The organism is Aliidongia dinghuensis (genome assembly GCF_014643535.1).
Taxonomy (GTDB): Bacteria; Pseudomonadota; Alphaproteobacteria; order ATCC43930; family CGMCC-115725; genus Aliidongia; species Aliidongia dinghuensis.
Window position 1 is genome coordinate 609,107 of the sequence record NZ_BMJQ01000001.1, and the last position, 56,023, is coordinate 665,129.

Annotated in this window: 52 protein-coding genes (2 of these 52 cut by a window edge); 23 read left to right on the top strand and 29 right to left on the bottom strand. The window is 68.1% G+C overall.

Annotated features, from left to right (window positions below; translation table 11 throughout):
• The 4 genes from IEY58_RS03025 to aguB form a co-directional block, all read left to right on the top strand.
• Positions 1-219, top strand: partial view of an efflux transporter outer membrane subunit gene (locus IEY58_RS03025; protein ID WP_189042264.1) — the end only. The gene continues 1,257 nt to the left of window position 1, outside the view; only the last 219 of its 1,476 coding nucleotides appear in the window; its start codon lies beyond the left edge, outside the window; it ends in the stop codon at positions 217-219.
• Between the two features lie 165 nt (positions 220-384).
• A complete protein-coding gene (locus tag IEY58_RS03030; protein WP_189042266.1) occupies positions 385-1,545 on the top strand; it encodes an extracellular solute-binding protein in 1,161 nt (386 codons plus the stop codon).
• 60 nt (positions 1,546-1,605) lie between these two features.
• On the top strand, positions 1,606-2,625 hold the full coding sequence (locus IEY58_RS03035) for an agmatine deiminase family protein (RefSeq protein ID WP_229743449.1): 1,020 nt from the start codon (positions 1,606-1,608) through the stop codon (positions 2,623-2,625).
• 14 nt (positions 2,626-2,639) lie between these two features.
• Positions 2,640-3,518, top strand: coding sequence for an N-carbamoylputrescine amidase (gene aguB / locus IEY58_RS03040; RefSeq protein ID WP_189042268.1), 879 nt, complete (start codon positions 2,640-2,642; stop codon positions 3,516-3,518).
• A gap of 155 nt (positions 3,519-3,673) precedes the next feature.
• On the opposite strand, the gene IEY58_RS03045 is transcribed toward aguB, so the two are convergent.
• The 4 genes from IEY58_RS03045 to IEY58_RS03060 form a co-directional block, all read right to left on the bottom strand.
• Positions 3,674-4,435, bottom strand: coding sequence for a short-chain dehydrogenase/reductase (locus IEY58_RS03045; RefSeq protein WP_189042271.1), 762 nt, complete (start codon positions 4,433-4,435; stop codon positions 3,674-3,676).
• A gap of 6 nt (positions 4,436-4,441) precedes the next feature.
• A complete protein-coding gene (locus tag IEY58_RS03050; RefSeq protein ID WP_229743450.1) occupies positions 4,442-5,932 on the bottom strand; it encodes an MFS transporter in 1,491 nt (496 codons plus the stop codon).
• A gap of 62 nt (positions 5,933-5,994) precedes the next feature.
• Positions 5,995-6,609, bottom strand: a complete 615-nt coding sequence (locus IEY58_RS03055; RefSeq protein WP_189042272.1) for a TetR/AcrR family transcriptional regulator — start codon at positions 6,607-6,609, stop codon at positions 5,995-5,997.
• A 99-nt stretch (positions 6,610-6,708) separates the two neighbouring features.
• The gene (locus tag IEY58_RS03060; protein ID WP_189042274.1) at positions 6,709-7,224 is read right to left on the bottom strand and encodes an adenine phosphoribosyltransferase; all 516 of its coding nucleotides are present in this window, start codon (positions 7,222-7,224) and stop codon (positions 6,709-6,711) included.
• A gap of 158 nt (positions 7,225-7,382) precedes the next feature.
• Between IEY58_RS03060 and IEY58_RS03065 the strand changes: the two genes are divergently transcribed.
• The 6 genes from IEY58_RS03065 to IEY58_RS03090 all read left to right on the top strand — a co-directional run bounded on the left by IEY58_RS03065 (position 7,383) and on the right by IEY58_RS03090 (position 13,432).
• Positions 7,383-8,543: an ABC transporter permease gene (locus IEY58_RS03065; protein WP_189042276.1), complete on the top strand. Its 1,161-nt coding sequence runs from the start codon at positions 7,383-7,385 to the stop codon at positions 8,541-8,543.
• Between the two features lie 6 nt (positions 8,544-8,549).
• Positions 8,550-9,338, top strand: coding sequence for an ABC transporter ATP-binding protein (locus tag IEY58_RS03070; protein ID WP_189042279.1), 789 nt, complete (start codon positions 8,550-8,552; stop codon positions 9,336-9,338).
• Between the two features lie 30 nt (positions 9,339-9,368).
• Positions 9,369-10,310 (top strand): MlaD family protein, encoded by a 942-nt coding sequence (locus tag IEY58_RS03075; RefSeq protein ID WP_189042281.1) that lies wholly within the window; start codon positions 9,369-9,371, stop codon positions 10,308-10,310.
• Positions 10,307-10,942: an ABC-type transport auxiliary lipoprotein family protein gene (locus IEY58_RS03080; protein ID WP_189042283.1), complete on the top strand. Its 636-nt coding sequence runs from the start codon at positions 10,307-10,309 to the stop codon at positions 10,940-10,942. The genes IEY58_RS03075 and IEY58_RS03080 overlap by 4 nt, the downstream gene beginning before the upstream one ends.
• 419 nt (positions 10,943-11,361) lie before the next feature.
• Positions 11,362-12,141, top strand: a complete 780-nt coding sequence (locus tag IEY58_RS03085; protein ID WP_189042285.1) for a DUF6969 family protein — start codon at positions 11,362-11,364, stop codon at positions 12,139-12,141.
• A gap of 169 nt (positions 12,142-12,310) precedes the next feature.
• A complete protein-coding gene (locus IEY58_RS03090) occupies positions 12,311-13,432 on the top strand; it encodes a DUF2336 domain-containing protein (RefSeq protein WP_189042287.1) in 1,122 nt (373 codons plus the stop codon).
• 134 nt (positions 13,433-13,566) lie between these two features.
• Here IEY58_RS03090 and IEY58_RS03095 read toward each other — a convergent pair whose 3' ends face one another.
• Together IEY58_RS03095 and IEY58_RS03100 are read right to left on the bottom strand one after the other, a co-directional pair.
• A complete protein-coding gene (locus IEY58_RS03095) occupies positions 13,567-14,343 on the bottom strand; it encodes an IclR family transcriptional regulator domain-containing protein (RefSeq protein WP_189042289.1) in 777 nt (258 codons plus the stop codon).
• 175 nt (positions 14,344-14,518) lie between these two features.
• Positions 14,519-15,613: an alpha/beta fold hydrolase gene (locus tag IEY58_RS03100; RefSeq protein ID WP_189042291.1), complete on the bottom strand. Its 1,095-nt coding sequence runs from the start codon at positions 15,611-15,613 to the stop codon at positions 14,519-14,521.
• Between the two features lie 161 nt (positions 15,614-15,774).
• Here IEY58_RS03100 and IEY58_RS03105 point away from each other — a divergent pair, with 161 nt between their 5' ends.
• On the top strand, positions 15,775-16,038 hold the full coding sequence (locus tag IEY58_RS03105; protein WP_189042293.1) for a hypothetical protein: 264 nt from the start codon (positions 15,775-15,777) through the stop codon (positions 16,036-16,038).
• Positions 16,039-16,096: 58 nt separating this feature from the next.
• Here IEY58_RS03105 and IEY58_RS34565 read toward each other — a convergent pair whose 3' ends face one another.
• Positions 16,097-16,228, bottom strand: coding sequence for a hypothetical protein (locus IEY58_RS34565; RefSeq protein WP_268237546.1), 132 nt, complete (start codon positions 16,226-16,228; stop codon positions 16,097-16,099).
• Between the two features lie 93 nt (positions 16,229-16,321).
• Here IEY58_RS34565 and IEY58_RS03110 point away from each other — a divergent pair, with 93 nt between their 5' ends.
• Positions 16,322-16,582, top strand: a complete 261-nt coding sequence (locus IEY58_RS03110) for a SemiSWEET family sugar transporter (protein ID WP_189042295.1) — start codon at positions 16,322-16,324, stop codon at positions 16,580-16,582.
• 37 nt (positions 16,583-16,619) lie between these two features.
• On the opposite strand, the gene IEY58_RS03115 is transcribed toward IEY58_RS03110, so the two are convergent.
• The 7 genes from IEY58_RS03115 to IEY58_RS03145 all read right to left on the bottom strand — a co-directional run bounded on the left by IEY58_RS03115 (position 16,620) and on the right by IEY58_RS03145 (position 26,202).
• A complete protein-coding gene (locus IEY58_RS03115) occupies positions 16,620-19,538 on the bottom strand; it encodes an HD domain-containing phosphohydrolase (protein WP_189042297.1) in 2,919 nt (972 codons plus the stop codon).
• Between the two features lie 187 nt (positions 19,539-19,725).
• Positions 19,726-21,165 carry an aldehyde dehydrogenase family protein gene (locus tag IEY58_RS03120; protein WP_189042299.1) on the bottom strand — a complete coding sequence of 480 codons (1,440 nt, stop codon included), beginning with the start codon at positions 21,163-21,165 and terminating at the stop codon, positions 19,726-19,728.
• Between the two features lie 152 nt (positions 21,166-21,317).
• Entirely contained in the window at positions 21,318-22,949 is a 1,632-nt protein-coding gene (locus IEY58_RS03125) for an NTP transferase domain-containing protein (protein WP_189042301.1), read from the bottom strand.
• Positions 22,946-23,668 carry an XdhC family protein gene (locus IEY58_RS03130; RefSeq protein WP_189042303.1) on the bottom strand — a complete coding sequence of 241 codons (723 nt, stop codon included), beginning with the start codon at positions 23,666-23,668 and terminating at the stop codon, positions 22,946-22,948. Before IEY58_RS03130 ends, IEY58_RS03125 begins: the two co-directional genes overlap by 4 nt.
• The gene (locus IEY58_RS03135; protein WP_189042305.1) at positions 23,665-23,985 is read right to left on the bottom strand and encodes an XdhC family protein; all 321 of its coding nucleotides are present in this window, start codon (positions 23,983-23,985) and stop codon (positions 23,665-23,667) included. Before IEY58_RS03135 ends, IEY58_RS03130 begins: the two co-directional genes overlap by 4 nt.
• 10 nt (positions 23,986-23,995) lie before the next feature.
• Complete coding sequence (locus IEY58_RS03140; protein WP_229743451.1) at positions 23,996-25,249, bottom strand: vWA domain-containing protein; 1,254 nt, start codon at positions 25,247-25,249, stop codon at positions 23,996-23,998.
• On the bottom strand, positions 25,249-26,202 hold the full coding sequence (locus IEY58_RS03145) for an AAA family ATPase (RefSeq protein ID WP_189042307.1): 954 nt from the start codon (positions 26,200-26,202) through the stop codon (positions 25,249-25,251). Before IEY58_RS03145 ends, IEY58_RS03140 begins: the two co-directional genes overlap by 1 nt.
• A gap of 321 nt (positions 26,203-26,523) precedes the next feature.
• Between IEY58_RS03145 and IEY58_RS03150 the strand changes: the two genes are divergently transcribed.
• Positions 26,524-27,111 carry a glycine zipper family protein gene (locus IEY58_RS03150; RefSeq protein WP_189042309.1) on the top strand — a complete coding sequence of 196 codons (588 nt, stop codon included), beginning with the start codon at positions 26,524-26,526 and terminating at the stop codon, positions 27,109-27,111.
• A gap of 55 nt (positions 27,112-27,166) precedes the next feature.
• Here IEY58_RS03150 and IEY58_RS03155 read toward each other — a convergent pair whose 3' ends face one another.
• From IEY58_RS03155 to IEY58_RS03170, 4 genes are all read right to left on the bottom strand, one after another.
• Positions 27,167-27,961: an FAD binding domain-containing protein gene (locus IEY58_RS03155; RefSeq protein WP_189042311.1), complete on the bottom strand. Its 795-nt coding sequence runs from the start codon at positions 27,959-27,961 to the stop codon at positions 27,167-27,169.
• 10 nt (positions 27,962-27,971) lie between these two features.
• Positions 27,972-30,392: a xanthine dehydrogenase family protein molybdopterin-binding subunit gene (locus tag IEY58_RS03160; RefSeq protein WP_189042313.1), complete on the bottom strand. Its 2,421-nt coding sequence runs from the start codon at positions 30,390-30,392 to the stop codon at positions 27,972-27,974.
• Positions 30,382-30,864, bottom strand: a complete 483-nt coding sequence (locus IEY58_RS03165; protein ID WP_189042315.1) for a (2Fe-2S)-binding protein — start codon at positions 30,862-30,864, stop codon at positions 30,382-30,384. The genes IEY58_RS03160 and IEY58_RS03165 overlap by 11 nt, the downstream gene beginning before the upstream one ends.
• Before the next feature lie 157 nt (positions 30,865-31,021).
• Complete coding sequence (locus IEY58_RS03170; RefSeq protein ID WP_189042317.1) at positions 31,022-32,269, bottom strand: methionine gamma-lyase; 1,248 nt, start codon at positions 32,267-32,269, stop codon at positions 31,022-31,024.
• 130 nt (positions 32,270-32,399) lie between these two features.
• Between IEY58_RS03170 and IEY58_RS03175 the strand changes: the two genes are divergently transcribed.
• Together IEY58_RS03175 and IEY58_RS03180 are read left to right on the top strand one after the other, a co-directional pair.
• On the top strand, positions 32,400-32,882 hold the full coding sequence (locus IEY58_RS03175) for an Lrp/AsnC family transcriptional regulator (protein ID WP_189042319.1): 483 nt from the start codon (positions 32,400-32,402) through the stop codon (positions 32,880-32,882).
• 92 nt (positions 32,883-32,974) lie between these two features.
• On the top strand, positions 32,975-34,654 hold the full coding sequence (locus IEY58_RS03180) for a methyl-accepting chemotaxis protein (RefSeq protein ID WP_189042321.1): 1,680 nt from the start codon (positions 32,975-32,977) through the stop codon (positions 34,652-34,654).
• Here IEY58_RS03180 and IEY58_RS03185 read toward each other — a convergent pair.
• The 5 genes from IEY58_RS03185 to IEY58_RS03205 all read right to left on the bottom strand — a co-directional run bounded on the left by IEY58_RS03185 (position 34,651) and on the right by IEY58_RS03205 (position 39,256).
• On the bottom strand, positions 34,651-35,817 hold the full coding sequence (locus tag IEY58_RS03185) for a low temperature requirement protein A (RefSeq protein WP_189042322.1): 1,167 nt from the start codon (positions 35,815-35,817) through the stop codon (positions 34,651-34,653). The two genes, IEY58_RS03180 and IEY58_RS03185, sit on opposite strands and share 4 nt — an antisense overlap.
• Before the next feature lie 27 nt (positions 35,818-35,844).
• Positions 35,845-36,606: an SRPBCC family protein gene (locus IEY58_RS03190; protein ID WP_189042323.1), complete on the bottom strand. Its 762-nt coding sequence runs from the start codon at positions 36,604-36,606 to the stop codon at positions 35,845-35,847.
• Positions 36,607-36,681: 75 nt separating this feature from the next.
• A complete protein-coding gene (locus tag IEY58_RS03195; protein WP_189042324.1) occupies positions 36,682-37,491 on the bottom strand; it encodes an ABC transporter permease in 810 nt (269 codons plus the stop codon).
• Entirely contained in the window at positions 37,488-38,162 is a 675-nt protein-coding gene (locus IEY58_RS03200) for an ABC transporter ATP-binding protein (RefSeq protein WP_229743452.1), read from the bottom strand. The genes IEY58_RS03195 and IEY58_RS03200 overlap by 4 nt, the downstream gene beginning before the upstream one ends.
• Positions 38,163-38,248: 86 nt before the next feature.
• Positions 38,249-39,256 carry an ABC transporter substrate-binding protein gene (locus IEY58_RS03205; protein WP_189042325.1) on the bottom strand — a complete coding sequence of 336 codons (1,008 nt, stop codon included), beginning with the start codon at positions 39,254-39,256 and terminating at the stop codon, positions 38,249-38,251.
• A gap of 405 nt (positions 39,257-39,661) precedes the next feature.
• Between IEY58_RS03205 and IEY58_RS03210 the strand changes: the two genes are divergently transcribed.
• Both IEY58_RS03210 and IEY58_RS03215 read left to right on the top strand, forming a co-directional pair.
• A complete protein-coding gene (locus IEY58_RS03210; RefSeq protein WP_189042326.1) occupies positions 39,662-40,180 on the top strand; it encodes a PAS domain-containing protein in 519 nt (172 codons plus the stop codon).
• A gap of 153 nt (positions 40,181-40,333) precedes the next feature.
• Complete coding sequence (locus IEY58_RS03215; RefSeq protein ID WP_189042327.1) at positions 40,334-41,536, top strand: hypothetical protein; 1,203 nt, start codon at positions 40,334-40,336, stop codon at positions 41,534-41,536.
• 117 nt (positions 41,537-41,653) lie between these two features.
• Here the strand turns inward: IEY58_RS03215 and IEY58_RS03220 are convergent, their stop codons facing one another.
• Complete coding sequence (locus IEY58_RS03220; RefSeq protein WP_189042328.1) at positions 41,654-42,079, bottom strand: organic hydroperoxide resistance protein; 426 nt, start codon at positions 42,077-42,079, stop codon at positions 41,654-41,656.
• A gap of 128 nt (positions 42,080-42,207) precedes the next feature.
• Positions 42,208-42,696, bottom strand: a complete 489-nt coding sequence (locus tag IEY58_RS03225; RefSeq protein ID WP_189042329.1) for a MarR family winged helix-turn-helix transcriptional regulator — start codon at positions 42,694-42,696, stop codon at positions 42,208-42,210.
• Between the two features lie 271 nt (positions 42,697-42,967).
• On the opposite strand from IEY58_RS03225, the gene IEY58_RS03230 reads away from it, so the two are divergent.
• A complete protein-coding gene (locus tag IEY58_RS03230; protein ID WP_189042330.1) occupies positions 42,968-43,921 on the top strand; it encodes a hypothetical protein in 954 nt (317 codons plus the stop codon).
• 22 nt (positions 43,922-43,943) lie between these two features.
• Here IEY58_RS03230 and recG read toward each other — a convergent pair whose 3' ends face one another.
• Complete coding sequence (recG, locus tag IEY58_RS03235) at positions 43,944-46,019, bottom strand: ATP-dependent DNA helicase RecG (RefSeq protein WP_189042331.1); 2,076 nt, start codon at positions 46,017-46,019, stop codon at positions 43,944-43,946.
• A gap of 38 nt (positions 46,020-46,057) precedes the next feature.
• Positions 46,058-46,534 (bottom strand): hypothetical protein, encoded by a 477-nt coding sequence (locus IEY58_RS03240; protein WP_189042333.1) that lies wholly within the window; start codon positions 46,532-46,534, stop codon positions 46,058-46,060.
• Positions 46,535-46,740: 206 nt separating this feature from the next.
• Here IEY58_RS03240 and IEY58_RS03245 point away from each other — a divergent pair, with 206 nt between their 5' ends.
• The 5 genes from IEY58_RS03245 (at position 46,741) to IEY58_RS03265 (ending at position 54,063) form a co-directional block, all read left to right on the top strand.
• The gene (locus tag IEY58_RS03245; protein ID WP_189042335.1) at positions 46,741-47,013 is read left to right on the top strand and encodes an FAD assembly factor SdhE; all 273 of its coding nucleotides are present in this window, start codon (positions 46,741-46,743) and stop codon (positions 47,011-47,013) included.
• A 35-nt stretch (positions 47,014-47,048) separates the two neighbouring features.
• On the top strand, positions 47,049-50,612 hold the full coding sequence (mfd, locus tag IEY58_RS03250; protein WP_189042337.1) for a transcription-repair coupling factor: 3,564 nt from the start codon (positions 47,049-47,051) through the stop codon (positions 50,610-50,612).
• A gap of 16 nt (positions 50,613-50,628) precedes the next feature.
• Entirely contained in the window at positions 50,629-51,660 is a 1,032-nt protein-coding gene (locus tag IEY58_RS03255; protein WP_189042339.1) for a hypothetical protein, read from the top strand.
• A gap of 350 nt (positions 51,661-52,010) precedes the next feature.
• Positions 52,011-53,141, top strand: coding sequence for an MBOAT family O-acyltransferase (locus IEY58_RS03260; RefSeq protein WP_189042341.1), 1,131 nt, complete (start codon positions 52,011-52,013; stop codon positions 53,139-53,141).
• Positions 53,128-54,063: a hypothetical protein gene (locus tag IEY58_RS03265; protein ID WP_189042343.1), complete on the top strand. Its 936-nt coding sequence runs from the start codon at positions 53,128-53,130 to the stop codon at positions 54,061-54,063. Before IEY58_RS03260 ends, IEY58_RS03265 begins: the two co-directional genes overlap by 14 nt.
• A gap of 22 nt (positions 54,064-54,085) precedes the next feature.
• On the opposite strand, the gene IEY58_RS03270 is transcribed toward IEY58_RS03265, so the two are convergent.
• Together IEY58_RS03270 and IEY58_RS03275 are read right to left on the bottom strand one after the other, a co-directional pair.
• Positions 54,086-54,925, bottom strand: a complete 840-nt coding sequence (locus IEY58_RS03270) for a class I SAM-dependent methyltransferase (RefSeq protein ID WP_189042345.1) — start codon at positions 54,923-54,925, stop codon at positions 54,086-54,088.
• An 11-nt stretch (positions 54,926-54,936) separates the two neighbouring features.
• Positions 54,937-56,023 carry the 3' portion of a hybrid sensor histidine kinase/response regulator gene (locus IEY58_RS03275; protein ID WP_189042347.1) on the bottom strand. The gene runs 1,028 nt beyond the window's last position, so 1,087 of the gene's 2,115 nt are visible here — the last part of the coding sequence; its start codon lies beyond the right edge, outside the window; it ends in the stop codon at positions 54,937-54,939.

The following is a 56,023-nucleotide window of genomic DNA, read 5'->3' on the forward strand; positions in this document are numbered from 1 at the left end:
CTCGACCGGTCGACGTCGCTCTATCGCAGCGGGCTCGGCACCTTCCTCGCCGTGCTCGACAGCGAGCGCAGCCTCTATGGTTCCGAGGATGCGGCGGCGCAGAGCGAGCTCACGCTGACCCAGCAGACGATCGCGCTCTACAAGGCGCTGGGTGCCGGCTGGCAGGTCGGCGAGCCGGAGGTGCCGGCGAAAGTCGCGGACGCCGAGCCGCAGAAGTAGCGGCGGTCGGCAATCTCCCCGTGCTTTTTCTGTAACGCTCACTCCCTGCGCGCACCCTGGGGGTGATGCGCCCCCTTCCGCTGCCCGGCGAAACAGGGCATACCCGCCTCCGGGTCGTCGAGGTGGGGGCCATCGAGGGCGAAGGCCGTCGGTGGCGGGAGAGGGATGCTGGTGAGAGCGTGCGTCATCGCAGTCGGGCTGATGGCCGCCGGGTTCGGACTCGCCGGGTTCGGACTGGCCGGCTTCGCGAGCCCGCTGGCCGTGCGCGCCGACCTGCCGCGGATCGTCGCCGCCGACGATACGACGCCGGTGCTGAACTTCGCCAATCGCCCGGACTATCTCGCCGACGACACGATCCAGAAGTTCGAGGCCGAGACCGGCATCAAGATCAATCTCACGACCTACACGACCGACGACGAGCTGCTCGCCGGCCTCAAATCGGGCAAGGGCGATTGGGATCTGGTCGTGGCTCCGGCCGTGCCCGTGCTGGGCAAGGGCATCGCCGACGGGCTCTTCCAGCCGATCGACCGCACCAAGATCGGCAATTACGCCAACGTCGATCCGGCGATCCTCGACCGCGTGGCGCCGATCGACGCCGGCAACCGCATGGGCGTGCCGTTCCTGTTCGGCACGGCCGGCCTGGCCGTCAATTTGGCGAAGCTCAAGGACGCGCTGGGCGAGGATCCGCCGACGGACACGCTGGGCCTGCTGTTCGACCCGGCGCTCAACAAAAAGGCCGCCACCTGCGGCCTCGCGATCCAGGATTCCCCGGACGACGCGATCCCGGCGGCACTCGCCTTCCTGGGGCTCGACCCGACCAGCCAGGACGACAAGGACCTGGCCCGCGCGGGCGAGCTCCTGCAGCGGGTGAAGCCGCTCGTCCGGCGGTTCGCCGCCAATGATTTGACCGAGGCACTCGCCGGCGGCTCGGTCTGCGTCGGTTTCGGCAGCTCGATCCAGGTGACTGACGCGAAGACGCGCGCGTCCGATCGGGACAATGGCGTCGACCTCACCTATACGGTGCCGCGCGAGCGGGCGCGGCTGTGGATCGACGTGCTGGCGATCCCGGCCAAGGCCAAGAATGTCGAGGCGGCGCAGCAATTCATCAATTTCCTGCTCCGGCCCGAGATCGTCAGCGACATCACCGACTGGACCGGTGCCGCCAACCCGAACCTGCTCGCCGCCGATTTCGTCGATGACGACGACAAGAGCGACGAGACGGTGTTCCCGTCGCAGACGAGCTGGGCCCGGCTGTTCCTCGACCGGCTGCATACGCCGGAGGCCGAGAAGACGCGCGCGCGTATCTGGGCCCGCAGCAAGCCATAAGCAATCGGGCGTGCTTGCCGTTATGATGCGGCCGCCCACCGTTCCCCGGAGACGTTCGACATGACCGCGCTTACCCCTGCCGAAGCGGGCTTCCACATGCCGGCCGAGGGCGCGCCGCACGCGCGCACCTGGATGGCCTGGCCCGCCCGCATCGACCTGTGGAACGGCCGCCATGTCGAGGCCAAGGCCGCCTATGCCGCGGTCGCGCGAGCCGTCGCCCGGTTCGAGCCGATCACCATGGTGGCAAAGCCCGAGGATGTTGCCGAGGCGGTGGCTGAGTGCGGCCCGTCGGTCGAGATCGTGGCCATGGCGCTCGACGATTCCTGGATGCGCGACATCGGCCCGACCTTCCTCGTCGACGGCAAGGGCAACCTCGCCGGGGCCGACTGGCGCTTCAATGCCTGGGGCGACAAGTGGCCGGACTATGCGAATGACGCCGCGATCGCCGCCCAGGTGCTGGAGCGCACGGGCGTCCGCCGCTTCGCGGCCCCGTTCGTGCTCGAGGGCGGCTCGATCCATTCGGACGGCGAGGGCACGGTGCTGACGAGCGAGCAGTGCCTCTTGAACCCGAACCGCAACCCGCATCTCTCGAAATCCCAGATCGAGGTCAATCTCAAGGCCTGGCTCGGCGCTGAGACAGTGGTCTGGGTCGGCCAAGGGCTCGAGAACGACGGCACGGACGGCCATGTCGACAATCTCGCGTGTTTCGCCAGGCCTGGTGTCGTGCTGGCGACGAGCTGCCGCGATCCGGAGGATACGAACTACGCGCCGATGCAGGACAATCTCGCCCGGCTCAAGGCCGCGCGCGACGCGCGGGGCCGCGCGTTCGAGGTGCTGGAGCTGCCGATCCCGGCGAAGCGCGTCACCGCGGCCGGCCGGCTCGCCATGACCTACACGAACTTCTATCTGGCGAACGGCGCCGTCATCGCCCCGTCGTTCGACGATCCGATGGACAAGGTTGCGGCCGAGGTGCTGGCGAAAGCCTTCCCGGAGCGCCAGATCGTGCAGGTTCCCGCCCTCGCCATCCTCGAAGGCGGCGGCGGCATCCATTGCATCACCCAGCAGCAGCCGGCCGTTTGAACGGAGAAGCCTCGATGACTGAAGTGACACTCGCCGCGACCCAGTTCGCCTGCGGCACCGATCATCCGGCCAATGTCGACAAGGCGGAGGCCATGGTGCGCCGAGCCGCGGCCGAGGGCGCCAACATCATCCTGCTGCCCGAGCTGTTCGAGACGCCCTATTTCTGCCGCGACCAGCTGCCGGAATGGTTCGAGGCCGCCAAGCCGCTCGAAGGCCATCCCTGGCTCGGGCGCTTCGAGGCCTTGGCGCGCGAGCTCAATGTCGTGCTGCCGGTCAGCTTCTTCGAGAAGGCGAACCAGGCGCACTACAACACGATCCTGGTGATCGACGCCGACGGCCGCCGGCTCGGCATCTATCGCAAGAGCCACATTCCCGACGGGCCGGGCTATGAGGAGAAGTTCTACTTCCGCCCGGGCGACACCGGCTTCAAGGTCTGGCAGACCCGGTTCGGCCGGATCGGCGTCGGCATCTGCTGGGACCAATGGTATCCGGAATGCGCGCGCTCGATGGCGCTGCAGGGGGCCGACTTCCTGTTCTACCCGACCGCGATCGGCTCCGAGCCGCAGGATGCGACGCTCGACAGCCGCGACCATTGGCAGCGCGTCATGCAGGGCCATGCCGGCGCCAACCTGATGCCGCTCGTCGCGTCAAACCGCATCGGGACCGAGCAGGGGGCCCTCTTCACTCAGCGCTTCTACGGCTCGTCCTTCATCGCTGACCCGGCCGGCGCCAAGGTCACGGAAGCCGGCCGCGACGAGGAAACCGTGCTGACCGCACGCTTCGACATCGACCAGGTGCGCCGCCAGCGCAACGCCTGGGGCATCTTCCGCGACCGCCGGCCGGAGCTCTACGGCGCGCTGCTTACGGCGGATGGTTCGGTCCGGCAGCCGTAATAGGCCCGTCATTCCCGCGCAGGCGGGAATCCAGCAAGAGCCGCGTCTGCGGCGACAAGACTCATATCCGCGCTGCCGCGCGTAATGGCGCGACAAACCTGCGGTTTGCGCGTGGATCCCCGCCTGCGCGGGGATGACGGAAAGAGTGGTTGCCGTCACCCCGGCCCGCCGTCGATGGTCAGGATCGTGCCGTTGGTGTAGGCGGAGCGTGGTGAGGCGAGGAAGGCGACGGCGCTTGCGATTTCCTCGGGCGTCGCGGCACGGCCGAACGGCATGGTCTTGTAGAATTCCTGCCAGCGCGTCTCGTCGCCCAGTTCCTGCCGGGCGCGGGCCTTCAGCAGCATCTGGTTGCGCTCGGTCGCGACCGGGCCCGGGTTGATGCCGACGACACGCATGCCGTCCTTGGATGCTGCCTTGCCGAGCGACCGGGTGAACGCCATGAGCGCCGCGTTGCCGGTGCTGCCGGCAATATAGTTCGGGTTGAACGCTTCGCCGGCCGAGCCGATCACGTTCACCACCACGCCCTGGCGTTCTTTGAGGACCGGATAGAGCGCGCGCGTCAGGCTGATGAAGCCGAACACCTTCAGGTCCCAGGCCGTGCGCCAGGTGTCGTTATCGACGGAAGCGAGATTGCCGGGCGGAATGGCGCCCGCGTTGTTGACGAGCAGGTTGATCGGCCCGGCCTCTGCCGCGACCCGCTCGACCTCGGCCTGGGATGCGAGGTCGGCGGCGATGGTGCGGACCGCGACCTGGTGCCGGGCGCGGGCGAGGTCGGCGGCGGTCGCGAGCGCGGCCGGGTCGCGGGCGACCAGGACCAGATCGCAGCCTTCCTCGGCGAGCAACAGGGCGGTAGCGCGGCCGATGCCCTTGGAGGCGCCGGTCACGAGCGCGCGTTTGCCCGAGAGATGCAGGTCCATGGTCGATTACTCCGCAGCGGGGCAGGCCACGCGCCGGCGCTGGCCGAGGCCGGCGGCGAGCAGGGCGCCCACGAGATGGCAGGCAGCGATGGCAAGGAGCGTGAGCGAGAAGGCGTGGGCCACCGACTGGGCGTCGGTGCGGGTGCCGAGTGCAGCATAGAACAGGCCGCCCAGCACGGCGACCCCGATGGCGGCGCTCACCTGCAACGTCGAGTTGACAATGCCGCCGACGAGGCCCGCCCGGTGCGGTTCGACCCGCTCGACGATCACGCGCACCATGGTCGGGATCGACAGACCCATGCCAAGGCCGATGACCAGCAGCGCCGGCGCGATCAGTGCCAGCGGCGGCACCATGCCGGCCGGCGCCGACCGCACGACGAGCGAGGTCGCGACGAGGCCGGTGGCCGAGAGCAGGAAGCCCAGCGAGGAGGACAGCGGGCCGAACCAGCGGCCGACCATCGGGCTCGCGGTCGAGCCGGTGAGGAAGCCGGCCGAGAACGGCAGGATGGCGAGGCCGGCCTGCAGCGCCGTCATGTCGAGCGCCGACTGCAGATAGATCGAGTAGGTCAGGAAGAACGCCGCCAGCGCATAGAGCGTCAGGATCGCGCCCAGGCCGCGCAGCAGGCCCGGAGACTGGAACACCTCGATCGCGACCAGCGGGGCGCCGCCGGCCTTCGCCAGCCGGATCTCATAGCGCCGGAACAGTTCGACGAACACCGGCGTCGTCACCAGCATGGCGATCGACCACCAGGGCCAGCCGCGCTCGCGCCCCTCGATGAGCGGCAGCACGAAGACGGTCAGCGCTATGGCCGACAGCACGACGCCGCCCCAGTCGAGGCGCGGGCGATGGCCGCCGCGGGTCTCGCGCAGCAGCGGAATGGCGGCCGCGAAGGCGACGACGGCGACCGGCAGGTTGATGAGGAAGACGAGGCGCCAGCCGAGCCCGTCCAGATCGGCCGCGACCAGCGCGCCGCCCAGGAGCTGGCCCGCGATCGAGGACAGGCCGAGTGTCACGCCATAGATGCTGAGCGCGCGGCCGCGCTCGTGGGCCGGAAAGAGCGCGTGGACCGAGGCCAGCGCCTGCGGTGCCATGGCGGCGGCGGCCAGTGCCTGCAGCAGGCGTGCGAAGATGAGCGTCGCGGGCGACCAGGCGAGCCCGCAGAAGGCGGAGGCGAGCGCGAAACCCGCGAGGCCGGCGAGGAACACCGCCTTGCGCCCGAAGATGTCGCCCAGGCGCCCGCCGGTGATCAGGAACACGGCATAGACGATGGCATAGCCGGAAATGACCAGCTGCACGTCGGACGCGGTGGCGCCGAGCCCGCTCGTGATCGACGGCATGGCGACATTGACAATGAAGAAGTCGAGCGGCGCCAGGAAGGCGCCGGTCAGCAGGATGACGAGCGCCGCCCAGCGATGGGGATCGGGCGCCGTCTCCCGGGTCGCTGGCTCCAGGGGCGCCATCGGCTCGCGTGGCGCGGGTCGGGCCGCGATGGACATGGTCGGTATCCTTCCAATTTATGGAATGATTAGTTCCAAATTAGCCAAAGGCAGTCCAGGTATCAGTCCAGGCTGCGCATTGCCTGGTCGACGATATCGATCAGGTCCTGCTCGCTCGGGCCGGTCCGGCCCAGGACGCGCAGGCCCTGCATCGTGCAGTGCAGATGGCGTGCGATCGCGCGCTCGTCATAGTGATGGGGAATTTCGCCCGCAGCCTGTCCGCGGATGATCGCCGCGGCGAACAGGTCTCGGGTCCGGCGAAACAGCCGATCGATGGCGGCAGAGACTTCCGCATCGTCCGGCACCATTTCCATAGCGGCCCCGGTCACGATGCAGCCTTGCCGGCCCTGGTCGGCGGAACGCCTGGCGTAGCCGAGCAAAGCCTCGCGAATCGCCGCACGCGCCGAGCCTGGCGCGCTCAGCGCGTCGCTGATCCGCTGCAGCGAAGCGGCCGTGTAATGGTCGAGCGCCGCCAGGAACAGGGTGCGCTTGTCGTGGAACGCCTTGTACAGGCTGCCGCGGGCGAGACCCGTGCCTTCGGTCAGGTCCTGGACCGAGGTGCCGTGATAGCCGTGCGCCCGGAACACTTCGATGGCGTCGCGCACGGCCTCGTCGATGTCGAACTCCCGTGGCCGGCCGGGGCCGGCACGATCGGGAAGGGGGGTGACATTGGTCATGCGCTAAGTATGGAAACGATCGGTTCCGATTTCAAGGGCAGACCCCGATCGTTGATGCTGCCTATGGCGAAGCTCGGCGCTGAGGCTCAGCGCCGCGCCTTACTCGTCGTAAGACACGATCGAATGGACCGGCACGTCGATTCGCTGCCGGCCGCCGAGGAAATTGAGCTCGATGATGCAGGCGGCGGCCACGACCTCGCCGCCGACCTTGCGGCAGAGATCGATCGCGGCGTTGAGCGTACCGCCGGTCGCGAGCAGGTCGTCGAGCACGACCACGCGCTGGCCGGGCCGGATCGCGTCGGTCTGGATCTCGATCGTGTCGCTGCCGTATTCGAGATCATAGGTATAGGGCACCGTCGGGCCGGGCAGCTTGCCGTGCTTGCGCACCATGACGAAGCCGCAGCCGAGTGCCAACGCCAGCGGGGCCGCGACCAGGAAGCCACGCGATTCGATGCCGACCAGAATGTCCGGATGGGTGGGGGCGATGGTGTCGGCCAGCTGGCGGACGGTCTCACGCCAGGCGCCGGCATGCGCCAGCAGGGTCGAGATGTCGTAGAACAGGATGCCGGGTTTCGGGAAGTCCGGCACGTGGCGGATGTGGTCCTTGATGTCCATCGCTCTCACATTCGGTCGGAGGCACATTCGGTCGGGGGCACGGTCGAGCGTGCGGCGCACTCTAACCCGTCCTTTGCGTTGGCAAAGGGTTTTTCCGCGCATCAAGCTGTTGCGGTTCTGGCTTCGGCCGCGGCGCGTCGTGTAAAGTCCGCGCCGACATGGCTGCACTGCAAGACGTCGACCTTTCCGCTTCCCCCGCCCGGCTCGCGACCGAGCGGCGGTCGGATGCATTCATCGTGCGGGCGTCGGGCGCCTGGGTGCTTGGGGCGGCCGAGCGGCATGACGAGCCGCTGCGCAAACTCGCCTTCACCGGTGTGCCGCGGCTCGAGATCGATTGCGCCGGGCTCGAGCGGCTCGACACGACCGGCGCCTGGCTCCTGATGCGGACCAAGCGCATGGCCGAGATGGCCGGCGCCCAGGTCGCTTGGCGTGCCGTGCCCGACGCGTTCCAGCCGCTGATCAGCACGATCGACCACGAATGCCGGCGCCCGCCGGTCGAGCATCCCGACCAAGCGAGCCTGAGGTTCTTCCTCGAGCGGCTCGGCCGCGCGCAGATGGCGTTCTTCGCCCAGGCCGTCTCGCTCTTGGGCTTCATCGGCATGGTCGCGACCGAGACGGTGGCGACCGTGTTCAACCCGCGCCGCCTGCGGGTGCCGGCGCTCGTGCACCAGATGGAGGAGGTCGGCCTCAACGCCCTGCCGATCGTCGGGCTGCTGTCGTTCCTCTTGGGTATCGTCTTCGCGTTCCAGGGTGCCGACCAGCTGCGCCGCTTCGGCGCCGAGATCTTCACGGTCAATCTGCTCGGCATCTCGATCCTGCGCGAGATCGGCGCGATCATGACGGCGATTATCGTCGCCGGCCGTTCCGGCAGCTCGTTCACCGCCCAGATCGGCACCATGAAGGTGAACGAGGAGATCGACGCGCTCTACACGCTCGGCATGAACCCGGTCGAGGTGCTGGTTCTGCCACGCATGCTGGCGCTGGTGCTGACCCTGCCACTTCTGACCGTCTATGCGAACATCATCGGCATCCTGGGCGGCGCGCTCATGTGCCAGTTCGACCTCGGCATTACGTTCCCTGCCTTCCTGCGCCAGCTGCAGGGGGCCGTCGGCACCGGCTGGACCTTCTGGATCGGCATCATCAAGGCGCCGATCTTCGCCTTCCTGATCGCCACGGTCGGCTGCTATGAAGGGTTGCAGGTCGAGCGCAACGCGGCGAGTGTCGGCATGCTGACAACGCGCTCGGTCGTCGAATCGATTTTCCTGGTGATCGTCGCCGATGCGCTGTTCTCGATCCTGTTCTCGCTGCTCGAGGTCTGAGGCCCGATGAGCACAGAGGCCGCGGCCGGCCAATTCGGTCCTCCCGTGATCCGGGTCGAAAACCTCGTTACCCGCGTCGGCGGCCGGGTGCTGCACGACGGGCTCGATCTCGAGCTCCGGCGCGGCGAGGTCGTGGGCGTCGTCGGCGGCTCCGGCACCGGCAAATCCGTGCTGCTCCGGACCATCATCGGCCTGAACCGCCACGTGGGCGGCCGGATCGAGGTGCTGGGCCAGGACGTCGGCCGCCTAAACGAACGTGAGCTGAGGCAATTGCAGACGCGCTGGGGCGTGCTGTTCCAGGACGGCGCGCTGTTCAGCGCCCAGACCGTGGCGCAGAACATCCAGGTGCCGATGCGCGAGCATACCGACCTCGCGCCGGCGCTGATGGACGAGCTCGCCGCGGTCAAGCTCGCCATGGCCGGCCTGCCGGCCGATGCGGCGATGAAATTTCCGTCCGAGCTCTCGGGCGGCATGCGCAAGCGGGCCGGGCTCGCCCGCGCGCTGGCGCTCGACCCCGAGATCCTGTTCCTCGACGAGCCCACGGCCGGGCTCGACCCGATCTCCGCCGCCCAGTTCGACACGCTGGTGCGCGACCTGCAGAAGAGCCTCAACCTGACGGTCTTCATGGTGACCCACGACATCGATACGCTGCGTGCCACCACCGATCGGATCGCGGTGCTGGTCGACAAGAAGATCAAGGTCGGCACGTTCGATACGCTGGTCCATGATCCGCACCCGTGGATCCAGCAATATTTCAGCGGCGTGCGTGGGCGCGCCGCGCTCGCCGCGTCCTGACGCGAAAAGAGGGGATCGGAGCCTCCGCCGATGGAAACAAAAGCCAACTATGTTGCGGTTGGGGCCTTCGTGCTCGCCATCATCGTGGTGCTGTTCGTCTCGGTCCTGTGGGTCGCGCGCGTACAGTTCCGCGAGGAATTCCACCGCTACGAGACGTTCGTCCAGGGGCCGGTGACCGGCCTCGGCGTCGGTGCCGCCGTGCGGCTGAATGGCATCGAAGTGGGCCGCGTGTCCGACATCGCCTTCGATCCGGACAATTCGCTGCAGGTCCAGGTCGGCCTCAAAATCAAGGACGGCACGCCGATCAAGGAAGACTCGGTCGTCTCGCTGGAGACGCAGGGCTTCACCGGCGTGTCCTACGTCGAGATCACCGGCGGCGGCCAGGCGTCGCCGCTGCTTGTCGCCAAGCCCGGCCATCACTACCCGATCATCAAGTCGCGGCCGTCGGCCTTGCAACAGGTGTTCGAGAACGCGCCTGATGTGATGGCGCAGCTTGTCGTCATCGCCGACCGCGTGACGATGCTGCTCGACGACAAGAACCGGCAGGCGATCGCCGACACGCTGCAGAACGTCGCCAAGATCTCGGGCGCTGTCGCCGACCGCCAGGGCGATATCCAGACGACGCTTTCCGAGAGTGCCAAGGCCGTTGCCAACCTCAACCGGACGCTAACCGAGCTCCAGGCGACGCTCGGCAAGGTCGACGGGCTCTCCGACCGGGCGGGCCTCGCGATGGACAGCGCCAACGACGCCGTGAAAAAGCTCGAGCAGCTGTCGAATTCGCTCAACGCCGTGGTCACCGACACGCGGCCGCAGGTGCGCGACTTCGCCAACGTCGGGCTGCCGCAGCTGACCCAGCTCCTGTCCGAGATCCGCACCCTGGTCGCGAGCCTGACCAAGGTGTCGAACGAGCTCGAGCGCGATCCGCAACGCTTCCTGTTCGGCGACCGCCGCGAGGGGTTCAATCCGCGATGATGAAAGCTACGATCCGCACCCTCGCCCTTGCGGCCGCGGTTGGCCTCGCCGGCTGTTCAGCCCTTACTTCGGCGCCGCCATCGCTCTATGTGCTGCAGCCGAAGACGACCTATGACACCGATCTGCCGATGGTGAACTATCAGCTCGTGGTCTCGGTGCCGGACGCGCCGCAGAGCCTCGACAGCGCGCGCATCGCGCTCGCGCGCAGCCCGACCACGATCGACTATTTCGCGAACTCCGCCTGGACCGATCGCGCGCCGGTCATGGTGCAGGAACTGCTGGTCCAATCCTTCGAGAACACGCACAAGATCGTCTCGGTCGGCCGCGATACCAGCGGGCTCAGGGCCGACTACGTGCTCTTGACCGATCTCCGGGACTTCGAGGCGCGCTATTACGAAGGCACCGACAAGCCGCCGCAGGTGCGCGTGCGGCTTGCGGCCAAGCTCATCAAGATGCCGGAGCGCGAGATCATCGGCGGGCTCGACGCGGTCAAAGTGTCCGATGCCGAGCGCAACGATATTACCAGCATCGTGAACGCATTCGGCGAGGCGACCGGCAACGCCATGAAGGCGATCGTGCAATGGACGCTGCGCACCGCACCGCCGACCAGTCAGGTCCCAGGCAAGCTGTGAGCTTCCCGTTGTGCGTTCCCGAGCCGCGGGTGCCTGAGGCGCGGATGCCCGAGTCGCGGATGCCCGAGTCGCATGCGGCGGGTGCTGCCGCGCGGCGGCGCCCGGAAGCGGCCCTCACTCCGTCCTGCGACCCGACCGAAGCATCCTCCGGCGACCGGTTGGAATCACTATGCTTTGTCTGAAATCGATGCGGCCGCGGCTCGAGCGTACCTCGAGCGCGTCCGCCGGCCTTTGGGGCGTTGCCGCAACTTCCGCTTGGCGGATGGCCCCCGGCACCGAATAATGCGGGCCGCGCGGAAGGGAAGGGCCGCAAAGGCCGCCCGTGCGTGGTCTCACGCTCGTCGTGAGGCAGCCATGGCCGGCTTCCGGGCATTCGGATCGCCGGGCGCGCAGCATCTTGCAACCGATGTGACGACGGCATGATTGCACCGAACGCCGCCCCGATTGCCGCTGCCCCCGTTTCGGTGGGCTCGCTTGGCGCTGCCGAGGCGGCGGCCGAGTATCTCGCGGTGATGGGCGCATTGGCCGATGCGCGGATCGGGCCGCTCGAGATCCTGGCGGGCGGTGTCCCGCCCGAGCCTGGCCCGCATTATCCGGCCGGCGAGGTCTGGGACCAGGTCACCCACGCGCAGTATTTCTTCCATGCCCATGCCGACGGTGACCGCCATCCGGGCGAGGTCGGGCATTTCCACACGTTCCTCGGCCAAGGCGGCATGCCGCGCGGCCTGGTCCCGCTCGTGCTGCCGGAAATGGCGCTGGCGCCGCTCAAGCTGCCGGTGAAGGAGAAGGGCGGCGTGTCGATGACCCATCGCTCGGCGCGCGATCGCGGCGTGTTCAGCCATTTGATCGGCATCAGCGTCGATGCGGCGGGCGTGCCCTTGGCGCTCTTCACGACCAATCGCTGGGTGACGGGCGAGACCTGGTATCGGGCCGAGGACGTGATCCGCCTGCTCGACCGCTTCGCCTTCGCCGAGGCCGGGCCGACCGCGTTGGTCGATCGCTGGCTGGTCGCGGTGCTGCGCCTGCTGCGCCGCCCGGTCGTCGAGCTGATCGAAGCGCGCGACGCCGTGATGATGGATTGGCGGCGCCGGCGCAGCCGGCAGAGCCACGTCTTCGACGACCGACGACTAGAAGTGATGTCAGAACGTCCGATCGACTTCGCCGCGGCCCTGGCCGAGGCGCGAGCGCAAGTCGCCTGACAGCGCGCGGTTGTAATCCGACATGCGAGGGACCGAAGCTAACGAGACATTAAGGCTTTGGAGCTGAAGCTATTCTAGGGCGGTTTTAAAATGCCGCACCTACGCGAGGCCGGTTCAGCTACACTGGCTCAGTGTACTGGCGCGTCGGCGGAGGGGTGCAGGAACGACTATGAGCGAAGGTCTGAGCCAGGAAGACGTCGCGGCACTTCTGAACGACGTTTCCGCGCCGGAAGCGGCGGCGGGACGGCTGGGCGCCAAGGTCGCCGAGGGCACGCTGACCGAGGCCGAGCGGCAGGTGGCCGAACAAGTGCTCCGCGTCATGCTCGACGGTGCCGCGATCCAGGTCCGCAAAGTCCTGTCCGAAACGCTGAAGGACAGCCAGTTCCTGCCGCACGACATCGCGGTGTCGCTCGCCAATGACGTCGAGTCCGTCGCGATCCCGGTGCTGCAATTCTCCAGGGTCCTGAGCGATGAGGACCTGATCGCGATCGTGCGCGCCGGCACGCCGTCGAAGCAGATCGCCATCGCCGGCCGCCCGGAAGTCTCGATGGCGGTGGCCGGCGAGCTGATCCAGACGGACAACAACCTTGCCGTGGCAACGCTCGTCGGCAATCCGGGTGCCAAGCTCGACGATACGCTGATGGAGCGCGCGGTGACGCGGTTCGGTTCGGACGAGCGCGTGACGCAGGAACTGTCGAAACGCCCGAACCTGCCGCTGTCGGTCGCGGAGCGGCTGGTGCATTTCACGGTCGAGAGCCTCAGAGCCTATATCGCGAAGCGCACCGACCTGCCTGAAGCGGTCATCACCCAGATCGTGCTGAAGACGCGCGAGCAGGTGACGGTCGACCTGCGCTCGGCCCACTTCCCGGCCGAGGAGGCGCTCGAGCTGGTGCAGCACCTGCACGCCGCGAAACGGCTCACCCCCTCGCTCATCCTGCGGGCGCTCTGCGTCGGCGACGTCAGTTTGTTCGAGGCGGCCATGTCGCAGCTGGCCGGCATTGCCGTCCATAATGCGCGGCTCCTGATCCATGACGCGGGCCAGTTGGGATTCAAGTCGCTCTATGACCGGACCGGCCTGCCGCAGAACTATTTCCCGGCCTTCCGGGTCGCAACCCAGGTCGCGCACGAGACGGCGCTCGACGGCAGCGCCTACGACCGCGAGCGCTACCGCCGCCAGATGATCGAACGGATTCTGACGCAGTTTGAAGAAATGGGTACCGATGACCTGGATTACCTGTTGATCCGGCTCGAGGACCCGACGCCCGAGCCGCCGACCCGCCACAGGCAATAGGGCACTTAGCCCGCCTTCCTCCGATCCCGCTTCAACTGAGCAAAAAGACAATTATGCGCCAACGGCTTGGCGCCTGATGCTCATACGTCCGGGACTTCCTCGACCCTGAAATAGACCGGCCGGCCACGTGCCCGTCATCCCTGCAGGTGCAGCGCGGGGGTCAGGCGTTCGCAGGTTTCGATCAGCGCGGGCAGGTGCTCCGTCCGCATCGTGTCGGCGTCGAGGCGGGTCGCGCGGGCGCTGGTGACGAGTGCTGCCACGACCTGGCCCGAGCGGTTGCGCAGCGGGACGCCGAGCGCGATCAGGCCGGGTTCGAGCTCGCGGTCGACCAAGGCCCAGCCCTGGGCCGCGACCGTCTCCAGCTCTGCCATCAGCCGCGCGGGATCGGTCAGCGTGAACGGCGTATAGGCGGGGAGGTCGGCTTGGCTGAGCCGCGCCGCACGCTCGTCGGGCGGCAGGGCCGACAGCAGCACGCGCCCCATCGCGGTGTGAAACGCCGGCAGGCGGGCGCCGACGCCGAACGAGACCGCGACCGTCTCCGTCCGTCCCGCGCGCGCCACATGCACGACCTCGATGCCGTCGAGCATGCCGGCGGCGCAGGTGGCCCTGAGCCGGCTCGACACGTCGCGCAGCGCCGGCTGGATCACGTCCCAGATCGGCATCGACGACAGGAAGGCGTAGCCGAGCTCCAGAATGCGCGGGCGCAGCGAATAGAGCCGCCCATCGACGCCGACGTAGCCGAGTTCGACGAGCGTGTGCAGGAAGCGTCGGACCACGGCGCGCGACAGGCCGGTGCGCTTGGCGACGTCGCTCATGCTGAGCTGCGGTGTGTCCGCGCCGAAAGCGCGGATGACCGCGAGGCCCCGCGCAAGTGAATGGACAAAGTCGGCGTCGGAATCTGCTTGTGACACGAAAGTTCCTTAGGGTAAGGTGTTCGCAACTAGAACATAAGTTCGCGCAGCGAACAATTCCCGGTTCGGGGAACGGGAGGCAACGCCTGACGCTTTGCGATCGGGTGTTCGGGATCCGGAACGCATCGAACGGCGGCGATGAAAATCGCCGCCGTTCTTTTTGGGGCAGGTGCTGTTACTTCAGCAGATCGACCAGGGCGCCTTTCCACACGGCGGCGAGCGCCAGGGTCTGGTGGCCCCGGGTCTGCGGCGAGGCGGGAACCAGCACATATCGCCCGGCCTTGAGGCGGCGCATCGCCACTTCCATCGCGCCAAGCTCGGCCGGGTTCAGCAGATCGTCGGCGAAATTGACCGCGGTTAGCGGCACCTCGATCTTTTCCAGATCGGCCGAGGGGTCGTAGTCGTAGGACGATTCGAACCAGTAGAGATAGTCGTTGGCGTCCGTGCCCTTGGTGTAGTCGGCGACCCACTGGTCATAGAGCTGGGTCGCCCGGGTCCGGCTGGGGGCCGCCTGCTGCAGGAACGCCGCGTTGTTGACCATGATGTTGAAGATGGGCAGCGCGTGGACGAAGCCCGTCGGCTCCTTGACATAATCGCCGCCATGCCAGGCCGGATCGTTGCGGATCGCCTCGACGATCAATTGCCGCCACAGCATGTTGCGGCCGGCGATCGGCACCGGCTGTGCGGCGATCGGCATCAGCGCATCCATGAAGGCCGGATGCCGCTCGCCCCAGAGCCAGGTCTGCATGCCGCCCATGGAGGTGCCGAGCACGAGCCGCAGGTGCTTGATGCCGAGCCCTTCGGTCGCCAGCCGATACTGGCCCTCGACCGCGTCGAGATAGCCGTAGTGCGGGAAATGCCCCTTGAGCCCGTCCGACGGCTTGCTCGAGCCGCCATGGCCGATCGCGTCCGGCAGGATGATGAAATATTTCGCCGCATCGAGCGGCTGGCCGGGGCCGAACAGCTCGCCCGCGAGCGAGGGCGCGAGGAAGTTCGTCCCGGCTCCTGTCGTGCCGTGCAGCAGCATGACCGCATTGGTGATGGCACCCTCGGCATCGCGCGCGGCCGTGCCGAGCGTCGTGTAGTGGAAGCGCGCATTCGCCAGGTGCTCGCCGTTTGCGAGCGCGAAATCGGCGATTGTGAAGTCGCCTTCCCGCTGGTTCGGATAGGCCGTGTCGGCCAGCGCCGGGCTTGCCGCCAGGAAGGCGAGGAGTGCTGCCGCGAACCGCCGGATCGGGTGGCGGATTGGGCGGCGGGGCAGGGGCGTCATGCGGCAAGGTCCCTTTTCGAAATGGGTAGTCCGCCGGCGAATCTAGCGAAACTTTTGGTAGATCGCAGATGGAAACCCGCGGGTGCCCTTCCGTTTGTGGCGGCGGCTGCTTATGCTAGCGGGAGGTGCGTTTCCGGAGCGGTGCTGCGATGCGGGTGGGAATGATCGGGGCGGTTGGCGTGGCGGCACTTCTCGGGCTCGGCGGGTGCAGCAGCACGCCTGAGGACTTCACCGTCACCGGCGTGATCGCGAACCCGGGGGCGAGCCAATTCGCCAATACCGACCCGGCCGTCGACGCGGTGCTGGCAAAGCAGATCTGCGCCGACGGTTACGAGAAGCTCGACGAGCAGTCGGTCCCGGCCGACAAAGGCAGCTTCGACAAATGGAAGCTGCGCTGCACCCAGTACCATGTGAGGCTGTTCTAGGCGCGCGGACGCCGGTCAGTCTGGACGCCGGCCAATCTGGGCGCAATCTGGGCGCCGGTCAGTCGTTGAGCGTGACCAGCAGGCCGGCGCCGATCATCACCCCGAAGAATGGTAGGCCGACGGTGATTTCCCCGAGCGCGGCGGCGACAACGCTGGCGGAAATGGTGAGCCAGCCGATGAGCTTCTTCATGAACGGTCCCCTACGGCATGAGAACGGTGCGTTGGTCTCACAACGAGGGGCGGCAGGACTTATTCCGCCGACCGGCGAAAATAGGGCATTTTTGTGACTGAGGACGCGGTCGAACTGCTGGGATTAGTCGCCGGTCTCCTTACGACGGCGAGTTTCCTGCCGCAGGTGGTGAAGGTGCTGCGCGAGAAGAACACCGCCGGCATCTCGCTCGGCATGTATGCCGCTTTCACGGTCGGCGTGGCCCTCTGGCTCGTCTACGGGCTCTTGCTCGGGCGCCCGGCGATCATCGTGCCGAACCTGGTGACGCTGCTGCTCGCCGGTCTCGTCCTCGTCCTCAAGCTGCGCCACGGCTGAGTGGGGCAGGGCTGGGTCCCGCAGGGCTGAGCCCAAGTCACGCGGCAGCGCGCGGCTCGCGGTAGCGGCCGAGTTCGATCTCATCGACCTGTTCGGGCACCAGGAAACGCTCGGCATAGTCGCGATAGATGCCGGCCGACAGGAAAAGCTCGAAGACGTCCCGGTCTATGTGCCCGTCGTCGCGCATGCGGGCCAGGATGGCGAGCGCTTCCGACAGGCGCATCCGCCGCTTGTAGGGCCGGTCGCCGGCGGTCAGCGCCTCGAACACGTCGGCGACCGCCAGGATGCGCGCGAGCAGGCTCATCCGGTCGCCCGTGAGCCGGCGCGGATAGCCGGTGCCGTCGATCCGCTCGTGATGGCCGCCGGCGATCTCGACCGCGTTCCGGAGATGTCGCGGCAGCGGCAGGCTCGACAACATGCGGATCGTGTCGATCACATGCTGGTTGATCTTGAACCGTTCCTCGGCCGTGAGCGTGCCGCGCTCGATCGACAGATTATAGATCTCGCCTCGATCATAGAGCCGCTCCGGCACCGCCATGCGGATGCCCCAGGGGTTGTCCAACTGGAACCGGTCGCGCTCGGGCCGCTCGATGAGATGGTCGGGCCGATCGGCGAGCAGCGGCTCCTCAACCGGCAGTGTCGGCGGCGGCACGCGGTCCTTGCGCGCGCTCTCGTCGAACGACAGGCCGATCCGGTCGTCGAGCGTCCGGGTCCAGCGCCGCTCTGCGATGCGGCGGATGCGGGCGATCCGCTCCGGCCCCATCCCTTCGCCGCCGTTGTTGCAGGCGGCGATGAAGGCAAACTCCTCGTCGAGCGTCGCCCAGGTCTCTGCCAATGCTGCCAGGCGCTCCGTCCGGTCGGCGCCGTCGGCGATCGCGCGCCAGCAGGCGACCTCGGCCTCGCGCTTCACGACCTCGAAGCGCGTGCGGATCTCGTGCAACCGGTCGTAGATCGTCTCGAGCTTGGTCGCCTTGTCGACGACATACTCGGGTGTGAGGATCTTGCCGCAATCATGCAGCCAAGCGGCGAGATGCAGCTCCTCCCACTGCGTTTCGGTCAGCGCGAAGTCGGCGAACGGCCCGTCGCGCGCCTCGACCGCCGCCTTGGTGATCATGGCGGCCAGTTGGGGCACGCGCTGGCAGTGCTGTGCGGTATAGGGGCTCTTGGCGTCGATGGCGCTGGCGACCAGCTCAATCACTGCGCCCAGCAGCTGCTTCTGCTCCTCGTTGAGGCGCCGGGTCTCGATCGCGACCGCGACATTGCCCGAGACGGCTTCGACCAGCGCCAGGACATCGTCCTCGGCTGCCTCGGCAAAGCTCGACGGTTCCTGGAACAGCACCAGCACGCCGGCAAGCCCGTCGCGCCGGTCGCGCAGCGGGATCGCCAAGACCAGCAGCGGCGCGTCGCAGGCAAGATCGGGGTGCCAGCGCGCGAGCTCGGCCGGCGTCATCGTCAGCTTCAGGCTCCGGCCCGCGGCGCCGCGCATCGCCGGATGCTCGGCATCCGCGATCGGATGGAGGTCAGGCTGGGCGAGCGGCTGCTCGTCGAACGCCGCCACGGCGCGGGTCAGCCGTCCGTCCGGTTCGGCGAGGTAGACGGCGCCGCCGCGCGCCGCCGCGACCCGCGCCGTCTCCGCGAGGATGCGTTCCAAGAGCCGATCGAACCGCCGCTCGCCGGCGAGCGCTGTGCCGATCTCGATGAACTGCCGGATCGTGGCGCGCATCGCCGCCATGGCATCGGCCAGCTGGTCGATCTCGGCGACCGACGAGCGGCGCGCCTTGGTCCGTCCGAAGTCGAGGCGCTTGATCGCTTCGGCGTCGCGGGTCAGCGCGCGGAGCGGCCGTGCGGCCAGCTGCGAGACGAGGATGGTGAGGGGGATCAGCGGGATAAGGATCGCGAGGCCGACCGCGAGGCCGAAGTTACGCGCCCGCCGGGTCTGGAGCAGCAGCTCGGCCTGCGGCATGGCCATGGCGAAATAAAGCGGTTCACCCGGGAGGTCGAAACGCGACACGTAGCTGCGCCACGGCCGGTCGGCAATCGACAGAGTATGGTTACCAAGTGTGTCGTCATGAATGGCCCCAGCGAGTGCCGCCAGCGCGGGGCGGTCGGCATCGGCGGCGCGCGGCAGGCGTGCCGTGCCGTTCGGATCGATCTTGACCGCGAGCGGCCCGGCCGCGTCCGCCAGGATCTCGCCGGCGCCGTTCACGACGGTGATCTCCGCGGTCTTGGACGGGCGGACGCGGCGGAGCGCCTCGCCAAGCGCATCCAAGGTGACGTCGACAGCAGCCACGGCCTTGCCGTCGCCTGAGCGCCTGGCGAAGGTGGCTCCTACCTCGTGCGTCGTATAGAACACGTACGGCGCTACCGTCTGAATGTCGCGGTGGCCCTCAGCGGCCTGGTACCAGGGCCGGGTGCGCGGATCGAAGTCATAGTCTGGCGCCGGCAGCTGGCCGAGCGGCCATCCGCCGCCGCTGAAGAACAGCACCGAGCCCTCGACCGCGCCGGCTGCGTTCCGGGCCCGGCTCTGCACCAGGAAGGCGGTCGCGGGCGGTGCTGGGATGTGGGTGAGCGCCTCGGCGTGCTCGGCATCGACCCGGCGCACCAGGAAGAACTCGCCGGTCGCATAGCCGACGTAGACGGCCGAGAGCGAGGGATCGGCGCGCAGCGTTGCGAGCACGAACGGCATGCTCTTCACCCGGTCGTCCAACGTCTCCGCATCGACGAGCTGCGTCGATGCGAGCAGGTCGGTCGTGAGCATCGCCCGGTCGTAGATGACCTCGACCGCGCCGCGCGTCTCCTCTCCGATGTGCTGGAACAGTGTGGACGCGTCGGTGAGCGCAATTGCCTTGGTCTGGCGGTATTCGACCAGAATGATCGCGCCGACGCCGATGATCAGCACGACCAGGAACAGCGAACCGAAATAGACGTAGAGGGGAATTTTCAGCCGCGACACCATCGTCCGCTCCGTTTCGCCTAGAGCCCGGCGATCGACGCGGCAGGGGCCCTCAAGGTCCGTCAATAACGGCGGTCGTCGTCCACCCGGTTACTTTATCACAACGCGGGGTTCATGACGATTTATGTAGCGCAATCGACGGGGAGCGGTAGTCGCGAGGGCAACGGCCCTCGCGACTCCTTGGTACTGGCTACAGCGCCTGGTTCACGTAGGCGGTCTTGACCTGGGTATAGAACTCGGCGGCGTAGCGGCCCTGTTCGCGCGGGCCGTAGCTCGAGCCCTTCCGGCCGCCGAACGGCACGTGATAGTCGACGCCGGCAGTCGGCAGGTTGACCATGACCATGCCGGTCTCGACGTTGCGGCGATAATGTGCCGCATGCTTGAGGCTGGTCGTGCAGATGCCGGCGCAGAGGCCGAACGGCGTGTCGTTGGCGAGCGTCAGCGCCTCGTCATAGTTCTTGGCGCGGATGACGGACGCGACCGGTCCGAAGATCTCCTCGCGGCTGATGCGCATCTGGTTCGTCGCCTCGGCGAAGATCGCCGGCGACAGGTAGAAGCCGGGGGTTGCCCGCTGCAGCCGCTCGCCGCCCGTCACCAGGCGGGCGCCTTCCTGCTGCCCGATCTCGACATATTTCAGGTCCTGGTCGAGCTGGCTCTGGTCGACGACCGGGCCGATCGTCGTGCCCTGCTTGCGCGCGTCGTCGACGACTTGGCGGCCGACCGCCTCGGAGAGCGCGCCCACGAACTTGTCGTAGATACCGTCCTCGACGATGAGGCGCGAGGAGGCGGTGCAGCGCTGGCCGGTCGAGAAGAAGGCGCCGTCGAGCGAGACGCGCACGGCCAGGTCCAGATCGGCGTCGTTCAAGACGACCATCGGGTTCTTGCCGCCCATTTCGAGCTGCACCTTGGCGCCGCGGGCGGCCGCCTCGGCCAGGATGCCGCGGCCGGTCGGCACCGAGCCGGTGAAGCTGATGCCGTCGATCCGCTGGTCCTTGACGAGGGCCGCGCCCACGACCGAGCCGCGGCCCATCACCAGGTTGAACACGCCGGCCGGCACGCCGGCACGGTGCAGGATGTCGGCGAGCGCCCAGGCCGAGCCCGGCACCAGCTCCGCCGGCTTCATGACGACGCAATTGCCGAAGGCCAACGCCGGCGCGATCTTCCAGGCCGGAATGGCGATCGGGAAGTTCCACGGCGTGATCATGCCGACGACGCCCAAGGGCTCGCGGGTGATCTCGACGTCGATGCCGGGCCGGATCGAGCCCAGGCGCTCGCCCTGGATGCGCAGCACTTCGCCGGCGAAGAACTTGAAGATCTGGCCGGCGCGGCCGACCTCGCCCATGCCCTCGGCCAAGGTCTTGCCTTCCTCGCGCGCGAGCAGGTTGCCGAGCTCCTCGCGCCGGGCCAGGATCTCGGTACCGGCCTTGTCGAGGATGTCGGCGCGCTGCTGCACCGTCGTGCGCGCCCAGGCGGGGAACGCCTGGCGGGCGGCCGCAATCGCGTCCTCGACCTGGGCCGCCGACGCCCGATCGTACTCGCCGATCACGTCGTTCGTGTCGGACGGGTTGATGTTGCGCGAGGCCTCGGGGCCGCGCACCCACTCGCCGGCGATGAGGTTGGCGTAGGTCATTGGTCGTCCTCTCCCTTTGATGCACCCGTCTCGATCGTGCCGGGCATTGTCGCTCGATGGCGGAACGCGATTAACTCATACTATAGCGCGCGGCACTCGCTCAGTCGCCGCACATCAGCCACCCGGTTTCGACGAGGCGGGGTGCCGCGAGACTAGCGCTCCGCCCGCCAGGCGGCGAGGGCGGCGGGCGTGTCCAGGTCGATCAGCACGCCGTCGTCCGGCGCCTCGATCTCGGTCAGGAATTCCCCATAGTTGGCGATCAGGTGCTTGGCACCAGTATCGCCGCTCAAGCCCATCAGTTCATCGAAGAACCGGCGCGCCCATAGCACCGGGTTGCCGCGCCGGCCGCCGCGCACTGGCGCCAGGATCGCGCGGCCCTCGACCGGGCTGAAGCCGGCGATCAGCCGGTCGATCAGGCCGGCGGAGACGTCCGGCATGTCACCGAGGCAGACGACGGCACCGTCGGCATCCTCCGGCACGGCGGAGAGGCCGGCCTTGAGCGAGCCGGACAGGCCGTCCGCATAGTCCGGATTATGGGCGAAGCGCACGTCGAGCCCGTCAAGGGCCGAGCGCACCGCGTCCTGTTGATGGCCGGTCACGACGATCACGGGGCGGGCGGCCGAGGCGAGTGCCACCTCGACCGCATGGCGCACCATGGGCTTGCCGTCGAGCAGGATCAGCAGCTTGTTGTCCGGCCCCATGCGGCGGGACTGGCCGGCGGCGAGCACGAGGGCGGCGATGCGCGGCCGGCGCGGCACGGCCTCGGCCGCGGTGCCGATCTCGGCACGCGGTAGCGGGCGGCTCGGGATCTCGGCCAAGAGCCCGCCGGCGCCGAGGCCGGTGATCTCGGTCCGTCCGACCGGCAGGTCGGCGAACAGCCGCTGCAGCACCCAGTCGACGCCGTTCAGCTTCGGCGAGCGGGCGCAGCCGGGCAGGCCCAGCACCGGCATCTCGCCGAGCCGGCCCATCAGCAGCAGGTTGCCCGGGTCGACCGGCATGCCGAAATGCTCGATCCGGCCGCCGGCCGCGACCACGCCGGCCGGAATGACGTCGCGCCGGTCGATGATCGCCGAGGCGCCGACGACCAGCACCAGTTCGGCTCCCTCCGCCTGCGCCTGATCCAACGCTTCGGCGACGGCGCTTGAATCGTGAGCGACGCGGCGCTCTGTCGCGAGCGGGCTGCCGAACGCGGCGAGCCGGCGGCGCGTCACTTCGACGGTCTTGTCGAGCACGCTCGGCTTGACGCTCGGCAGCACGGTCTGGATGAGCGCCACCGGGCGCGGCCGGAAGCGGGCGAGGCCGAGCGGCGGACGGTTGCCTGTGACGGCGATCCGTTCCCAGGCGGCGACGGCGGCCTCAGGGGCGGCGAACGGGATGATCTTGACGGTCGCGACCATCTGGCCGGGCTCGACGGGGGCGAGCGGCGGCAGGGTCGCGATCGTGAGCGCCTCGTCGACCCGGTTCAACCGGTCGATCTCGTCCCGGTCGAGCGTCAGCAGGCCATGGTCGTCGGCGAACAGGTTGACGCGGCCGGTGAAGGCGGCGCCGGCGGAGAGGCCGGGGCCGAACAGCCGCGCGGCCGCCCGGGTCGCCGCCCGGTCCTCGGCCACGTCGTCCACCTCCAGGATCGCGGCCACGACCTCCGCGACACCCGCGGCCTCGAGCGCCGCGAGATCGTCCGTGTCCAGCACGCGGCCCTTCTTCAAGCGGCGCTCGCCGGCCGTGACCGCATGGGCGAGCACGGCGCCCAGCGCCTTGGGGGTCGGGACGGGCCCGAAGATCATGCGGCCTTGTCCTCTTTCGTTTTGATCCGGTCGCGGCGCAGCACGGCGGTGATCTCGGCCAGGATCGAAACGGCGATCTCGCCCGGGGTGAGCGCGCCGATGTCGAGCCCGACCGGCCCGTGGATGCGGGCGAAGGCCGTGGCATCGAACCCGGCGGTGGCCAGGCGCTCGGCCCGCTTCGCATGGGTCCGGCGCGAGCCCAGCGCGCCGATGTAGAAGGCGTCGGACTTGAGCGCCGCCTGCAGCGCCGGATCGTCGATCTTGGGGTCGTGGGTGAGGGTCACGATCGCCGTGCGCTTGTCCGGCTTCAGCGCCGGCAGCACCTCGTCGGGCCAGTCGGTCGCTAGCGTGACACCAGGGAAACGCTCCTCGGAGGCAAACGCGCTGCGCGGATCGATGATGGTCACGGCATAGCCGGTCTCGACCGCCATGCGGGCCAGCGTCTGGGCGATATGGACGGCGCCGACCACGACGAGGCGCATCGGCGGGTTCCAGACCTCGATGAACAGCGGCCCGGCCGGGCCGTCGATCGTCTGGCTCTTGTCCTCGATTACGGCGCGGTTGATCGCGGCGCGCGCCTCGTTGTCGAGCGCCAGGTCGCCCTCGGCGATGCCGTCGCCGAGCAGCAGCTGCGCGCCGGTCTTGATGTCGGTCACGAGCACCGTCGTGCGCCCGGCGTGCTGCTCGGCGAGCCGGCGTTCGAGCAGGGTGATCTTCAAGACAGCCGCTCCACGAAGATCTGCACCTTGCCGCCGCAGGCGAGGCCGACGTCCCAGGCCTGCTCGTCGGTAACGCCGAAATCGAGCAGCTTCGGCGTGCCAGTGCGGATCGTGTCGAGCGCGCTCTCGACGACGGCGCCCTCGACGCAGCCGCCCGAGACCGAGCCGATGAAGCGGCCCTGGTCGTCGACCGCGAGCTTGGATCCCACCGGGCGGGGCGACGAGCCCCAGGTGGTGACGACGGTCGCGAGCGCCACGCCGCGCCCGGCCCGGTGCCATAGGGCGGCTTCGCTCAGGATCTGGTCGGTATCGCTCATGGGATCTCCTTCAGGCGGCGGAGGCGGTGGGCGAGCGCCATTCGGTCGCCGCTTCGAGCCGGCGGCCAGCAGGGCGGCTCAGCGCCTCGATCAGGTGGCCGAGACTCTCGAGATTATGCACGGGGCGGAACTCGTCGACATGCGGCAGGATGGCTTTCATGCCCAGCGATTTGGGTTCGAAGGCATCGTAGCGCAACAACGGATTGAGCCAGATCAGCCGTCGGCAGGATTTGTGCAGCCGTTCCATGACCGGCCCGAGGCCGGCGCCGGCCGCCCGGTCGAGCCCGTCGGAGATGAACAGCACGACGGCGCCCTGGCCCAGCACCCGGCGCGACCAGCGGCGATTGAACTCGGCCAGGCACTCGCCGATGCGCGTGCCGCCCGACCAGTCGTCGACGGCGCCGGTCACCCGGTCGACCGCCACATCGATGTCCTTGGCGCGCAAGTAGCGCGTGACGTTGGTGAGGCGCGTGCCGAACAGGAATGTGTGCACCCGCTCGCGGTCGTTCGTCACCGCGTGCATGAAATGCAGGAACACCCGGCTGTAGCGGCTCATGGAGCCGGAGATGTCGCACAGGATGACGAGCGGCGGGTGGTTGGTCTTGATGCGCCGGCGCCTGAGCGGAATCGTCCCGGCGCCATTCCTGAGCGCGGCCCTGAGCGTCGCGCGCATGTCGACGCGCGGTCCCGCGGGATCGGCCGTGAAGCGGCGCGTCGGCACTTCCAGGAGCGGCAGGCGCAGCCGGGCGAGCGCCGCCTTCGCCTGGTTGAGCTCCTCGGTCGACATCTGCTCGAAGTCCGTCTTCTGCAGCAGCTCGCGCTCGGAGAAGGTCAAGGTCGCGTCGAGCTCGAGCCGCTCCTCCTGCTCCTGTTCGCGGCCCTGGCCGTCGGATCCGTGCAACGCCTCGGCCAGGCGCTTCATCATCTCGACCTGCGGCTCGCCCGTGTCCATGCGCGTCTGCGGCAGGACCATGGCGAGCGCCTTTTCCAGGATGCGCGGGTTGCGCCAGAAAATGTGGAACGCCTGGTCGAACAGCTCGCGCTGGTCGCGCCGGTTGACGAACACGGCGTGGAGCGCCCAGTAGAAGTCGGCACGGTTGCGGAGCCCGACCGCGCGCACGGCCTCGACCGCGGCCAAGAGCCGGCCCGGCCCGACCGGCAGGCCGGCCGCGCGCAAGGTGCGGGCGAAATACATGAGGTTGGGGAGCAGGCGCCCGCCTTGCCCCTCGGGCATGCCCTCTGGAATGCCGGCTGGCCGGGCCATCAGTGCGCCGTCTGGCCGCCCAACTCGGCCTTGACCTGGTCCAGGAGCCGCTGGGCCTCGCTGCCCTGCAGGCGCTGGATGTCGTCCTGGTACTTGAGGATGACGCCCAGCGTGTCGTTGATCGCCTCCGGTGTCAGGGCGAGCGCGTCCAATTGCATCAGCGCCTCGGCCCAGTCGATCGTCTCGGCCACACCCGGCTGCTTGAACAGGTCCATCTTGCGCAGGCCCTGGACGAAGCCCACGACCTCTTGCGACAGGGCGGGGCCGGCCTCGGGCGCCTTGACCTTGAGGATCTCGAGCTCGCGCGCCGCACTCGGGTAATCGACCCAGTGGTAGAAGCAGCGGCGCTTCAGCGCGTCGTGGATCTCGCGCGTGCGGTTGGACGTGATGATGACGATCGGCGGCTCGGCCGCCTTGATCGTGCCGATCTCGGGGATGGTCACCTGGAAGTCCGACAGCACTTCGAGGAGATAGGCCTCGAACGGCTCGTCCGTGCGATCGAGCTCATCGATCAGCAGCACCGGGGCACCGCCCACGCCGGGCTCGAGCGCCTGCAGCAGCGGCCGCTTGATGAGGAAGCGCTCGTCGAAAATGTCGCGCTCGATCTCCTCGCGGCTGGCACTGCCGGCCTCGGCGAGGCGGATCTCCAGCATCTGCCGCGCGTAGTTCCACTCATAGACCGCCGAGCCGATGTCGAGCCCCTCGTAGCATTGCAGGCGGATCAAGCGCCGGCCGAGGCCGCTCGCCAGCACCTTGGCGATCTCGGTCTTGCCGACGCCGGCCTCGCCCTCGAGGAACAGCGGGCGGCCAAGCTTCAGCGACAGGAATACGGCGGTCGCGAGGCTGCGATCGGCGACATAGCGCTGGCCGGCGAGCAGTGCCGTCGCTGCGTCGACCGAGGCGGGCAGGGCGGAGGCAGCCAATGTAGGAGCGGGCGAGGAGGAAGCTTGCATGGACGAGAGCTTTTCCGGGAATAGAGGAGGGCGGCGGATCGTCTTCATGAGTATGGGCCGGCGGGTCGGCAATTTCGACCCCCGGCCGCGCAGGACTGTGTTCGCGGGACTGGGCTCGGCGCTGTTACATGCTGAAACCAAATGCCGCGGTCGGGGACATCGTCGCGAAATTCGGGCGCACCATATTAGTGGATGATTGCGCCCGCGCGCGCGTTCTCGCGCCGGCAAGAAACGGCTGGGGATAGCGGAACCGGCGCTGGCGTATGATTTGGGCGTATGATCGTCATCAAAGCGTCTTTGATCCGCGGGGGAGTGTTCTCCATGTCTCGTCTTTCGGTTTCGGCAGCGCTTCTCGGCAGCCTGGCGCTCGGCGCTTGCGTCGCAGCACCGCCGTCGGGGCCTTCGGTCGCGGTCATGCCCGGCCCTGGCAAGACGCTCGCCCAGTTCCAGCAGGACGACCTGACCTGCCGGAACTATGCTGAACAGCAGACCGGCGGCGTGCAGCCGGCGCAGGCCGCCAACGACAGCGCTGTCTCGAGCGCCGTGGTCGGCACGGGGCTGGGCGCCGCGGCGGGCGCGCTGATTGGGGCGGCCGCCGGCAATGCGGGCATCGGTGCCGCGGCCGGTGCCGGTGCGGGCCTGCTGATGGGTTCTGCGGCCGGTGCCAACAACGCCCAGCTCTCCGGCGCCGCGCTGCAGCGGCGCTACGACGTCGGCTATATGCAGTGCATGGCGGCCAACGGCGAGAGCGTGCCGCCCGTACAGCAGGCGGCGCGCCCGGCCTATTACCCGGCGCCGGCCTATGCCTACCCGGCCCCGGTCTACTACCCCTATCCCCCGCCGCCGCCGTACTACTACGGCCCGTCGGTCGCCGTCGGCTTCGGCTTCGGCGGCGGGCGCCACTGGTAAGAAAAACGCCGCCCGGCCGAACCGGGCGGCGTTTTCGTTTCGGGCGATCGCCTGATTAGCCGGTCGCGGCGACCGCGCGCTTGGCGAACACCGTCACCAGGTGCGAGCGATATTCGGCGCTTGCGTGGATATCCGAGTTGAGCTCGTCGGCCGGGATCTTGAGACCGTCGAGTGCGGACGCCGTGAAGTTCTTGTCGAGCGCAGCTTCGAACTCGGTCGCGCGGAACACCGACGGCCCGGCGCCGGTGACCGCGACGCGGACGCCTTGGGCGGTCTTCGCGACGAACACGCCGACCACGGCATAGCGCGACGCCGGGTTGCGGAACTTCTGATAGTCCGACTTCTCCGGAATGGGGAAGCTCACCGCGGTTACGATCTCGTCCGGCTCGAGCGCCGTCTCGAACATGCCGACGAAGAAGTCGGCGGCGGAAAGCTGCCGCTTCGACGTGTGCACCGTGGCGCCGAGCGCCAGGAGCGCCGCCGGATAGTCGGCGGCCGGATCATTGTTGCTGATCGAGCCGCCGATCGTGCCGCGATGGCGCACGGCCGGATCGCCGATGTTGCCGGCGAGCCAAGCCAAGCCCGGGATCGCCGAGTTGACGACATCGGAGGCGCCGACCTCGGCATGGGTCGTCATGGCGCCGATCGTGATCGTGTTGCCGTCGCGCTTGATGCCCTTCAACTCGGGGATACGGCCGAGATCGACCAGGTCCGACGGCCGGGCGAGGCGCTGCTTCAGCGTCGGCACCAGGGTCATGCCGCCGGCGAGCAGCTTGCCATCCTCGGCGCCGGCGATCGCCTGGATCGCGTCCTGCAGGCTCTTTGGGGATTGATAGTTGAATTCGTACATGGGTCCGTCCTCACTCGGCCGCCAAGCTCGGGCTGGTCGCCGGGCTGTGGGATTGGATGATGTGCCACAGCTTTTCCGCCGTGGCCGGCATGTCGACATGGATGTCGCCCAAGGGCGAGAGCGCGTCGATGACCGCATTCATGATCGCCGCCGGTGCGCCGATGGCGCCCGCCTCGCCGCACCCCTTCACGCCCAACGGGTTATGCGTGCAGAGCGTCACGTTGGTCGCGACCTGGAACAGCGGCAGGTTGTCCGCGCGCGGCATGCAATAATCCATGAAGGAGCCGGTCAGCAGCTGGCCGTCCTTGTCATAGACCGCCCCTTCATAGAGCGCCTGGCCGATGCCCTGCGCCAGGCCGCCATGGACCTGGCCCTCGACGATCATCGGGTTGACGATCCGGCCGAAATCGTCGGCCGCCGTGAAATTCACCACCTCGACGACGCCAGTGTCGCGATCGATCTCGATCTCGGCCACATGCGCGCCCGAAGGATAGGTGAAGTTTTTCGGGTCGTAGAACGCGGTCTCGTCCAGCCCCGGCTCGACCGTCTCGATCGGGTAGTTGTGCGGCACATAGGCCGCGAACGCGATCTCGCCGAAGCTCTTGGTGCGGTCCGTGCCGGCGACGCGGTAGGTGCCGTCCTTGAACTCGACGTCGGCCTCGGCCGCCTCCAGCAGGTGCGCCGCGATCTTGCGGCCCTTGGCCACGACCTTGTCGATCGCCTTCATGACGGCGGAGCCGCCGACCGCGAGCGAGCGTGAGCCGTAGGTGCCCATGCCGAACGGGATCTTCGACGTGTCACCGTGCACGACTTCGACCTGGTCGACCGGCACGCCCAGGCCGGACGCCACCAGCTGGGCGAGGGTCGTCTCATGGCCCTGGCCATGGCTATGGGTGCCGGTGAACAGCGTCACGCTGCCGGTCGGGTGCACTCGCACCTCGGCCGCCTCGTAAAGGCCGGCACGGGCGCCCAGGGCACCGGCGACTGCCGAGGGCGCGATGCCGCAGGCCTCGATATAGGTCGCGATGCCCATGCCCCTGAGCTTGCCGCGTTTCGCGGCCTCCGTCCGGCGCGCCTCGAACCCGGCGCGATCGGCGGCCTTCAAGGCCATGTCCAGCGTCGTGAAATAGTCGCCGCTGTCGTACTGGAGGGCCACCGGCGTCTGGTACGGATAGGCGTCCTTCGGGATGAAGTTGCGCCGGCGGATTTCCTCCGGCGGGAGCTTGGCCACGCGCGCCGCGACGTCGACGATCCGCTCCAGCAGGTAAGTCGCCTCCGGCCGCCCGGCACCGCGATAGGCGTCGACTGGCACCGTGTTGGTGAAGACGGCGCGCACGGCCGCATGGATCGCCGGCGTCGTGTAGGTGCCGGCGAGGAGCGTCGCATAGAGGATGGTCGGGATCGCCGGCGCGAAGGTCGAGAGATAGCCGCCCAGGTTGGCGATGGTGTCGACCCTGAGGCCCAGGAACTTGCCGTTCTCGTCCATGGCGAGCTCGGCATGGCTCGCGTGGTCGCGACCTTGCGCGTCGGAGATGAACGCCTCCGACCGGTCGGCCGTCCATTTGACCGGCCGCTTCACCTTGGCGGCGGCCCAGGTGACGATCGCCTCTTCGGCGTAGTGATAGATCTTGGAGCCGAAGCCGCCGCCGACGTCCGGGGCCACGACCTTGAGCTTGTGCTCGGGCAGGTGCAGCACGAACGCGCCCATCAGCAGGCGGATGACGTGCGGGTTCTGGCTCGTCGTATAGAGCGTGTAGTCGCCCGAGCCGGCGTCATATTCGCCGACGGCCGAGCGCGGCTCCATGGCGTTCGGCACCAGCCGGTTGTTGACCAGGTCGATCTTGGCGACGAGCTTCGCCTGGGCGAACGCCGCATCGACCGCTGCCTTGTCGCCGATCTCCCACTCGTAGCAGGTGTTGCCCGGCGCCTCGTCGAACACCAGGGGCGCCCCGGGCTGGATCGCGTTCACCGCCTCGACCACGGCCGGCAGCACGCCATAGTCGACTTGGATCAGCTCGACCGCGTCCTTGGCCTGGTCGCGTGTCTCGGCGATCACGACCGCGACCGGGTCGCCGACATGGCGCACCTTGCCCTGGGCCAGCACCGGATGCGGCGGCTCGATCATCGGCTTGCCGTGCTTGTCGGTGATGAGCCAGCCGCAGGGCAGGCCGCCGACACCGTCGGCCGCGAGATCGGCACCGGTGAAGACGGCGATGACGCCGGGAGCCGCCAGCGCCTCGGTCGCGTCGATGGCGCCCAGCGTTGCATGCGCGTGCGGGCTCCGGAGCAGATAGGCGAAGACCTGGCCCGGACGGTTGATATCGTCCGTGTAGTGGCCCTGGCCGGTCAGGAAGCGGAAGTCCTCCTTGCGGCGGACGGCGGCGCCGATGCCGCCCTTGCCGTCTGCGACGGCGGCAGCGTCATCCGGCATGGGAGCCTCCCATCGCCTTCGCCCCCGCCTCCACTGCCTTCACGATGTTGTGGTAGCCGGTGCAGCGACAGATGTTGCCCTCGAGCCAGTCGCGGATCTCGTGCTCGGTCGGCGCCGGGTTCTGCTTCACCAGGTCCACGGCGCTCATCACCATGCCGGGCGTACAGAAGCCGCATTGCAGGCCGTGATGCTCGCGGAACGCCGCCTGCATCGGGTGCAGCTCGCCGTTCGGCGCCAGCCCCTCGATGGTCAGGATGTCGGCGCCGTCGGCCTGCGCCACCAGCAGGGTACAGCTCTTCATCGACTTGCCGTCGACATGGACGAGGCAGGCGCCGCATTGGCTGGTGTCGCAGCCGACGTGGGTCCCGGTCAGACCCAGGTGATCGCGCAGGAATTGAACGAGCAGAGTGCGCGGCTCGACAGTGGCCGTCACCTTCTTGCCGTTCACCGTCATGGAAACCGGTGCCGACATCGACGAGTTCTCCCTTGATGCTGCGGCGCAGTCGATGCTGCGCTTGGGCGAAGGGGCGGCACGACGCGCCGCCCGGAATTCGGCAGCAAGTGTCGACCCCTAAACCCTGCCCGGTCAAGGGTGGTCCGATGACAATCGACCCTGGTGCGGTGCGATATTATCCCGCGCGGCGCAAGGGCTTGGCTCTTGCCATGTCGAGCGCGCGGTCGAGTGCTTGGCCGATGTCGGCCTCGAGGTCCTCGACGCTCTCGAGCCCGACCGAGAGCCGGATCAGCCCCTCGCTGATGCCGTGGGCGGCGCGCTCTTCGGGGCTGTAGGGCGAATGGGTCATCGAGGCCGGATGCTGCACCAGCGTCTCCGCATCGCCCAGGCTGACCGCGATCGTCACCAGCTCGAGCGCGTCCATGAAGCGCAAGCCCGCGTCGAACCCGCCCTCGAGTTCGAACGCGATCATGCCGCCGAAGCCGCCCGGCATCTGCCGGCGGGCGAGATCATGCTGCGGGGCGCTTGCGAGGCCGGGATAGTGCACGGCCGCGACAGCCGGGTGCGCCTCCAGCAGCTGGGCGAGATGAAGGGCGCTCCGGCAGTGGCGCTCCATGCGCACCTCGAGCGTCTTCAGGCCGCGCAGCACCAGGAAGGCGTCGAACGGCGACAGTACGGCGCCGGTCATGTCCTTGAGGCCGAAGAGGCGCATGCGCTCGATCAATTCCTGCCGGCCGACCGCGGCGCCGGCGAGCAGGTCGCCATGGCCGCCCAGATACTTGGTCGCGGAGTGGACCACCAGGTCGGCGCCGAGCGAGAGCGGCCGCTGCAGGAGCGGCGTCGCATAGGTGTTGTCGACCATGACGAGCGCGCCGCGGGCATGGGCAAGCTCCGCGATCGCGGCGATGTCGACGAGCCGCATGTTCGGGTTCGCCGGCGTCTCGAAATAGACGAGCCGCGTGCGCGGGCCGAAGCCGGCCTCGGCCGCGGCAAGGTCGGTCAGGTCCGCGTGGCGCACGGTGATGCCGAACTGGGCCAGCCCGTGGCGGAAGAAGGCGAAGGTGCAGCCGTAGAGCGTCAGGTCCGTCAGGATCTCGTCGCCGGGCTTGAGCAGGCTCCAGATCGCCGACGTGATGGCGCCCATGCCGGATGCGGTCGCGAGCGCCGCCTCGCCGCCTTCGAGGCTCGCGAGCCGCGTCTCGAGCAGCGCCACGGTCGGGTTGCCGATACGGCCGTAGATATAGCCCGGCGCCTCACCGGCGAAGCGCCTGCCGCCCTCGGCGGCGCTCGGGAAGGCGAAGGTCGAGGTCAGGTGCAGCGGCGGCGAGAGGGCGCCCTGATGGTCGAGCGGATCGTAGCCATGATGGATCGCCCGCGTGGCGAAACCGGTCGCCCGCTGGTTCGTTAGATTCCGCTCGCCCATTGCCGTTTCCTCCCGTGCCATTAGGCCAGGAGGATACGGCCAAGGGGCAGGGCATGTCCTTGCGAACTCGGCCACGGAATGCCACGATATTGGCAGAATACACTAATCTAGATTGCTAAGTTGGTGGAACATGCCGAAACTCGAATTCGATGCGATCGACCGCCGCCTTCTGGATGCGCTGCAGGGCGAGGCGCGGCTGACCAACGTCGAGCTGGCCGACCGCATCGGCCTCTCGCCGTCGCCCTGCCTCCGGCGCGTCAAGATCCTGGAGCGCGAGGGCGTCATCCAGGGCTATCGCGCGACGCTCGACCGGCGGAAGCTGGGTTTGGCCTTGACCGTGTTCGTCGGCGTCAAGGTCGAGCGCCATCGCGACGAGGAGGCGACGGCGTTCCAGCAGGCCATGCGCGCCGTGCCGGAGGTCGTCGCCTGCCACCTGATCTCGGGCGAGCACGACTTCCTGCTCGAGGTCGTGGTCGCGAGCCTCGAGGCCTACGAGGATTTCCTCCTCGGCACGCTCCTGAAGCTGCCCGGCGTCAGCGACGTGCGCAGCAACTTCGCGATCCGCATGGTGAAGCCGCCCGGGCCGCTGCCGCTCGATCATCTGCCGGGGTGAGAGGCGATCGTTTCCTTAGCTAATTAAGTGATTTTTAAAGCCTCGCCCGTTAGCGCATCGGCCTCGATCACTAATTCGTGAGGGCCGTCCCCGTGCAACGTCTCAGCATCACCCAGCGCGTGGCCTTGATTGTCGGGCTGCTCGTGCTGTCGATCGTCGGCGTCGTCGCGATCCAGGCGGTGTCATTCCGCAATTCGATGATCCAGGAGCGCCAGGACAAGCTGCGCGACATGGTGACGAGCGTGCTGGGCGCGGTGAAGTTCTACGACGGCCAGGTCGCTGCCGGGAAAATCTCGCTGGCCGACGCGCAGGAGGCGGTCAAGGTCGCGGCGCGCGCCATGCGCTGGAGCGACGGCAACTACTACGGCATCTACCAGTACGACGGCGTGACGCTCGTCCACAGCAACCCGAAGTTCGAGGGCGTGAACCGGATCGACACGCGCGACCCGCAGGGCAACCGCACGGTCGCCGACCTGATCGATGCCGGCCGCAAGCCGGGCGGCGGCTTCGTCTGGACCTTGGTGCCGCGGCCGGGCCAACAGGTGGCGGTGTCGAAGCTCACTTTCGCCCAAGGCTACGAGCCATGGAAATGGGTGATCCAGGCCGGCGTCTATGTCGACGACATCGATGCCATCGTCTGGCGCGGCGTTCTGACCATCGGCGGCTTCGCGCTCGTGGCGGCGTTGCTCGCCGGCGGGCTCGCCGCCTATGTCGGCCGCAGCATCAGCCGCCCAATCGGCGGCCTCGCCGGCACGATGCAGACGCTCGCCTCGGGCGACATGGCGGTTACCGTGCCTTATGTCGCAGAGCAGAACGAGATCGGCACCATGGCCCGCGCCGTCGAGGTGTTCCGCACGAGCATGGCCGAGGGGGATGCGCTGCGCGAGGAACAGGAGCGGCTGAAGCAGGCCGCGGCGGCCGACCGCCGGACCTCGCTCTTGCGCATGGCCGACGAGTTCGAGGCGGCCGTGGGCGGCGTGGTCGAGGCAGTCTCAGCCTCGTCGGCGGAAATGCGCCGCTCGGCCGCGACCCTCACCGAGAGTGCCCGGAGCACCAGCGACAAGTCCGACGAGATCGTCGCGCTGTCGGACGATGCCTCGCAGAACGTGAGCGCGGTCGCGGGCGCGTCCGAGGAATTGTTCGCCTCCATCAGCGAGATCAGCCGGCGCCTGGCTGAGGCGGTCAAGACGACCGGCGAGGCCGATGCGGAGGCACGCGTCGCGGCTGGCCTGATGCAGAGCCTGGAGCGGACGACCGGCCGGATCGGCGAGGTCGTGGGCCTCATCAATTCGATCGCGAGCCAGACCAATCTCCTGGCCTTGAACGCGACGATCGAGGCGGCGCGCGCCGGCGAGGCGGGCAAGGGCTTCGCCATCGTGGCGAGCGAGGTGAAGGCGCTCGCCCGCCAGACAGCGGATGCGACCGACGAGATCCGGACCCAAGTCGGCGCCATCCAGCAGGAGGCAACGGCGGCGCTGAAGTCGATCTCGGGCGTCACCCGCACTGTGAGCGACATCAGCGAGCTCGTGACCGCCGTTGCGGCTGCAACCGAGCAGCAGACGGCCGCGACCGAGGAGATCTCGCGCCGGGTGCAGCAGGTTGCGACCGGTACCGGCGCCGTCTCGGCCAGCATGGGCGTGGTCGCCCAGGCCATGGGCAGCACGCGCAGCGAAGCGGGCCAGGTGCTGGATGCCGCAACGACGCTCGCCGAGCGCGGCGTCACGCTCAAGCAGAAGGTCGGCGGCTTCCTGGAGACGATCCGGGCGGCCTAACGGGCGCGCCGGAGCGAGATCATCTCCCAGGCTGCGACGACGACCAGAATCGCTGTCGTCCCGGCGCCGATCGCGAGCGGGGACAGCGACGGCGCGACCGGCGTCAGCGCCGCCAGCAGTCCCAGCCCGACCAGGTGCGACAGCGGCACGCGGCCGGCGATCGGCGTCTTGAACAGGATGTTGCCCAGGAGATAGAGCGCGGGTGCCCCGAGGCTGGTCGCGATCACCGGCAGGCTCGCCGGGCCTTCGGGATGCAGCAGCACCAGGTCGTCGGCCACCGCCTCGACCACGATACCGGCGACGATCGGCACATGGACAAAGGTATAGGCGAGGCGGGCGAGACGGCCGGGGTCGGCGATCTTCTGGATATGATGGCTGCCGCGCTCGACCGCCGTGTCGAAATAGATCCACCAGAGCGCGACACTGCCGATGAAGGCGGCGGCGAAGGCAGCGACGGTCGAACCGCCCCAGGCGAGGCCCGCGAAGCGGGCGCCGGTCACCAGCACCGATTCGCCGAGCGCGATGATGATGAATTGCGAGCAGCGTTCGGCGATATGGCCGCCTTCGACGTCCCAATCGGCCGTGGTCGAGCGGCCGAGCCCGGGCACGCGGTAGCCCAGCGTCGGCGCGATGTAATCGAGCGCGAGGGCGGCGAGCCACAGGCCGAGGCGGGTGGGGCCCTGGGTTGCGGCGCCGGCGAGCCAGAACAGGCCGCCGAATGCCAGCCACAGCGTGATGCGCTGGAAGTTGCGCCGGTTGTGCGGGCTGGCATCGCCGATCGCCCAAAGCGTGAAGGCCGAGCGGCCGAGCTGCATCGCGACATAGCAGCCGGCGAAGACCGGGCCCAGCGTGCCGAACGCCTCCGGGATCGCCGCCGAGAACAGCAGGCCGGCCAGCATGAGCGCCAGCAGCAAGAGGCGGACTGGCGGGCGCTCCGGGTCGAGCCAGTTGGTGGCCCAGGCGGTGCAGATCCACACCCACCAGGTCGCCATGAACAGCAGCAGCGTGTGGAGTGCGCCGGTCTCCGTCGGATCGGCTAGAAGCAGGTGCGACAGCTGCGTGACGGCGAAGGCAAAAACCAGGTCGAAGAACAGCTCGATATTGGTCACGCGCGCCTGCTGGCGGCGCGGGCGCAGGAGATGGCCGGTCCGCCGCGGGGCCACGGAACCGGTCTCCCTCGAACGGACGGCCTAGCGGAAGATCGCGACGACGATGGCGATGACGATGACGAGCGCCGGGATCCAGATCCACGGGTTGAGCCCGCCCGACGGCTTGTTGCCGCTCGAGACCGGCGTGGCGCCGCCTGCGGCACCGAGCGTCGTACCGGCCGGCGGCACGGTCGGCTGCGGTGCTGCCGGCGGCGGTTCGGCGGCGGCCGGCTCGGGTGCGACCGCCGTCGGTGCGGCATGCGGCTCGGCGGCAGAGGCAAGCGCAGCCTCGACGGCAGGTTCGGCGGCGACGGTCGCGGCGGGCGCGGCTTCCGGCGCCGGCGCCGCCTCGGCGGCGGCTTCGCCTTCGGCGACGATCGCGGCAAAGCGGCTGAAGAAATCGTCGGCCATCTTGCGGGCCGTGCCGTCGATGAGGCGCGAGCCGATCTGGGCGAGCTTGCCGCCGACCTGTGCGTCGACCGAGTAGGTCAAGAGCGTGCCAGGGCCGTCATCGGCGAGCGCCACCTTGGCGCCGCCCTTGGCGAAGCCCGCGACACCGCCCGAGCCTTCGCCGGTGATGGTGTAGCCGTTCGGCGGATCGATGTCGCTCAAGGTGACCTTGCCGCCGAAGCTCGCCTTGACCGGCCCGACCTTGGCCGTGACCTTGGCGGTGAAGGAGGTGTCGGAGGTCTTCTCGATCTCGTCGCAGCCGGGGATCGATTGCTTGAGGATCTCGGCGTCGTTCAGCGCCGCCCAGACCTTGGCCCGCGGCGCCGCAATCCGGTATTCGCCCGTCATGTCCATGATTTGCAATCCTTATCCTGCCGGCCGACCGCCGGCAAAGGTAGGCGGCCCGCTCGGCAGGCGCAAGCCTCGGGGCTATTCTTCGCGCGGGAGCGCGCTCTCGTGCCAATGGCGCAGCAGCAGGTGCGAGAGGCCGGCGAGCAGCGCATAGATCGCGATGCCGGCGAGCGAGATCAGCGCCAGTGCTGCAAACATGCGCGGGATGTCGAGCCGATAGCCGGCCTCGAGGATGCGGTATGCCAAGCCCGATTCATGGCCGCCGGCGCCGGCCACGAACTCCGCCACCACGGCGCCGATGAGCGCGAGCCCGCCCGAGATGCGCAAGCCCGCGAGAAAGTAGGGCAGCGCCGAGGGCAGGCGCAGATGGATGAGCGTCTGGCCGCGCGTGGCGCCATAGAGCCGGAACAGCTCGGCGAGGTTCCGGTCGGCGCTGTTCAAGCCCAGCGTCGTGTTGGACAGGATCGGGAAGAAGGCGACGATCCAGGCGCAGATCAGCAGGGCCGCGACCGTATTGTCGACCCAGATGATGATGAGCGGCGCCACGGCGACGATCGGCGTCACCTGCAGGATGATCGCATAGGGAAAGAGGCTGCGCGCGATGAGCGGCGAGCGCGCGAACAGCAATGCCAACGCCCCGCCGCCCAGGACGGCCGCGAGCAGCGACAGTGCTGCGATCTCGAGCGTGAAGGCGAGTGCCGGGCCGAGGATCGGCCAGTCGCGCACGAGCGCCGTCGCGATCCGGCTCGGCGCCGGCACGATATAGGGCGGCACGTCGAAGAGGCGGATCGCCGCCTCCCACGTGCCGAGCGCCAGCGCACCGACGAGCGCCGGCAGCAGCGCCTTGGCCAACCCTTGGGCCAGCCATTGCGCAAGCTTGCCGTTCATGCCGCCATCGCCCGGCCGAGCGCCGCCGACACCTCGGCGCAAGCGGCGCCATAGGTGGCACCGTGGCGGAAGCCGGCCGCGCGCGGGTAGGGCGCCACCACCGGCAGTTCGGCCACGATGCGGCCGGGCCGGGCCGCCATGATCGCGATGCGGTTCGACAGATAGACCGACTCATAGACGCTGTGCGTCACGAACACGATCGCGAGGCCGCGCTCGGCCCAGAGCGCCAAGAGATCGTCGTTGAGCTTGAGGCGCGTGATCTCGTCGAGGGCGGCGAACGGCTCGTCCATCAGCAAGAGGCGCGGCCGCATGACGAGCGCCCGGGCGATCGAGACGCGCATGCGCATGCCGCCGGAGAGCTCGCGCGGGAAGGCGCGCTCGAACCCCTCGAGCCCGACCAGCGCCAGTGCGTCGCGTGCCCGCGCCTCGGCCTCGGCGCGCGCGAGACGGGCGAGGCGCAGCGGCAGGGTCACGTTCGCAAGCACGCGCGCCCAGGGCATGAGCGTCGGCTCCTGGAATACGAAGCCGATGTCACCCGGGCGCGGCCGCTCGCCACCATCCCAGCGAACCTGGCCGTCGCTCGGCGGTATCAGACCGGCGATGAGGCGGAGTGCCGTGCTCTTGCCGCAGCCGGACGGGCCGACCAGGCTCAGGAACTCGCCTGGCCGCACGGCGAGCTCGAGGCCTGCGAGCGCGTCCGTGCCGCTCGGGAAGCGCTTGCCGACGCCCGCGAGCGTGACCAGAGGGGCGGAGGCGTTTATTGCGCGAGCCCCAGCTTGTGGTTCACGAACCGCAGCGTATAGCCCTTCCGGTAGGGCAGATCCTTCGGATAGATCCCGGCCTCGGCGGTGAAGGCGAAGAATTCCTGCCAGCGCGCGTCGGACATGGCGCCGACGCCCAGCGTCGTCGCATCGCCCGATTGTACGATGCCGTATTGTTTCATGCCGGCGATCGCATGCGCGATGATCGCGTCGGTCATTTCCGGATTGTCGCGCTTGATGAGCGCGTTCGCCGCTGACGGATCCTCGTTCAGATAGCTGATCCAGCCGAGGATGGTCGCGTCCACCATGCGCTGGACCACATCCGGCTTCTTCTCGATCGTCGCCTGGGTCGCGGCAATCATCGCGCCGTAGCTGCGGTAGCCCTGGTCGGCCAAGAGGATGGTGAGCGGCTTCTCGCCCGACGCGAGCTCGATCGCATAGGGTTCGCTCGTGAGGTAGCCCTGCATGATCGCGCTCTTGTCGGCGAGGAACGGCGCCAGGTTGAAGGTATAGGGCCGGATCTGGTCGTCGGTGAAGCCGTAGCGCACCTTGAGGAACTGCCAGAAATTCTCGCGGCTCGCGGCCGAGATCAGGATCGGCTTGCCCTTCATTTTCTCGAGCCTGTCGAGGCCGGAGCCGGCATGGGCGATCAGCACCTGCGGGTCTTTCTGGAACGCCGCCGCCACCGCCACGATCGGCACGCCGTTCTTGACGAAGTTCAGCGGCTCGAAACTGTTCGAGCTGACCGCGAAGTCATAGCGACCGGCGGCCAGCAGTTGGGCCTGGTTGAGGTTCGGCCCGCCCTGCCGGATCTCCACGTCCAGGTGGTGCTGCTTGTAGATGCCCTTGGCGAACGCCTGGTAGATGCCGCCGTGCTCCGCCTCGGCGCGCCAGTCGGTGCCGATCACCACCTTGTCGTCGGCGTGCGCCGGGCGGCCGATCGCAGCCGCAAGGCCGACGAGGAGCAGGGAGGCCAGGACACGGCGGCAGGTGCCAGAGCTCATCGAGGTCACTTCTGGTTAGGGGCGGATGGTGATGGAGGCCGTCGGCAATCCGTCCCGGAACCGGGACGCAGAGTTAAGCTACCCGATCCGCCCCAAGGATCAAGCAAGGGATCAAGCTGGGGGATCAAGCAAGGGGATCAAGCGACGGATCGAGCGGATCGCGCCACGTCGTCGCCGGCACAAAATCATCTTACAAACAGATTACACCAATGACGTGTGTTGGTGTATAGGATGTGCCACTTCGAGTATGGTCGCGGCTGCCGATCGCGTCGGCCCCCGGGGAGAGCCTGGGCCCGTGCGCAGCGGCAAGGGGAGGCGCGACCCGTCGGACGGTCTCGAGCGAAAGGGTTCTCGAGCGAAAGGGTTCTGGGCGACAAGGTCCTTAGGGGGCAGGGGCGGAACCGAATGAGCGATCCCATTGCGGCGGCGCGGCTGCAGGGCAGGACCGGCATGGAAATCGTGCCGACCCGTCTCGCCCGGCAGCTGGAAGACTATTGGCGGGCGTGCCGCGATGGCGGCGACGAGGACTATATCCCGCGACGACGCGACATCGATCCGGCGGCACTCGGCCGACTGCTGCCGCAGGTCTTCCTGCTCGATGTCGCTGGACCGGAGGCGCGTCCGCGCTGGCGCCTGGTCGGCAGCGCCATCGCCCGCCGCGAGGGCAGCGACCCGACCGGCCGCTGGCTCGACGAGAGCCTGATGCCCGAGCAGGCCCAGGTTATGGCGCGCTTCGTCCAGCTCACGGTCCGGGAGCGGCGGCCGAGCTGTCACGCCGGCTGCTGGCGCGATGCGGAGGATCGGCTGCAGCTCTCTGCACGCCTGCTGGCGCCCTTCAGCGAGGACGGCACTGTGGTCTCGACGCTACTCGGTCTGATTGATTACGCGCCCGGCGAGATCGTCCCCTTGCGCGGCGCCGCATAAACCCGTTTTGATAGCGCGCCGAGAGAATTCTTCCTCTTTCAATCTATAGAACTTGACGCAATTGGGTTTGACAGGCGTACCCACCCCGGGCATGTCGGTCGAGCCAAATTCAACGCGCCAAATTCAACGCCGGGTCGGAGTGCCCAACAAACGATGCCGAACCTTCGCCTCTGCTCGACGCTGTTTCTCGCAACCATTCTCGCAGGATGCCAGCAAGCCTCGGGCAGCGGGGCGCCGGCCGAAGGCGCGGTGGCCACCGCCGCCCCGGCGAGTGCCGCCCCCGCGGCACCGGCCCCGACGCGTACGGCTGTCGGCGCGCGCGTCGATGAATTGCGCGGCGAGGTGCAACGGCTCGACGGCAACATCGACCAGCATCTGGCGACACTTGCCCAGATCCGTCAGGAACGGGACGCGACCGCCGGTCAATATTACGCCGCGGTGGGCGAGATCAGCACCCGGCTCCAGGCCGGCACGACGCCGTCGAACCCGCTCATGCTGGCGAAATGGGCCGAGGCGCGCGGCCTGCTCGACAAGCTCGAGGGCAACCTGTCGCATGTCAGCGCGCTCGCGAACGACATGGCGATCGACGGCCAGACCGGCGCCTATCTCGATGACTCGACGCGCGCCGTCTTCGCGATGCCGGGTGCGCTCGACGAGGACCATGCCCAGCTGCGCGAGCTCGACGCCGAGGTGGGCGCGTCGCAGGCCAAGCTCAGTGGCGAGATGACCGCCGTCACCAACGAGATCAACCGCCAGAACGCGTCGCTCGGCGTCGAGCGCAACAATATCGCGACGTTGGCCGAAGGCGTCCGCGCCGGCCAGTTCGTCGGCCGCAGCCTGGCGAACCCGCCCGTCCGCGTCGCAGCGGCCAAGGCGCCGCAGGCCAAAGCCGCGGCAACCCATGGCAAGCTCCATCGCGGCGACAAGGCCAAGCCCGCGGCCCCGGCGGAAACGGCGTCGGCCGCGCCCGCTTCGGATGCGCCGTCGCTGCCGGCGAAGCCCGCCGACAAGCGGTCGGCGAAGCCGGCTCATTCCGCGGCCGTGTCGCGCGATGCGCATGGTGCGTTGATGGTGATCCGGCTCGACGGCTATCACGAGCGCTATGAAGAGGCGCTCTACAGCGCCGTGAGCCGCACGCTCCAGGCGCAGCCGAACGCCAAGTTCCGCGTCACCGGCATCTCGCCTGAGGGGGCGAGCAGCGACGAGACGGCGGCACGCCTCGGCGACGTTCGGCGTCGTGTCGAGGACGTGCAGCGCTCGCTGCTCGCGTTCGGGCTCGACCCAGCGCGCGTTTCGACCGCGTCGACGACCAACCGCCGGGCGCCGGTCGAGGAGATCCGCGTCTACAAGCAGTAGGCGGCGCTTCCGCCCCAAGAAAGAAGCCCTCTCCCGCGTCGGTGGGAGAGGGCTTTGTCTTTCCGGACGATCGTTAGATCAGACGCCAGGATCAGGCGCCAGGATCAGACTACGGCATCAGACAACAGTCAGGCGGACGTTGACGTTGTTGCGCGTCGCGTTCGAGTACGGGCAAACCTGATGCGCCTTCTCGACCAGCGCCTCCGCATCGGCCTTGGCCAGGCCCGGTAGGGCGATCTCGAGGCCGATGTCGAGGCCGAAGCCGCCTTCCGAGCGCGGGCCGATGCCGACCGTGGCCGTGACCGAGGCGTCCGCCGGCACCTTCGGGCCGCCCTGCGAGGCGACGAACTTCATGGCGCCGATGAAGCAGGCCGAATAGCCGGCCGCGAACAGCTGCTCCGGATTGTTGCCCACGCCGCCGGCGCCGCCCAGTTCCTTCGGCGTCGCGAGCTTGACGGCGAAAGTGCCGTCAGCGGTCTTGGCCTCGCCGTCCCGGCCGCCGGTCGCAGTGGCTTTCGTGGTATAGAGGACGTTCACGGACATTTTGGATCTCCTCGGTCTTCGCGATGAAGGCCGGCGCCGATCGCCGACCCGACAAAACTTACGCACAATTAATTAGTGCGCAATTTAATTCGCCGCAAGAGGGCGCTCGAAATTTTTTCCCGAGGGTCTCAGGAGGCTTCGGCGTCGAGGTTGGTGCGCAGGCTTTCGAGCTCGTCGCGCAGGCCGAGGAGGCCGGCAACCGGCAGCTTCGTGGCGCAGATCAGCGCGGGCGGCACGGCGGCCGCCTCGGCGCGCAGCGCGTGGCCGGCGTCGGTCAACGTGATGCGGACCTGACGCTCGTCATCCGGATCCCGTGCCCGACGGATGCGGCCCGCTGTCTCGAGCCGCTTCAGGAGCGGCGTCAGCGTACCGGAATCGAGAAACAGCCGCTCGCCGATCTCCTTGACTGTGAGTCCGTCGCGCTCCCACAGCACCAGCATGGCGAGATACTGCGGATATGTCAGGTCGAGCGGCTCCAAGAGCGGCTTGTAGGTCTTGTTGAGCGCATGCGCCGTCGAATAGACCGCGAAGCACAGCTGGTTGCTGAGCTTCAGCAGCTCGTCGGTCGAGAGATCGACGGCGGGTGCATTGGCGATAGGGGCACTGGTGGTCGACATGGCTCAAATGTGGCGCTTCGACCGGTCGTGCACAAGGTGATCGTGTCCTATCGATGTCGACAGCCAATCCACGCGACGGCTGCCCCGTCCGAGGGTGGGAGCGGTCTGGATGTGTCCACCTCGCGTCTCTGCGCCAACTTCCGCGCTGTGAACCCACTCACATGCCTCGCTCGGCCTAGCCGATAGGATAAGACGGTCCGGCTCTCCGACCATTTCGGCCGCCGCTGACCGAACCACGATCCGGCCTGGAAAGTCGAGGAGGAGACATCAGATGATCTCCGACACGTTTCGTCGTCCATCGGATTTGTCCAAATGGATGCTGGGCGCTGCCATCCTCATCGGATACGCAGCCATCTTCTCCGTGTCCTTGCTGACGGTCGGCTTCCTCGAAATCAGGCAAGCCAATATGGTCGATTTCAACGCGCTCATCGCCGTGCTCGACCAGCGGGATCGCTATAAGGACGATCACCTCCAGGATGCGCTGAAGCGGGCCGAATTGGAGAGCGCCGGGTACCCATCACGGATTGCGACGTTCAACTGCACCGATAGTCCCAGCGCCGCCATCGTTGTGGCGAGCGCCCTCGCCACCAGCCCCGTCTCGGCCGATCCGGAAGAGGCCGGCGCGAAACCCAAGAGCTGCGCCGAGATCAGGGACACGCTCCTCAGTCATGCGCACGAATTATCCCTGACCGAAGACGACGTGCGCTTCCGGTCGGCCAACCTCGCCTTCTACTACGACAGCTATGTGGACGGAATTACGCAGAAATCTCCGCAGATAATTCCCGCCCTGCTGCTTCTGGATTCGAAATTCTGGCCATTGACCGTGTGGGCGCGCGCCCCGTTCGAGCTGATCCAGATGTTTTTGCTGGTCTGCATGGGTATGCTCGGCGGCGTGATCAGCGTGATGCGGTATTTCGTCGACCCGGCAATGAAATCGCCGGCCATCGCAGAGTTTTTCTACAAGCCGGCCGCTGGTGCCGCGATCTCCATCGGCGTCTATGTTCTGTTCCGCGCTGCCCAGATCTTCCTGGGGATCCAGAATCAGAATGGCAGTGCGACGATCTCGACCAGCGTCTTTATCTTGGCTGGCTTCGGGCTGGCGTCCGGCCTCTGCGCGACGGAGGCGCTCGGCCAGATCCAATCAGTAGCAATCCGATTGCTGCGCGTTCCCGGCCGCGGCACATACACTCAGCCCACAAAGGCATCCCGCCTTTCACCGGGCTGAACAACCTTGATAGTTTCGACAGCTAGCCCGAGCGCAGATACTTCACCGCCGCATCGCGCTCGAACAGATAGAGCAGGATGCGCAGCGCCTTGCCGCGCGGGCTCGCGAGGTCTGGGTCGCGCGCCAGCACGAGGCGCGCCTCGTCGTGGGCGATGGCGAGCAGCTCCTGATCATAGGCGAGGTCGGCCAGGCGGAATTCCGGCATGCCGCTCTGGCGCGTGCCCAGCACCTCGCCGGCGCCGCGCAGGCGCAGATCGGCCTCGGCGATGAGGAAGCCGTCCTCGGTCTCGCGCATGATCGTCAAGCGCTCCTTCGCCGTCTCGCCGAGCGGCGGGGCATAGAGCAGCAGGCAGGTGGACGCCGCCGTACCGCGCCCGATGCGGCCGCGCAGCTGGTGCAGCTGGGCGAGCCCGAAGCGCTCGGCATGCTCGATCACCATGACGGTCGCGGCCGGCACGTCGACGCCGACCTCGATCACCGTGGTGGCGACCAGCAAGTCGGTGCCACCCTTGGCGAAATCCTCCATCACCCGGTCGCGCTCGGTCGGCTTCATGCGGCCGTGCAACAGGCCGGCGCGCGAGCCGAACCGCTCGGCGAGCCGGGCATGGCGCTCCTCGGCCGCGGCGAGGTCGATCGTCTCGTTCTCCTCGATCAGCGGGCAGACCCAATAGACCTTGGCGCCGCGGTCGAGCGCCCGCGCGACCGCGTCGGCGACCTCGTCCAGCCGCTCGACCGGCAGCACGCTCGTCTTGATCGGCTGGCGCCCGGCCGGCTTCTCGGTGAGGCGCGAGGCATCGAGATCGCCATAGCTTGTCATCTGCAGCGAGCGCGGGATCGGCGTCGCGGTCATGACCAGCACGTCGACACCGCGGCCCTTGGAGGCGAGTTGCACGCGCTGCTCGACGCCGAACCGGTGCTGCTCGTCGATGACCGCGACGGCGAGATCGGCGAAACGCACCTCGTCCTGGAACAGCGCATGGGTCCCGACCGCGAGCTCGATCGTGCCGTCGGCCAGGCCTTCCAGCACGCGCTCGCGCGGCTTGCCCTTGTCGCGGCCGGTCAAGAGCGCCATCCGGATGCCGGCGGGCGCGGCCAGCCGTTCGAGCGTCGCGAAATGCTGGCGTGCCAGGATCTCGGTCGGCGCCATGAGCGCGCCCTGTGCGCCGGTCTCGATCGCGTTGGCGAGCGCCAGCAGCGCCACCACCGTCTTGCCGCTGCCGACGTCGCCCTGCAGCAGGCGCAGCATGCGCTCGGGCGCCGCCATGTCGGCGCCGATCTCCTCGAACGCTTGTCGCTGCGAGCCGGTGAGCGCGAAGGGCAGGCGTGCCACGATCCTTTCCCTGAGGCGGCCGTCGCCGGCGATGACCCGGCCGGGTTGGCGCTTGGCGTGGGCGCGCACCAGCGCCAGCGCCAGCTGGTCGGCGAGCAGCTCGTCATAGGCCAGCCGCTGGCGTGCTGGGCGTTCGGGTGCCAGGTCTTCCAGCGTCTCGGGCCCATGCAGCGCCTCGATCGCGTCGAGCCATTGGGGCCATCGCCGGCGCGCGAGCAGGGCCGGGTCCTGCCATTCCGGCAAGGCCGGCGCATGGGCGACGGCGCCCAAGACGGCCCGGCGCATCATCTTCAAGCTGAGGCCGGCGGTGAGCCCATAGACCGGCTCGACCGCAAGCTCGATCTCGCCCTCGGGTGCCACATGGTCCGGATGGCTCATCTGCAGCTGGTCGCCGTAGGTCTCGACCTTGCCGCTGATGACGCGGACCTGGCCCAGCGGCAGGATCTTCTCGATCCAATCGCCGCGCGCATGGAAGAAGGTGAGCGTGATGTGCCCGGTCTCGTCCGAGCAGCGCACACGATAAGGCTGGCGCGAATTGCCCGGCGCCAGATGCTGATCGACCCGCACGGTCAAGGTCGCGATCTGGCCCGGCGGCGCGTCCTTGAGCTTGGGGGCGAAGCGTCGGTCGATCATGCCGACCGGCTTCGCCCAGAGCAGGTCGACGAGGCGCGGCCCGGCGGCGCGTTCGACCAGCTTGCCGAAACGCTGGCCGATCCCCTTCAGCGAAGTGACCGGCGCGAACAGCGGGAACAGGATTTCCGGACGCAAAGAGCGGGCACCGATCGACGAAAGGACGCCCGAGAGTTCTATCGCCCTAAGAGGCGACGCAGAAGGGCGAACATGCCACGCTGCGGCCGGTCTTCTCGCATGATCACATGATAATAGTGGGCGATGTTATCCTCGGGGCCTTGGACCAAGCGGTTTTGCACACGTCCCCACGGCCAGATGAGGCTGCCGGACTCGAGCTTCAGGCCTGGAAATTCCTGGCCGTCCATCGTGATCATCCCCCATTCGCCGCCGAGCTTGCGGCGAAGGAGCTCGCCCACATAGCTGCCGAACAAACGAGCGAATTCCATGACCTTCTCATCGGACGGTCTGGTGGGTTGTTCGAGATAACCTAGGTGCATGTCGGCCAGCACGGCCTCGACTCGATCGACGCTTCCGTCCGTCCAGTCGAGGACGATGGAGGAGCGCTTGCGGGCAAAATCGATCGCATCGAGCGCATAGGCCTCGGCCAACTGGGTCAGCTTAGTGTCGGGTTCGAACCGGGTCTGGCTTCCCATCCCGATACTCCAAGTTGCATCAGAGGCAGATTGCTCGTCGATATCTGCAACGTCGAGTCAGGATCTGGCAAATTCCGGCATCCGGACCCATATCGCGGTTCCGGTGTTGATCCCGATGGACTATCTGATACGCAGTCGCTGCGGAGCCGGCGGGGCCCGGGTTCGTGCTATGGGACGAGCCGTTTCGCGCGATCGCGGAGATTCTCATGACCCTGACCGATGACGAGCGCCGCAAGCGCCTTCTGTTCCGCAGCTGGCATCGCGGCACCAAGGAGGCGGACCTGCTCCTGGGCTCGTTCGCCGAGGCGCATCTCTCCGGCTTTTCGCCGGCCGATCTCGCCTGCTACGAGGCGCTCCTGGAGCAGAACGACGCCGACCTCTGGGACTGGATGACCGGCCAAGCCGATCCGCCGCCCGAGTTCGACACCGAGGTCATGCGCCAGCTGCGTGCGTTCCGCTTCACGGCCCGCCCGGCCTGATCGCCCCCAGCCTGATCACCGAGGTATCGCGTCCCGTGCAGCCGCTTCATCAACTGCTGGCGAAGCCCGGCAAGGTCCTGATCCATGGCGCGCCCGAAGGGCATGACGCCCAGACCCTGGGCCAGCTCGTCGCCGGCGGCTTCATCAAGACCCTGCTCCATGTCTGCCGCGACGACGGGCGGGTCGAGCGCTTGCGCTCGGCGCTCACGTTCTTCGTGCCTGACGTCGAGGTGCTGAGCTTTCCGGCGTGGGACTGCTTGCCCTACGACCGCGTCTCGCCCAACCCGGAGATCGTGAGCCGGCGCATCAACACGCTGACCCGGCTCGCGGGCGACAACGGCGACAAGCCGCGCATCGTCATCACGACCATGAACGCCCTGGTGCAGCGCATCCCGCCGCGCAAGATCTTCCGCGAGCGCGTGCTGACCTTGAAGGTCGGCGGCCGGATCCCGACCGACCGGCTGCTGTCGTTCCTGCGCAACAACGGCTATGTCCGGACCGATACGGTGCGCGAGGCCGGCGAGTTCGCCGTGCGCGGCGGCATCGTCGACCTGTTCCCGGCCGGCAAGGCGGAGCCGCTCCGGCTCGATTTCTTCGGCGACCAGATCGACCAGATCCGCCGATTCGATCCGATGACCCAGCGCTCCACCGCCAAGCTCGAGGGCGTCAGCCTGAAGCCGGTGAGTGAGGTGCTGCTGGACGAGCAGGCGATCAGCCGCTTCCGCTCGCGCTACCGCGATCAGTTCGGCGGTGCCGGCATGGACGACCCGCTCTATGTCGCGGTCTCGGAAGGCCGCCGCCATATCGGCATGGAGCATTGGCTGCCGCTCTACTACGAGAGCCTGGAGACGCTGTTCGACTATCTGCCGGGCGCTACCGTCAGCTGCGACTATCAGGCCGAGGACGTGCGCAAGACCCGGCTCGAGACGGTCGCGGAGTTCTATGCCGCGCGCCAGAGCATCACCGGTGCGGCCCGCGTCGACGCCGCGACGGTCTACAAGCCCGTCAAGCCCGACCAGCTGTTTATCGGCGACGCGGAATGGGAGCGCGTCCTCGCGGGCCGCGCCGTCGCCCAGGTGACGCCGTTCGCGCCGCCACCCGAAGCGGCCGGCGGCAGCTACGACGCCGGCGCCCGGTCCGGCCTCAATTTCGCGGAAGCGCGCGCCAATCCCAAGGTGAACGTGTTCGAGGTCGTGCGCGACCGGATCGCGGAGCTGCAACGGGCGAGCCGCAAGGTCGCGATTGCCGCTTTCACCAACGGCGCCGCCGAGCGCCTCAAAAGCGTGCTGACCGAGCGCGGCATCCGCGACGTCGAGCGCGTGGCCAACTGGGGCGAGCTGCAGGAACTGTCGCCCCGGCGCGTCGGCCTCATCGTCCTGCCGCTCGAGCATGGCTACGAGGTCGGCCGCCTCACGCTCATCGGCGAGCAGGATATCCTGGGCGACCGGCTCGTCCGGCCGAAGCGGCGTCGGTCGAACGTCGACAAGTTCATCGCCGAGGTCTCCACGCTTGCGGTCGGCGATTTCGTCGTCCACGCCGACCATGGCATCGGCCGGTACGACGGGCTGGAGACACTCGACGTCGGCGGTGCCGCGCATGATTGCCTCAAGGTGATTTACCAGGGCGACGACAAGCTGTTCGTGCCGGTCGAGAACATCGAAGTGCTGTCGCGCTACGGCTCCGAGGATTCGGAGGCGCAGCTCGACAAGCTGGGCGGCGTCGCCTGGCAGTCGCGCAAGGCGCGGGTCAAGCAGCGGATCAAGGACATCGCGGACCAGCTGATCAAGGTCGCGGCCGACCGCCAGGTGCGCGATGGCGAGACGCTGAAGACGCCGGAAGGGCTCTACGAGGAATTCGCGGCGCGCTTCCCCTATCCCGAGACCGAGGACCAGCTGAACGCCATCGGCGAGACGCTCGAGGACCTGGGCTCGGGCCGGCCGATGGACCGGCTCATCTGCGGCGACGTCGGCTTCGGCAAGACCGAGGTAGCCTTGCGGGCGGCCTTCGTCGCCGCCATGACCGGTGTCCAGGTCGCCATCGTCGTGCCGACGACGCTGCTCTCGCGCCAGCATTTCAAGAACTTCCAAGCGCGCTTCGCGGGGCTGCCGCTCCGGGTCGAGCAGCTGTCACGGCTCGTGCCGGCGAAGCAGGCGGCCGAGGTCAAGAAAGACCTGGCCGAGGGCAAGGTCGACGTGGTGGTGGGCACCCACGCGCTTCTGGCCAAGGGCGTCGAGTTCAAGCACCTGGGCCTGCTCATCGTCGACGAAGAGCAGCATTTCGGCGTGTCGCAGAAGGAGCGCCTGAAGCGCCTGAAGTCCAATGTCCATGTGCTGACGCTGACCGCGACGCCGATCCCGCGCACGCTGCAGATGGCGCTCTCGGGCGTGCGCGAGATGAGCCTGATCTCGACGCCGCCGGTCGACCGGCTGGCAGTGCGCACCTTCGTCATGCCCTACGATCCGGTCGTCGTGCGCGAGGCGATTCTGCGCGAGCGCAACCGTGGCGGCCAATGCTTCTATATCGTGCCGCGCCTGGCCGATCTCGACGGGGTCAAGGAGGCGCTGACCGCGCTCGTGCCCGAGATCAAGGTCGCGATCGCCCATGGCCGCCTCGGCCCGACCGAGCTCGAAGACATCATGACGGCGTTCGACGACGGCAAGTACGACCTGCTGCTCGCGACCAACATCGTCGAATCCGGGCTCGACATCCCGGCCGCCAACACGATGATCCTGCACCGCTCGCACATGTTCGGCCTGTCGCAGCTCTACCAGCTGCGCGGCCGCGTCGGGCGCGGCAAGACGCGCGCTTACTGCTATCTGACCGTGCCACCCGACCGGGCCTTGACCGAGACGGCGATGAAGCGGCTCGAGGTCATGCAGACGCTCGACACGTTGGGCGCGGGCTTCCAGCTGGCCAGCCACGACCTCGACATCCGCGGCGCCGGCAATCTTCTGGGCGACGAGCAGTCGGGCCATATCCGCGAGGTCGGCATCGAGCTCTATCAGCATCTCCTGGAAGAGGCGGTCGCCGAGGCGCGGTCGCGTGCCGAGGGCGAGGCGCTCGCCGCCGAGGACTGGACGCCGACCATCACGCTCGGCACCTCGGTGCTGATCCCGGAGAATTACGTCGCCGACCTGTCGGTCCGGCTGGGGCTCTATCGCCGGCTTTCGAGCCTGGTCGACCGGCGCGAGATCGACGGGTTCGCGGCCGAGCTCATCGATCGCTTCGGCCCGCTGCCGGCCGAGGTCGAGAACCTGCTCGAGATCGTCGCGATCAAGCGGCTCTGCAAGCAGGCGGGCGTCGAGAAGGTCGACGCCGGCCCGAAGGGCGCCACCATCGCCTTCCGCAACAACAGCTTCGCCAACCCGACGAAGCTGATCGAGCTCATCCAGAAAGAGGCCGGCACCATGAAGGTGCGGCCGGACCAGAAGCTCGTCTGGATGCGCAACATGGAAGAGGCGCCGGTCCGCGTCACGGCAGTGAAGAAGCTCTTGGCCAGGCTCGCCGAATTCGTGACCGCGGCGAAGCCCGGCGCGCCGGACAAGCTGCCACCGCCGACGCCGGTTCTGGTCAAGAAGCCGGCGCAGGCACGGCGCTGACGGCACGGGGGCGGCCGTGCTGCGCCGGACCGTCCGCCTGCTCCTGTCGGTGCTCGCGCTGCCGGCGCTGTTGCAGCCGGTCGGCGGAACGGCGGCGGGACCGACCGGCCTTGAGGGCGATGCCACTTTCGGCGACTACGACACCCTCTCGGCGGGGCCGGAGCTGGCGCGGCGCTCGCTCAGCCCGCTGAATGCGCTTCGGTTGCGCGCACAGATCCCGACCGGGCGAATGATCGATCTCACCCGGGAGCATTTCACGCTCTACGTACCGGCCGAGGCGCCGCCCGGGGGCTATGGCCTGCTCGTGTTCGTGTCGCCGTGGCCGAGCGCACCCCTGCCGGCGCACTGGGCACCAATACTGGACCGCCACGGCATGATCTTCGTCAGCGCGGCCAATGCCGGGAACGATGCGCATACGTTCGAGCGGCGCGAGCCGCTGGCCCTGCTGGCCGCGCACAATGTCATGATGCGCTACCCGGTCGATCCTGGGCGGGTCTCTGTCGGGGGCTTTTCCGGCGGTGCGCGCGTCGCGGGGCGGTTGGCGCTGGCCTATCCGGACCTGTTCCGCGGCGCGCTCCTGGCGGCGGGCAGCGATCCGATCGGCGAGGCGCTGCCGCTGCCGCCGGCCGATCTCCTCAGGCGATTCCAGGAATCGTCCCGGCTCGTCTATCTGACCGGTGCGCGCGACGAATTCCATGCGGCCGAAGACCGGCGGAGCCAGCAGTCCATGCGCGACTGGTGCGTCTTCGGGCTGTCGTCCGAGACCATGCCGTGGAGCGGACACGACGAGGCCGATCCGGCGGCACTCGATCGGGCGTTCGACGATCTGGCCAAGCCCGCGCCGGGCCGCGACCCGGCCGCGCTCGAGGACTGCCGAGCGCGCGTCGAACGGGATCTGGCAACACAGGTGCGGCAGGTCGAGGTGTCGCTGGCTGACGGTAAGCGCGACGCGGCCTGGGCGCTGCTTGTCAAGCTTGATGCCCGGTTTGGCGGCCTCGCCGCCGCGCGCACGCTCGACTTGGCCGCGAAGCTCGCCGCATCGCAGTGATTTGGTCTGCTGCGACACTCGGCAGCACGATTGCATAAAAAAATAGCACAAGTGTGCTACTATAATATGGCTGGAAAGTTGGGGCGGCTGCGCTACAACTTTGCATTATGACTTACGATGGTAATTCTGCAGCCGGCTTGTCGCTTGAAAATACAGCGACCAAGTCTCAATTTGCTGCAGTATTTTTAAAGATATTGCTATGCGCGGCTGGCTTCGGGCTCCTGGCGAAGGTCAGTGGTGTCGCCAATGCGCCGATAACACTTGGATTTTCTGCAACTTTTGGTTACGGAGCGGCGTTTGGCGCGTCACGGCTTGGGCCGGGACCCGCGCGCCGTCTGATCGGCCGGGCCGTGGTGCCGCTCGGGTTCGTTACCGTCGTCGGGCTGAACGTGTTCGGCCTCATCGGCACGCTCACCGGTGCCGACAGCATCCGCACCTTTTCAAGCCTCAGCCTTGTGGCGGCGCCGTTCTATTTCCTCTCGATCGCCGCCGTCATCGCCGATGTCGCGACGAGGCGCATCGCGTTGCCCAGGCCGCTTGACTATCTCACTTATCTGACGATGCCGTTCAAGCTGCTGGCGGGCCCGCTCGAGCAGCCGGGCTTGATCGCCCAGGTCAAGGCGTGGCAGCCGCGCCTGTCGTGGAGCCGGCTCGCCGTTGCCTGGCCGTGGGCGGCGCTCGGGCTCACGATGAAATTCGTCATCGGCAATAAGCTCACGCCGGCCGGCACGCTCGGCGCCACGGATCCGGTCGCCTCGATCCTGACGGCGGCCATCTTCGAGCTGCGCTTCTATTTCGATTTCGCGGGCTACAGCTTCTTGGGCTATGCGGGCGCGCTCGCCTTCGGTTTCAAGATCACCCAGAACTTCGCCCATCCGTTCTTCGCGCCGAACGTGGTCCTGTTCTGGCGCCGCTGGCACATGAGCCTCGGCCGGTTTCTGGCCCGCTATCTGCTGGAGCCGAACGTCGGCAAGATTCGCGGTCGCGGCGCCCGGATGCTGTTCACCAGCGCCATCTTCTTCGTGTCCGCCATGTGGCACGGCGGCACGATGAACTATGCGTTCTGGGGCCTGTTCCATGCGACCTGCTATTTCCTGTGGATCAGCCGATTGAAGCGCCGCTCGTGGCCGCGGGCCGTTGGCGTTCCGACGATGATTCTGTTCTTCATTGCCGGCCGGTACCTCGCGATCGAGGCCAGCCCGCACCGGCTCTTGGAGAAGCTCGGCAATCTCGTCAGCCCGGCGGCGTGGTCCGCGGATCTGGCGGCGCTCGGCACCCGGGTCCTGGACGTCATCGGCCCGCAAGGCCCGGCGCTCCTTTCGGCTTTGGCCTTCTTCGTCGTCGAATATCACTCGGTCAGGTACTACGGCCCGTCGCGGCCCTATCACAGCTTCCGCCGCCCGGTGGTCGCCATGCTGCTGCTGATCATCGCGCTGTTCTTCGGCTCTACGGGTGGGGGATTGCTCTATGCACGGCTCTAAGCGATGGACGCTGGCGGCCTTCGCCCTGTGGGGCTTCGGCATGCTGGTGGGCTCCGTGGCGCCGTGGGATGTTCTCGACGGCAGCCGTGCCTCGCTCGACGAAACGCGGCGGATTGCGGCGTCGATGGGTGGCGCTTCCGAGACGCCGCGCGTGCTGCTGATCGGCAGTTCGCCCGTGGAACTGGGGCTCTCTGCGGAACGAATTTCCGCTGCCACCGGCCTGCCGGCTTTCAACCTGGCCGCTGGTGGCGCACTGAGTTTCTTTCCAGAGTATCTGAATCAGGTCCTGCTGTTCGTGCAGCCGGACGACGTCGTCATCCTGTCCAACCCGAACTGGGTGAGCCGCAACGGCGTCCTGCTGGCAGAGGGCTGCGTCAGCCGGTTCAGCTTGGCCTGTGCATCATTGCGGCCGCATCCGCTGCCGCATCTGATTGAGTTCCTTCGGGTCGTGTCTGGACATTGGTCGAGCGCTACGGACATCATGCGAAACGATGTCGGCGACGTGGTCTCGTATCGCAGCACCAATGCCGCTGTGACGATTTCGACAATACCATTCCCCGGCGGTTACGCGAACGATGCGGTCGCGGAATTGCGGCAGGCTGTAGCGGCGATCCGGGCGAAGGGTGCGTGCCCGCTGCTGACGCTCGGACCCGTCTATGTCGATGCCCGCGACGAGGCGCGATGGCTGCGTGAGCAGCAGATCGTGGAGGCGCGGATCGCCAAGTTGGGCCTCGCGTCATCGGTCATCACCGACGGCGCGATCAGCACGGACCGGTCGTTGTTTCTTGACGGCTACGAACATCCCGCAGCGTCCGAGGGTGCGATCTGGACGGACCGTGTCATCGGTCGCCTGACCAGCCCGTCGCAGGGACCCTGTGCCGGAAGCCTGGCGAAGGCCGGACGGCCTCCCGCGCGGTCGTAGGGGGCCCTATCCCGTCCGGCGGCTACGCGCGCGCCTCGACATAGGCGAGCGGCACGGTCAGGTCGAGCGAGCCGGCCGCGGCGGCGTGGGCGTCGAGCGCTGTCGCCAGCCGGCGGAACACCGCCGGACGGTCCTCGGCGGCGACGAGGTCGCGCCAGTCGGGCAGGAAGCCCAGCCGGATGAAGCTGTGCCGCAGCAGGGCGGCACCGTCGGCGAAGCGCAGCATTGCCGTCTCTTCGGCTGTGCGCACGATCTCGAAGCCGGCCGCCTTCAACAGGCCGTGGAGACGGTCGAGGGTGCTGCGATGCGCGATGTGCCGGTCGAGGGCGCGCTGGGCCTCGGCACTGTCCAGCACCGACCGGAAGATTCGATAGAACTCCGCCATGTGCCCCTGCAGGTTCGTCGTCAGCGCCAGGCGGGCGCCGGTGCGGGCGACGCGGCGGCATTCCACGAGCGCTGCTGCCGGGTCGGCGAAATTGTTCACGCCCAGGTTCGAGACGATGAGATCGAACGAGCCATCGGCGAACGGCAGGGCGGCGCCATCGCCCCGCACGAATGTCACCTGGGCGACGCCGCGGATGCGCGCCTTGCGCCGGGCGCGGCCCAGCGCTTCGGCCCAAGGATCGAGGCCGCACACCATGGATCCGGGTCCGAGCCGCTCGGCGAGTTCGGTGGCAGGGAAGCCGGTGCCGCTTCCGAGATCCAGCGCCACGAGCCGTGGCGCAAGCGGGACGTGGCGCAGCAGCAACTGTCCGGCGAGCGCGGACCAGAGCGGCAGCTCGTCATAGGCATCGACGACCGCCGGGTCCGCGAGGTCGATGTCGGCGGATGGATCGGTGATCTGGTCGGGTTCTGGCGTCATAGCTCCCACGGTCAATCGATCTCGGCTGCGGCCGGCGCGACCCAGCGCGCGAAGGCCTGGACGAGCAGGTCGATGTCGACTGGCTTCGGCACGAAATCGTTCATGCCGGCCGCCTTGCAGGCGGCGATATCGTCGGCGAAGGCATTGGCGGTGAGTGCTATGATCGGGACCCCGTTCGCCGGCGCGGTGAAGGCGCGAATGGCTCGGGTCGCATCGAGCCCGCTCATCACCGGCATGTGCAGGTCCATCAGGATCGCGTCATAACGGGTCGCGGCGGCGGCTTCGACCGCCTGCTGGCCGTCGCCGACCAGGTCGCAGCTGTGGCCCAGGGTTTCGAGCAGCGCCTCGATCAGCAACTGGTTCATCGGCACGTCTTCCGCGACGAGGACCTGCAGCGGCCGCATGCGCGATGCGGTTGCCGTATCGCTCGACGGCAATGCGCGTTTGAACGGGACGGCCGGCGCCTTCGGCAAGGGCAGCTCGAACCAGAAGGTCGATCCTTCACTGTGGCGGCTCTCGACCCCGATTTCGCCCGCCATCAGCCGCACGAGGCTCGCCGAGATCGCGAGCCCGAGGCCAGTGCCCCCTTGGCTGCGATTGATTTGGCTGTGGTTGACCCGAGGCTCCAGCTGGTGGAAGCGCTGGAACAGGTTCGCCTGGTCCTCGGGCGCGATGCCGATGCCGGTGTCCTGGACCTCGAAGCGCACGCGGTCGCCACCGGCCGGCCGGACGCGAACTTCGACGCCGCCGGTCTGAGTGAACTTGATCGCGTTGGTGATCAGGTTGAGCAGAACCTGGCGCAGCCGGTTCGGGTCGCCGCGCACGAAGGTCTCGAGCCCCGCGTCCAGATGGCACGCGAGCGTCAGGCGTTTCTCCGCGGCCGCCGTCGTCATGATCGCAACGGCGCCTTCGACCAGGCTGCCGAGCTCGATCGACGCCTCCTCGAACGCCATCTTGCCGGCCTCGATCTTGGAGAAGTCGAGAATGTCGTTGATGAGTGCGTAGAGATGCCGGCCGGCATCGTTCAGCAGTTCGACGTAACGCTTATAGGGGGCGTCGAGCGGGGCCGCGCGCAGCAGCCGCGCGAAGCCCAGGAGC

What these genes read in the sequence shown, in the direction of transcription:
- IEY58_RS03030 (WP_189042266.1), top strand. Translation starts at nt 385, where the DNA reads ATGCTGGTGAGAGCGTGCGTCATCGCAGTCGGGCTGATGGCCGCCGGG.
- IEY58_RS03035 (WP_229743449.1), top strand. Translation starts at nt 1,606, where the DNA reads ATGACCGCGCTTACCCCTGCCGAAGCGGGCTTCCACATGCCGGCCGAG.
- aguB (WP_189042268.1), top strand. Translation starts at nt 2,640, where the DNA reads ATGACTGAAGTGACACTCGCCGCGACCCAGTTCGCCTGCGGCACCGAT.
- IEY58_RS03045 (WP_189042271.1), bottom strand. Translation starts at nt 4,435, where the DNA reads ATGGACCTGCATCTCTCGGGCAAACGCGCGCTCGTGACCGGCGCCTCC.
- IEY58_RS03050 (WP_229743450.1), bottom strand. Translation starts at nt 5,932, where the DNA reads ATGTCCATCGCGGCCCGACCCGCGCCACGCGAGCCGATGGCGCCCCTG.
- IEY58_RS03055 (WP_189042272.1), bottom strand. Translation starts at nt 6,609, where the DNA reads ATGACCAATGTCACCCCCCTTCCCGATCGTGCCGGCCCCGGCCGGCCA.
- IEY58_RS03060 (WP_189042274.1), bottom strand. Translation starts at nt 7,224, where the DNA reads ATGGACATCAAGGACCACATCCGCCACGTGCCGGACTTCCCGAAACCC.
- IEY58_RS03065 (WP_189042276.1), top strand. Translation starts at nt 7,383, where the DNA reads ATGGCTGCACTGCAAGACGTCGACCTTTCCGCTTCCCCCGCCCGGCTC.
- IEY58_RS03070 (WP_189042279.1), top strand. Translation starts at nt 8,550, where the DNA reads ATGAGCACAGAGGCCGCGGCCGGCCAATTCGGTCCTCCCGTGATCCGG.
- IEY58_RS03075 (WP_189042281.1), top strand. Translation starts at nt 9,369, where the DNA reads ATGGAAACAAAAGCCAACTATGTTGCGGTTGGGGCCTTCGTGCTCGCC.
- IEY58_RS03080 (WP_189042283.1), top strand. Translation starts at nt 10,307, where the DNA reads ATGATGAAAGCTACGATCCGCACCCTCGCCCTTGCGGCCGCGGTTGGC.
- IEY58_RS03085 (WP_189042285.1), top strand. Translation starts at nt 11,362, where the DNA reads ATGATTGCACCGAACGCCGCCCCGATTGCCGCTGCCCCCGTTTCGGTG.
- IEY58_RS03090 (WP_189042287.1), top strand. Translation starts at nt 12,311, where the DNA reads ATGAGCGAAGGTCTGAGCCAGGAAGACGTCGCGGCACTTCTGAACGAC.
- IEY58_RS03100 (WP_189042291.1), bottom strand. Translation starts at nt 15,613, where the DNA reads ATGACGCCCCTGCCCCGCCGCCCAATCCGCCACCCGATCCGGCGGTTC.
- IEY58_RS03105 (WP_189042293.1), top strand. Translation starts at nt 15,775, where the DNA reads ATGATCGGGGCGGTTGGCGTGGCGGCACTTCTCGGGCTCGGCGGGTGC.
- IEY58_RS34565 (WP_268237546.1), bottom strand. Translation starts at nt 16,228, where the DNA reads ATGAAGAAGCTCATCGGCTGGCTCACCATTTCCGCCAGCGTTGTCGCC.
- IEY58_RS03115 (WP_189042297.1), bottom strand. Translation starts at nt 19,538, where the DNA reads ATGGTGTCGCGGCTGAAAATTCCCCTCTACGTCTATTTCGGTTCGCTG.
- IEY58_RS03120 (WP_189042299.1), bottom strand. Translation starts at nt 21,165, where the DNA reads ATGACCTACGCCAACCTCATCGCCGGCGAGTGGGTGCGCGGCCCCGAG.
- IEY58_RS03125 (WP_189042301.1), bottom strand. Translation starts at nt 22,949, where the DNA reads ATGATCTTCGGGCCCGTCCCGACCCCCAAGGCGCTGGGCGCCGTGCTC.
- IEY58_RS03135 (WP_189042305.1), bottom strand. Translation starts at nt 23,985, where the DNA reads ATGAGCGATACCGACCAGATCCTGAGCGAAGCCGCCCTATGGCACCGG.
- IEY58_RS03140 (WP_229743451.1), bottom strand. Translation starts at nt 25,249, where the DNA reads ATGGCCCGGCCAGCCGGCATTCCAGAGGGCATGCCCGAGGGGCAAGGC.
- IEY58_RS03145 (WP_189042307.1), bottom strand. Translation starts at nt 26,202, where the DNA reads ATGCAAGCTTCCTCCTCGCCCGCTCCTACATTGGCTGCCTCCGCCCTG.
- IEY58_RS03150 (WP_189042309.1), top strand. Translation starts at nt 26,524, where the DNA reads ATGTCTCGTCTTTCGGTTTCGGCAGCGCTTCTCGGCAGCCTGGCGCTC.
- IEY58_RS03155 (WP_189042311.1), bottom strand. Translation starts at nt 27,961, where the DNA reads ATGTACGAATTCAACTATCAATCCCCAAAGAGCCTGCAGGACGCGATC.
- IEY58_RS03160 (WP_189042313.1), bottom strand. Translation starts at nt 30,392, where the DNA reads ATGCCGGATGACGCTGCCGCCGTCGCAGACGGCAAGGGCGGCATCGGC.
- IEY58_RS03165 (WP_189042315.1), bottom strand. Translation starts at nt 30,864, where the DNA reads ATGTCGGCACCGGTTTCCATGACGGTGAACGGCAAGAAGGTGACGGCC.
- IEY58_RS03170 (WP_189042317.1), bottom strand. Translation starts at nt 32,269, where the DNA reads ATGGGCGAGCGGAATCTAACGAACCAGCGGGCGACCGGTTTCGCCACG.
- IEY58_RS03175 (WP_189042319.1), top strand. Translation starts at nt 32,400, where the DNA reads ATGCCGAAACTCGAATTCGATGCGATCGACCGCCGCCTTCTGGATGCG.
- IEY58_RS03190 (WP_189042323.1), bottom strand. Translation starts at nt 36,606, where the DNA reads ATGGACATGACGGGCGAATACCGGATTGCGGCGCCGCGGGCCAAGGTC.
- IEY58_RS03195 (WP_189042324.1), bottom strand. Translation starts at nt 37,491, where the DNA reads ATGAACGGCAAGCTTGCGCAATGGCTGGCCCAAGGGTTGGCCAAGGCG.
- IEY58_RS03205 (WP_189042325.1), bottom strand. Translation starts at nt 39,256, where the DNA reads ATGAGCTCTGGCACCTGCCGCCGTGTCCTGGCCTCCCTGCTCCTCGTC.
- IEY58_RS03210 (WP_189042326.1), top strand. Translation starts at nt 39,662, where the DNA reads ATGAGCGATCCCATTGCGGCGGCGCGGCTGCAGGGCAGGACCGGCATG.
- IEY58_RS03215 (WP_189042327.1), top strand. Translation starts at nt 40,334, where the DNA reads ATGCCGAACCTTCGCCTCTGCTCGACGCTGTTTCTCGCAACCATTCTC.
- IEY58_RS03220 (WP_189042328.1), bottom strand. Translation starts at nt 42,079, where the DNA reads ATGTCCGTGAACGTCCTCTATACCACGAAAGCCACTGCGACCGGCGGC.
- IEY58_RS03225 (WP_189042329.1), bottom strand. Translation starts at nt 42,696, where the DNA reads ATGTCGACCACCAGTGCCCCTATCGCCAATGCACCCGCCGTCGATCTC.
- IEY58_RS03230 (WP_189042330.1), top strand. Translation starts at nt 42,968, where the DNA reads ATGATCTCCGACACGTTTCGTCGTCCATCGGATTTGTCCAAATGGATG.
- IEY58_RS03240 (WP_189042333.1), bottom strand. Translation starts at nt 46,534, where the DNA reads ATGGGAAGCCAGACCCGGTTCGAACCCGACACTAAGCTGACCCAGTTG.
- IEY58_RS03245 (WP_189042335.1), top strand. Translation starts at nt 46,741, where the DNA reads ATGACCCTGACCGATGACGAGCGCCGCAAGCGCCTTCTGTTCCGCAGC.
- IEY58_RS03265 (WP_189042343.1), top strand. Translation starts at nt 53,128, where the DNA reads ATGCACGGCTCTAAGCGATGGACGCTGGCGGCCTTCGCCCTGTGGGGC.
- IEY58_RS03270 (WP_189042345.1), bottom strand. Translation starts at nt 54,925, where the DNA reads ATGACGCCAGAACCCGACCAGATCACCGATCCATCCGCCGACATCGAC.